The 56,090-nt window shown below is 67.9% G+C and carries 61 protein-coding genes (2 of these 61 running past the window's edge); 36 read left to right on the forward strand and 25 right to left on the reverse strand.

The features are described from left to right. Positions 1-2: a 2-nt sliver of a hypothetical protein gene (locus OHS03_RS22915; protein ID WP_328656923.1), read on the forward strand. Its footprint begins 370 nt before the window's first position; only 2 of the gene's 372 nt are visible here; its start codon lies off the left edge, out of view; the stop codon is cut by the window's left edge — 2 of its three bases fall inside, at positions 1-2. Then, positions 1-574, forward strand: the 3' portion of a protein-coding gene (locus OHS03_RS22920; RefSeq protein WP_328656925.1) for a hypothetical protein. It extends 2 nt beyond the left edge of the window; the window shows 574 of its 576 coding nt (coding positions 3-576); the start codon is cut by the window's left edge — 1 of its three bases falls inside, at position 1; it ends in the stop codon at positions 572-574. Before OHS03_RS22915 ends, OHS03_RS22920 begins: the two co-directional genes overlap by 4 nt. A 64-nt stretch (positions 575-638) precedes the next feature. Then, the gene (locus tag OHS03_RS22925; RefSeq protein WP_056813362.1) at positions 639-1,775 is read left to right on the forward strand and encodes an Mrp/NBP35 family ATP-binding protein; all 1,137 of its coding nucleotides are present in this window, start codon (positions 639-641) and stop codon (positions 1,773-1,775) included. Between the two features lie 37 nt (positions 1,776-1,812). Next, positions 1,813-2,133, forward strand: coding sequence for a DivIVA domain-containing protein (locus OHS03_RS22930; protein ID WP_056813364.1), 321 nt, complete (start codon positions 1,813-1,815; stop codon positions 2,131-2,133). Further along, positions 2,130-2,762 (forward strand): DNA-3-methyladenine glycosylase I, encoded by a 633-nt coding sequence (locus tag OHS03_RS22935; RefSeq protein WP_328656927.1) that lies wholly within the window; start codon positions 2,130-2,132, stop codon positions 2,760-2,762. The genes OHS03_RS22930 and OHS03_RS22935 overlap by 4 nt, the downstream gene beginning before the upstream one ends. 106 nt (positions 2,763-2,868) lie before the next feature. Next, complete coding sequence (locus tag OHS03_RS22940) at positions 2,869-3,036, forward strand: DUF3117 domain-containing protein (protein ID WP_011211259.1); 168 nt, start codon at positions 2,869-2,871, stop codon at positions 3,034-3,036. After that, on the forward strand, positions 3,033-3,863 hold the full coding sequence (locus OHS03_RS22945; protein ID WP_407942522.1) for a putative RNA methyltransferase: 831 nt from the start codon (positions 3,033-3,035) through the stop codon (positions 3,861-3,863). The genes OHS03_RS22940 and OHS03_RS22945 overlap by 4 nt, the downstream gene beginning before the upstream one ends. Positions 3,864-3,936: 73 nt before the next feature. Here OHS03_RS22945 and glgA read toward each other — a convergent pair whose 3' ends face one another. Beyond that, the gene (gene glgA, locus OHS03_RS22950; protein ID WP_328664369.1) at positions 3,937-5,103 is read right to left on the reverse strand and encodes a glycogen synthase; all 1,167 of its coding nucleotides are present in this window, start codon (positions 5,101-5,103) and stop codon (positions 3,937-3,939) included. Positions 5,104-5,214: 111 nt separating this feature from the next. Here glgA and glgC point away from each other — a divergent pair, with 111 nt between their 5' ends. After that, positions 5,215-6,432, forward strand: coding sequence for a glucose-1-phosphate adenylyltransferase (glgC, locus tag OHS03_RS22955; RefSeq protein ID WP_056813378.1), 1,218 nt, complete (start codon positions 5,215-5,217; stop codon positions 6,430-6,432). A gap of 24 nt (positions 6,433-6,456) precedes the next feature. Here the strand turns inward: glgC and OHS03_RS22960 are convergent, their stop codons facing one another. After that, entirely contained in the window at positions 6,457-7,089 is a 633-nt protein-coding gene (locus OHS03_RS22960; RefSeq protein ID WP_056813381.1) for an O-methyltransferase, read from the reverse strand. A gap of 376 nt (positions 7,090-7,465) precedes the next feature. On the opposite strand from OHS03_RS22960, the gene sigE reads away from it, so the two are divergent. From sigE to OHS03_RS23005, 9 genes are all read left to right on the forward strand, one after another. Then, entirely contained in the window at positions 7,466-8,128 is a 663-nt protein-coding gene (gene sigE, locus OHS03_RS22965) for an RNA polymerase sigma factor SigE (protein WP_062990593.1), read from the forward strand. Between the two features lie 59 nt (positions 8,129-8,187). Then, positions 8,188-8,556, forward strand: coding sequence for a hypothetical protein (locus tag OHS03_RS22970; RefSeq protein ID WP_056813391.1), 369 nt, complete (start codon positions 8,188-8,190; stop codon positions 8,554-8,556). Positions 8,557-8,566: 10 nt separating this feature from the next. Further along, positions 8,567-10,099, forward strand: a complete 1,533-nt coding sequence (locus tag OHS03_RS22975; protein ID WP_063005478.1) for a S1C family serine protease — start codon at positions 8,567-8,569, stop codon at positions 10,097-10,099. A gap of 33 nt (positions 10,100-10,132) precedes the next feature. Next, positions 10,133-10,552: a Sec-independent protein translocase protein TatB gene (gene tatB, locus OHS03_RS22980; protein WP_062990599.1), complete on the forward strand. Its 420-nt coding sequence runs from the start codon at positions 10,133-10,135 to the stop codon at positions 10,550-10,552. A gap of 181 nt (positions 10,553-10,733) precedes the next feature. Further along, on the forward strand, positions 10,734-11,591 hold the full coding sequence (locus tag OHS03_RS22985) for a hypothetical protein (RefSeq protein WP_056813397.1): 858 nt from the start codon (positions 10,734-10,736) through the stop codon (positions 11,589-11,591). A gap of 116 nt (positions 11,592-11,707) precedes the next feature. Next, positions 11,708-12,274: a hypothetical protein gene (locus OHS03_RS22990; protein ID WP_328656929.1), complete on the forward strand. Its 567-nt coding sequence runs from the start codon at positions 11,708-11,710 to the stop codon at positions 12,272-12,274. A 93-nt stretch (positions 12,275-12,367) separates the two neighbouring features. Continuing rightward, positions 12,368-13,447 carry an XdhC family protein gene (locus tag OHS03_RS22995; protein ID WP_328656930.1) on the forward strand — a complete coding sequence of 360 codons (1,080 nt, stop codon included), beginning with the start codon at positions 12,368-12,370 and terminating at the stop codon, positions 13,445-13,447. Between the two features lie 102 nt (positions 13,448-13,549). Then, on the forward strand, positions 13,550-14,143 hold the full coding sequence (locus OHS03_RS23000) for a TetR/AcrR family transcriptional regulator (protein ID WP_328656932.1): 594 nt from the start codon (positions 13,550-13,552) through the stop codon (positions 14,141-14,143). Position 14,144: 1 nt separating this feature from the next. Further along, positions 14,145-14,579, forward strand: coding sequence for a DUF6640 family protein (locus OHS03_RS23005; protein ID WP_328656934.1), 435 nt, complete (start codon positions 14,145-14,147; stop codon positions 14,577-14,579). A 53-nt stretch (positions 14,580-14,632) separates the two neighbouring features. On the opposite strand, the gene OHS03_RS23010 is transcribed toward OHS03_RS23005, so the two are convergent. Genes OHS03_RS23010 through OHS03_RS23030 form a run of 5 tightly spaced genes read right to left on the reverse strand, consistent with a single transcriptional unit; the run spans position 14,633 to position 19,693 of the window. Beyond that, positions 14,633-15,571: a glucosyl-3-phosphoglycerate synthase gene (locus OHS03_RS23010; RefSeq protein ID WP_328656936.1), complete on the reverse strand. Its 939-nt coding sequence runs from the start codon at positions 15,569-15,571 to the stop codon at positions 14,633-14,635. After that, complete coding sequence (gene folP / locus OHS03_RS23015) at positions 15,568-16,545, reverse strand: dihydropteroate synthase (RefSeq protein WP_407942405.1); 978 nt, start codon at positions 16,543-16,545, stop codon at positions 15,568-15,570. Before folP ends, OHS03_RS23010 begins: the two co-directional genes overlap by 4 nt. 21 nt (positions 16,546-16,566) lie before the next feature. After that, positions 16,567-18,333 carry a long-chain-acyl-CoA synthetase gene (locus OHS03_RS23020; protein WP_328656938.1) on the reverse strand — a complete coding sequence of 589 codons (1,767 nt, stop codon included), beginning with the start codon at positions 18,331-18,333 and terminating at the stop codon, positions 16,567-16,569. An 11-nt stretch (positions 18,334-18,344) separates the two neighbouring features. Then, positions 18,345-18,899, reverse strand: a complete 555-nt coding sequence (locus OHS03_RS23025) for an LOG family protein (protein ID WP_056813417.1) — start codon at positions 18,897-18,899, stop codon at positions 18,345-18,347. Continuing rightward, positions 18,893-19,693 carry an LOG family protein gene (locus OHS03_RS23030; protein ID WP_063056375.1) on the reverse strand — a complete coding sequence of 267 codons (801 nt, stop codon included), beginning with the start codon at positions 19,691-19,693 and terminating at the stop codon, positions 18,893-18,895. The genes OHS03_RS23025 and OHS03_RS23030 overlap by 7 nt, the downstream gene beginning before the upstream one ends. 99 nt (positions 19,694-19,792) lie before the next feature. Here OHS03_RS23030 and OHS03_RS23035 point away from each other — a divergent pair, with 99 nt between their 5' ends. Then, the gene (locus tag OHS03_RS23035; protein ID WP_328656940.1) at positions 19,793-20,611 is read left to right on the forward strand and encodes a hypothetical protein; all 819 of its coding nucleotides are present in this window, start codon (positions 19,793-19,795) and stop codon (positions 20,609-20,611) included. Between the two features lie 25 nt (positions 20,612-20,636). Here OHS03_RS23035 and dapE read toward each other — a convergent pair whose 3' ends face one another. Continuing rightward, positions 20,637-21,731 carry a succinyl-diaminopimelate desuccinylase gene (dapE, locus tag OHS03_RS23040; protein WP_328656942.1) on the reverse strand — a complete coding sequence of 365 codons (1,095 nt, stop codon included), beginning with the start codon at positions 21,729-21,731 and terminating at the stop codon, positions 20,637-20,639. A gap of 118 nt (positions 21,732-21,849) precedes the next feature. Here dapE and dapD point away from each other — a divergent pair, with 118 nt between their 5' ends. The 4 genes from dapD to OHS03_RS23060 all read left to right on the forward strand — a co-directional run bounded on the left by dapD (position 21,850) and on the right by OHS03_RS23060 (position 25,681). Beyond that, positions 21,850-22,800: a 2,3,4,5-tetrahydropyridine-2,6-dicarboxylate N-succinyltransferase gene (dapD, locus tag OHS03_RS23045; RefSeq protein ID WP_328656944.1), complete on the forward strand. Its 951-nt coding sequence runs from the start codon at positions 21,850-21,852 to the stop codon at positions 22,798-22,800. 169 nt (positions 22,801-22,969) lie between these two features. Beyond that, positions 22,970-23,587, forward strand: a complete 618-nt coding sequence (locus OHS03_RS23050; protein WP_328656947.1) for a DUF8020 domain-containing protein — start codon at positions 22,970-22,972, stop codon at positions 23,585-23,587. A gap of 139 nt (positions 23,588-23,726) precedes the next feature. Next, complete coding sequence (locus OHS03_RS23055; protein ID WP_328656948.1) at positions 23,727-24,806, forward strand: NAD(P)/FAD-dependent oxidoreductase; 1,080 nt, start codon at positions 23,727-23,729, stop codon at positions 24,804-24,806. Beyond that, the gene (locus OHS03_RS23060) at positions 24,803-25,681 is read left to right on the forward strand and encodes an RNA polymerase sigma-70 factor (protein ID WP_328656951.1); all 879 of its coding nucleotides are present in this window, start codon (positions 24,803-24,805) and stop codon (positions 25,679-25,681) included. The genes OHS03_RS23055 and OHS03_RS23060 overlap by 4 nt, the downstream gene beginning before the upstream one ends. Here OHS03_RS23060 and OHS03_RS23065 read toward each other — a convergent pair. Next, positions 25,656-26,045: a PPOX class F420-dependent oxidoreductase gene (locus OHS03_RS23065; RefSeq protein ID WP_328656953.1), complete on the reverse strand. Its 390-nt coding sequence runs from the start codon at positions 26,043-26,045 to the stop codon at positions 25,656-25,658. The two genes, OHS03_RS23060 and OHS03_RS23065, sit on opposite strands and share 26 nt — an antisense overlap. A gap of 123 nt (positions 26,046-26,168) precedes the next feature. On the opposite strand from OHS03_RS23065, the gene OHS03_RS23070 reads away from it, so the two are divergent. Then, complete coding sequence (locus tag OHS03_RS23070) at positions 26,169-26,840, forward strand: molybdopterin-dependent oxidoreductase (RefSeq protein WP_328656955.1); 672 nt, start codon at positions 26,169-26,171, stop codon at positions 26,838-26,840. Between the two features lie 3 nt (positions 26,841-26,843). Here OHS03_RS23070 and OHS03_RS23075 read toward each other — a convergent pair whose 3' ends face one another. Further along, entirely contained in the window at positions 26,844-28,271 is a 1,428-nt protein-coding gene (locus OHS03_RS23075; protein ID WP_328656957.1) for an acyl-CoA synthetase, read from the reverse strand. Positions 28,272-28,396: 125 nt separating this feature from the next. On the opposite strand from OHS03_RS23075, the gene OHS03_RS23080 reads away from it, so the two are divergent. Continuing rightward, positions 28,397-29,248 (forward strand): oxygenase MpaB family protein, encoded by an 852-nt coding sequence (locus tag OHS03_RS23080; protein WP_328656959.1) that lies wholly within the window; start codon positions 28,397-28,399, stop codon positions 29,246-29,248. Between the two features lie 93 nt (positions 29,249-29,341). Then, a complete protein-coding gene (locus OHS03_RS23085; RefSeq protein WP_328656961.1) occupies positions 29,342-30,052 on the forward strand; it encodes a hypothetical protein in 711 nt (236 codons plus the stop codon). On the opposite strand, the gene OHS03_RS23090 is transcribed toward OHS03_RS23085, so the two are convergent. From OHS03_RS23090 to OHS03_RS23105, 4 genes are all read right to left on the reverse strand, one after another. Beyond that, positions 30,053-31,666 (reverse strand): serine/threonine-protein kinase, encoded by a 1,614-nt coding sequence (locus OHS03_RS23090; protein ID WP_328656963.1) that lies wholly within the window; start codon positions 31,664-31,666, stop codon positions 30,053-30,055. A gap of 106 nt (positions 31,667-31,772) precedes the next feature. Beyond that, positions 31,773-32,858: a succinyldiaminopimelate transaminase gene (gene dapC, locus OHS03_RS23095; RefSeq protein ID WP_328656965.1), complete on the reverse strand. Its 1,086-nt coding sequence runs from the start codon at positions 32,856-32,858 to the stop codon at positions 31,773-31,775. Between the two features lie 26 nt (positions 32,859-32,884). Next, entirely contained in the window at positions 32,885-33,208 is a 324-nt protein-coding gene (gene fdxA / locus OHS03_RS23100) for a ferredoxin (protein WP_056813450.1), read from the reverse strand. A gap of 108 nt (positions 33,209-33,316) precedes the next feature. After that, positions 33,317-35,917 carry a bifunctional FO biosynthesis protein CofGH gene (locus OHS03_RS23105; protein ID WP_328656966.1) on the reverse strand — a complete coding sequence of 867 codons (2,601 nt, stop codon included), beginning with the start codon at positions 35,915-35,917 and terminating at the stop codon, positions 33,317-33,319. A gap of 151 nt (positions 35,918-36,068) precedes the next feature. Between OHS03_RS23105 and OHS03_RS23110 the strand changes: the two genes are divergently transcribed. The 4 genes from OHS03_RS23110 to OHS03_RS23125 all read left to right on the forward strand — a co-directional run bounded on the left by OHS03_RS23110 (position 36,069) and on the right by OHS03_RS23125 (position 39,604). Further along, positions 36,069-36,569: a PH domain-containing protein gene (locus OHS03_RS23110; protein ID WP_328664372.1), complete on the forward strand. Its 501-nt coding sequence runs from the start codon at positions 36,069-36,071 to the stop codon at positions 36,567-36,569. Continuing rightward, positions 36,566-38,224 (forward strand): PH domain-containing protein, encoded by a 1,659-nt coding sequence (locus tag OHS03_RS23115; protein ID WP_328656969.1) that lies wholly within the window; start codon positions 36,566-36,568, stop codon positions 38,222-38,224. The genes OHS03_RS23110 and OHS03_RS23115 overlap by 4 nt, the downstream gene beginning before the upstream one ends. Before the next feature lie 215 nt (positions 38,225-38,439). Then, on the forward strand, positions 38,440-39,180 hold the full coding sequence (locus OHS03_RS23120) for a TetR/AcrR family transcriptional regulator (RefSeq protein WP_328656971.1): 741 nt from the start codon (positions 38,440-38,442) through the stop codon (positions 39,178-39,180). A 70-nt stretch (positions 39,181-39,250) separates the two neighbouring features. After that, the gene (locus OHS03_RS23125; protein ID WP_056813463.1) at positions 39,251-39,604 is read left to right on the forward strand and encodes a DUF1622 domain-containing protein; all 354 of its coding nucleotides are present in this window, start codon (positions 39,251-39,253) and stop codon (positions 39,602-39,604) included. Here OHS03_RS23125 and OHS03_RS23130 read toward each other — a convergent pair. From OHS03_RS23130 to typA, 4 genes are all read right to left on the reverse strand, one after another. Next, positions 39,594-40,013, reverse strand: a complete 420-nt coding sequence (locus OHS03_RS23130) for a hypothetical protein (RefSeq protein ID WP_328656973.1) — start codon at positions 40,011-40,013, stop codon at positions 39,594-39,596. The genes OHS03_RS23125 and OHS03_RS23130 overlap by 11 nt on opposite strands. A 112-nt stretch (positions 40,014-40,125) precedes the next feature. Beyond that, positions 40,126-41,007 carry an N-acetyl-1-D-myo-inositol-2-amino-2-deoxy-alpha-D-glucopyranoside deacetylase gene (gene mshB / locus OHS03_RS23135; RefSeq protein ID WP_328656975.1) on the reverse strand — a complete coding sequence of 294 codons (882 nt, stop codon included), beginning with the start codon at positions 41,005-41,007 and terminating at the stop codon, positions 40,126-40,128. Continuing rightward, positions 41,004-42,725: an ABC transporter family substrate-binding protein gene (locus tag OHS03_RS23140; protein ID WP_328656977.1), complete on the reverse strand. Its 1,722-nt coding sequence runs from the start codon at positions 42,723-42,725 to the stop codon at positions 41,004-41,006. Before OHS03_RS23140 ends, mshB begins: the two co-directional genes overlap by 4 nt. Positions 42,726-42,951: 226 nt before the next feature. Beyond that, a complete protein-coding gene (typA, locus tag OHS03_RS23145; protein ID WP_235569368.1) occupies positions 42,952-44,853 on the reverse strand; it encodes a translational GTPase TypA in 1,902 nt (633 codons plus the stop codon). A 125-nt stretch (positions 44,854-44,978) separates the two neighbouring features. Here typA and OHS03_RS23150 point away from each other — a divergent pair, with 125 nt between their 5' ends. Together OHS03_RS23150 and OHS03_RS23155 are read left to right on the forward strand one after the other, a co-directional pair. After that, positions 44,979-45,155 carry a hypothetical protein gene (locus OHS03_RS23150; protein ID WP_165610273.1) on the forward strand — a complete coding sequence of 59 codons (177 nt, stop codon included), beginning with the start codon at positions 44,979-44,981 and terminating at the stop codon, positions 45,153-45,155. A 21-nt stretch (positions 45,156-45,176) separates the two neighbouring features. After that, on the forward strand, positions 45,177-45,464 hold the full coding sequence (locus OHS03_RS23155) for a 4a-hydroxytetrahydrobiopterin dehydratase (RefSeq protein WP_056813475.1): 288 nt from the start codon (positions 45,177-45,179) through the stop codon (positions 45,462-45,464). 6 nt (positions 45,465-45,470) lie between these two features. Here the strand turns inward: OHS03_RS23155 and OHS03_RS23160 are convergent, their stop codons facing one another. Continuing rightward, positions 45,471-46,796 carry a mannosyltransferase gene (locus OHS03_RS23160; RefSeq protein WP_407942406.1) on the reverse strand — a complete coding sequence of 442 codons (1,326 nt, stop codon included), beginning with the start codon at positions 46,794-46,796 and terminating at the stop codon, positions 45,471-45,473. 194 nt (positions 46,797-46,990) lie between these two features. Here OHS03_RS23160 and OHS03_RS23165 point away from each other — a divergent pair, with 194 nt between their 5' ends. Both OHS03_RS23165 and OHS03_RS23170 read left to right on the forward strand, forming a co-directional pair. Further along, complete coding sequence (locus OHS03_RS23165; protein WP_328656978.1) at positions 46,991-47,770, forward strand: Rv1157c family protein; 780 nt, start codon at positions 46,991-46,993, stop codon at positions 47,768-47,770. Positions 47,771-47,869: 99 nt separating this feature from the next. After that, positions 47,870-48,190, forward strand: a complete 321-nt coding sequence (locus OHS03_RS23170; RefSeq protein ID WP_328656980.1) for a hypothetical protein — start codon at positions 47,870-47,872, stop codon at positions 48,188-48,190. Between the two features lies 1 nt (position 48,191). On the opposite strand, the gene OHS03_RS23175 is transcribed toward OHS03_RS23170, so the two are convergent. The 3 genes from OHS03_RS23175 to OHS03_RS23185 form a co-directional block, all read right to left on the reverse strand. Further along, positions 48,192-48,902, reverse strand: coding sequence for a DUF1906 domain-containing protein (locus OHS03_RS23175; RefSeq protein WP_328656982.1), 711 nt, complete (start codon positions 48,900-48,902; stop codon positions 48,192-48,194). 164 nt (positions 48,903-49,066) lie between these two features. Beyond that, positions 49,067-50,215 carry a hypothetical protein gene (locus tag OHS03_RS23180; protein ID WP_328656983.1) on the reverse strand — a complete coding sequence of 383 codons (1,149 nt, stop codon included), beginning with the start codon at positions 50,213-50,215 and terminating at the stop codon, positions 49,067-49,069. 188 nt (positions 50,216-50,403) lie between these two features. Beyond that, a complete protein-coding gene (locus OHS03_RS23185) occupies positions 50,404-50,988 on the reverse strand; it encodes a CHAP domain-containing protein (RefSeq protein WP_328656985.1) in 585 nt (194 codons plus the stop codon). 393 nt (positions 50,989-51,381) lie between these two features. Here OHS03_RS23185 and OHS03_RS23190 point away from each other — a divergent pair, with 393 nt between their 5' ends. Then, positions 51,382-52,107: a helix-turn-helix domain-containing protein gene (locus OHS03_RS23190; protein WP_328656986.1), complete on the forward strand. Its 726-nt coding sequence runs from the start codon at positions 51,382-51,384 to the stop codon at positions 52,105-52,107. A 1-nt stretch (position 52,108) separates the two neighbouring features. Here OHS03_RS23190 and OHS03_RS23195 read toward each other — a convergent pair whose 3' ends face one another. Continuing rightward, positions 52,109-53,539, reverse strand: a complete 1,431-nt coding sequence (locus OHS03_RS23195; RefSeq protein ID WP_407942407.1) for an MFS transporter — start codon at positions 53,537-53,539, stop codon at positions 52,109-52,111. 74 nt (positions 53,540-53,613) lie between these two features. Here OHS03_RS23195 and OHS03_RS23200 point away from each other — a divergent pair, with 74 nt between their 5' ends. Further along, positions 53,614-54,099, forward strand: coding sequence for a MarR family winged helix-turn-helix transcriptional regulator (locus OHS03_RS23200; RefSeq protein WP_056813499.1), 486 nt, complete (start codon positions 53,614-53,616; stop codon positions 54,097-54,099). 19 nt (positions 54,100-54,118) lie between these two features. Next, the gene (locus OHS03_RS23205) at positions 54,119-54,442 is read left to right on the forward strand and encodes a hypothetical protein (protein WP_328656987.1); all 324 of its coding nucleotides are present in this window, start codon (positions 54,119-54,121) and stop codon (positions 54,440-54,442) included. On the opposite strand, the gene OHS03_RS23210 is transcribed toward OHS03_RS23205, so the two are convergent. Then, positions 54,439-54,723, reverse strand: a complete 285-nt coding sequence (locus tag OHS03_RS23210; RefSeq protein WP_056813505.1) for a hypothetical protein — start codon at positions 54,721-54,723, stop codon at positions 54,439-54,441. The genes OHS03_RS23205 and OHS03_RS23210 overlap by 4 nt on opposite strands. A gap of 319 nt (positions 54,724-55,042) precedes the next feature. Then, entirely contained in the window at positions 55,043-55,996 is a 954-nt protein-coding gene (locus tag OHS03_RS23215; RefSeq protein WP_063816336.1) for a DoxX family protein, read from the reverse strand. Between the last annotated feature and the right edge of the window lie 94 nt (positions 55,997-56,090).

Genomic DNA, 56,090 nt, shown 5'->3' on the forward strand with positions numbered 1-56,090 from the left:
GACTCGTCAGCAGGTCGTCTTCGATACCGAGTACAACCCGGACTGGATGCCGATCTTGTCGGCGACGCCGATGGAGTTGGTCCTCGCCGAGCCGATGCCCGAGTTCTGCAGCGAGCACGGCCTACCCGCCGTGGGCAGCCGTGCGTGCACGGTGAATTCCAGCGGACCGCTATCGGAGCTACCGACGCTGCGGAGCTTTCTGCGGTCCATGCCGCCCCGACGGCAGATTCCGGCAGAGGCGCGCGTCAGGTTCCAGTGTCCGGCCTGTGAATACTGTCTCGCCGCGATCCGGCGAGACAGGTGGATCGCGGTGCTGTCGCTGCTGTTCGTTCCACTGACGATCGCGGCGATTTTCATCGCCAAGCAGCTCGAACTGGAGCAGTTCTATCTCCCTTTGGCCTTCGCGGTGGTGCCCGGGTGCCTGCCGATCGCGTTGGTGACGGCGATGCTCGCTTGGAGCCGATCCGGGTATTTCGCGGACGTGTGGATGAACGTGACGGCCGACCAGTTGATCGTTTCCGCGCACCCGGATTTCGTGGCGGCGGTCGAGCGGAACCGGGCCGATACCCGCTGAAGGATCGGGACCGTCTTGGAATCCCCGGAAGGCTCGCTACCGCTGGGGGGATAACATCGGGCGTATGTCAGTGATTACGGAAGCGGATGTGCGGGCGGCGCTCGCGAAGGTCGACGATCCGGAGATCCGCAAACCGATCACCGAGTTGGGCATGGTCAAGTCCATCGCCATCGCCGACAGCGGTGATGTGCACATCGAGATCTATCTGACCACCTCGGGGTGCCCGTTGCGGACCGAGATCATTCAGCGGGTCACCAAGGCCGTCGCCGACGTCAACGGGGCGGGCGCGGTGACGGTCGACCTCGACGTGATGAGCGATGAGCAGCGCACCGAGCTGCGCAAGTCGCTGCGTGGCGATTCGGCCGAACCGGTCATCCCGTTCGCCCAGCCCGGTTCGCTGACCCGTGTGTACGCGGTGGCCTCAGGTAAGGGTGGCGTCGGCAAGTCCAGCGTCACCGCCAACCTGGCCGTGGCACTGGCGCAGCGTGGGCTGTCGGTCGGTGTGCTCGATGCCGATATCTACGGCCACTCCATCCCGCGCATGCTCGGCACCGACGCCCGCCCGACCCAGGTCGAGAGGATGATCATGCCGCCCGTCGCGCACGACGTGAAGATGATCTCGATCGCGCAGTTCACCGAGGGCAATACTCCCGTGGTGTGGCGCGGCCCGATGCTGCACCGCGCGCTGCAGCAGTTCCTCGCCGACGTGTTCTGGGGCGATCTGGACGTGCTGCTGCTCGACCTGCCGCCCGGCACCGGCGACGTCGCGATCTCCCTCGCCCAGCTCATCCCGAGCGCCGAGATCCTGGTCGTCACCACCCCGCAGATCGCCGCCGCGGAGGTGGCCGAGCGCGCGGGTGCGATCGCCCTGCAGACTCGCCAGCGCATCGCCGGGGTCGTGGAGAACATGTCCTGGCTCGACCTGCCGGATGGTTCGCGCATGGAGCTCTACGGCTCCGGCGGCGGCCAGGTCGTGGCCGACCGCCTCACCCGCGCCGTCGGCTCGAATGTGCCGCTGCTCGGCCAGATCCCGATCGAGCAGGCCCTGCGCGAAGGCGGCGACGACGGCAACCCGATCGTGCTCTCCGACCCGGAGAACCCCGCCGCCGTCGCCCTGCTCGACATCGCCGACAAACTCGCCGTCCGCAAGCGTGGCCTGGCAGGCATGTCACTGGGAATCGACACAACTCGTCATCTCTGATTCGGGACTTGTCAGTGGCGTTGCCTAGGCTGTTTCCATGCTGACGCTGCTTCTGTACGTGCTCATCGTCGGGTTGGTTGCGGCGATGTTGTTCCTTGTCGCCAGTGCGGTGTTCGGGCGGTCCGAGGAGCTCGGGCCGTTGCCTGACGGGACCACGGCTACTGTGCTGCCCGCCGACGGGGTCACGGGGGCCGATGTGCGGGCGTTGCGATTCCAGCAGGTGGTGCGCGGGTACAAGGCCGGTGAGGTCGACTGGGCGCTGGGCAGGCTGGCCGATCGGATCGACGAACTCGAGTTCGAGTTGGCCCAGGTTCGGCAGTGGCAGGCTCAGGTGGCGGCAGGCCAGGATCGCGGGTGAGCGAGCTCGCCGACGACGGCCTCGTTCGCTGCGACTGGTCGACCGGCTCGCAGCTGTACCGCGACTATCACGACACCGAGTGGGGTCAACCCCTGCACGGCGACGACGCGATGTTCGAACGGCTCTGCCTCGAGGCCTTCCAGTCGGGGCTGGCCTGGATCACCGTCCTGCGTAAGCGACCCGCGTTCCGCACCGCGTTCGCCGGTTTCGAGATCGCGAAGGTCGCCGAATTCGATGATCACGACCGCGCGCGGCTGCTCGCCGACGCCGGCATCGTGCGCAACCGCGCCAAGATCGACGCGGTGATCAACAACGCCCGGGTTGCTCGCGACCTGCCGACGAGTCTCGACGAGCTGGTGTGGTCGTTCGCACCCGCGCCACGCCCACGGCCGACCTCGATCGCGAATGTGCCCGCGACCACACCTGAATCCATTGCTCTGGCAAAGGAATTGAAGCGTCGCGGGTTCGCTTTCGTCGGCCCTACGACGGCGTATGCCCTCATGCAGGCAACCGGCATGGTGGACGATCACCTGGACGTTTGCTGGGTGGGCGCGGTACCGAACGGAACCGACTCAGCAGTCACATTTCGTACTCAGGTGTCCGCCCGCGACGGCAATAGGGAAGAATAGGACCGGTGTGGCCCGCCGAACACCCGGCGAGCCCGCTGGTTGGCGACAACCGGCAGACGAGAAAACAGTGCGCAGAACCACCGCGCAGATCTGGAGGGAGCAGAGGATGGCGGCCATGAAGCCCCGTACCGGGGACGGTCCCCTCGAAGCAACCAAGGAAGGTCGTGGAATCGTCATGCGGGTTCCACTCGAGGGTGGCGGGCGTCTGGTCGTCGAACTCACACCGGACGAGGCTGCGGCGCTCGGTGACGAACTGAAGAGCGTCACCAGCTGAATGCGCTGACCGAGGTCGCCGCACTTCTGGCCTGCCCGGAGTGCGGCGATGCACTGCAACCGCACGATCGTGCGCTGCGATGCGGTTCCGGCCACAGCTTCGACATCGCCCGTCAGGGCTATGTCGGGCTGCTGACCGGCGCATCGACGAAAATGACCGGCGATACCGCCGACATGCTCGACGCCCGCGCCGCCTTTCAGGGTGCGGGCCATTTCGCCCCGATCGCCGCGGCGATCGCTCGTGCCCTCGACACCGATGGCGCGGTGCTCGAAATCGGCGCGGGTACGGGCTACTACCTCGCCGAGGTGCTCGACGCGCACCCCGGCACCCTCGGCATCGCCTTGGACGTGGCCAAGCCCGCCGCCCGCCGAGCCGCCCGCGCGCACCTCCACATGGGCTCCGTGCTGGCCGATGCTTGGCGCGGCCTCCCGGTGCGCGACGACGCCATCTCCGGCGTGCTCTCGGTCTTCGCCCCGCGCAACCCCGCCGAAGTCGCCCGCGTGCTCACTCCGGGCGGACGCTTCGTCGTCGTGACGCCCACGGCTCGTCATCTGGGCGAGCTGATCGGCCCCCTCGGCATGGTCAGCGTCGACCCCGACAAGGACCGCCGCCTCGCCGACTCACTGTCAGGCACCTTCACCCGCGCCGAGCACACCCTCGTCGAGTTCCCGATGAAGCTGTCGCGCCCCGACGTCACCAACGTCGTCGCGATGGGCCCGTCGGCCTTCCACGGCACCCCCGCCGACGATCCACGCATCGCCGCCCTACCCGACATCACCGAAGTGACAGCCTCGGTCACCGTGTCGACCTATCTACCTCGCGGCTGACCGCACTCGTCACGCTGAGGCCGACCCCGCCCCACCCACTCCGCCACCGAGCGCCCTGCGGCCCAACCGGGCCCTAGCGCAACACACTCCGGTACACCTCGAGCGTGCGCTCAGCGATCCGCGCCCAGTCGAACTCCGCGATCGCCCGCGCCCGCCCGGCCTCGCCGTAGCGCACAGCGAGCGCCCGATCCCCCGCCACCTCGTTCACCGCGGCAGCGAGCCCCTGCTCGTACTCCTCCGTCGCCTCCGGGTCGTAGTGCACCAATCGACCGGTGCCCCCGTCGACGACCACCTCCGGAATCCCACCCACATCGGAAGCGACAACGGCGGTCGCGCACGCCATCGCCTCCAGGTTCACGATGCCGAGCGGTTCGTAGACCGACGGGCACACGAATACCGAGGAGGCGGACAGGATCTGGCGGACCTGCCCGGCGGGGAGCATCTCCTTCACCCAGAAGACGTTGCCGCGCCGACGCTGCAATCCGTCGACGGCGGCGGCGACCTCTACCTCGAGCTCCTTGGTATCGGCCGCGCCCGCGCACAGCACCAACTGGATATCGGGGTCGAACGAGGCGGCCGCGGCGAGCAGATGCCCGACACCCTTCTGCCGGGTGATCCGTCCGACGAACGACACGATCGGCAGGTCAGTGCGCACCCCGAGCCGCTCCAGCACCGGAATGTCGGCACCGCCGGGCGGGCCGGGATGCCACACGCTCGCGTCGATGCCGTTGTGCACCACATGAACTCGATCAGGATCGATCGCGGGGTAGGCGTCGAGCACGTCGTGGCGCATGCCTTCGCTCACCGCGATCACCGCATCGGCGTGCTCCATCGCATTGCGTTCCGACCACGACGAGAGGCGATATCCGCCGCCGAGCTGTTCGGCCTTCCACGGCCTGCGCGGTTCCAGCGAATGCGCCGTGAGCACATGCGGAATCCCGTGCAGCATGGCGGCGAGGTGACCGGCCAATCCCGCGTACCAGGTGTGCGAGTGCACCACGTCCACGCCGCCTGCCGCGTCGGCCATGCGCAACTGCGCCGACATCATCTGCAACGCGGCATTGGCGGCGTACAGCTCGGGGTCGGGACGGTGCACCACGGCGCCGCCGCGCGGCGCGCCCATGCAGTGCACGGTGACATCACAGAGATCACGCAATCGGACCGTGAGTTCGGTGACATGAACGCCCGCACCGCCATACACCTCGGGGGGATACTCCCGGGTCAGCATGGCGACTCGCAGCGGTTGCGCTGGAATCTGCTCGCTGTCGGTGCCATCACTCACTGGGTCCAAATTAGACCCTCGGGTCGACATGGGCCACCGTAACCCCGCTGGCCCTGTACTTTGAGCAGGGTGAGGAGCCAGCCGCACGTACTCGGGATCGTGCTCGCCGGTGGCGAGGGCAAACGACTGTTTCCGCTCACCGCCGACCGTGCCAAGCCCGCGGTCCCCTTCGGCGGCGCGTACCGGCTGATCGACTTCGTGTTGAGCAACCTCGTGAACGCGGGATACCTGCGTCTGTGCGTGCTCACCCAGTACAAATCGCATTCGCTCGATCGCCATATCTCACAGACCTGGCGGCTGTCCGGGTTCACCGGTGAATACATCACCCCGGTGCCCGCCCAGCAGCGTCTCGGGCCGCGCTGGTACACCGGCAGCGCCGACGCGATCATGCAGTCGCTCAACCTGATCTACGACGAGGACCCCGACTACATCGTGGTGTTCGGCGCCGACCACGTGTACCGGATGGACCCGGAACAGATGGTGGCCAGCCATATCGCGTCCGGCGCGGGCGTCACCGTCGCCGGCATCCGGGTGCCGAGGGCCGAGGCGAGCGCGTTCGGCTGCATCGACACCGACGAGTCCGGCAAGATCACCCAGTTCCTGGAGAAGCCCGCGCATCCGCCGGGCACCCCCGACGACCCGAACGTGACGTTCGCATCGATGGGCAACTACGTGTTCACCACCCGCGTACTGGTCGACGCCATCCGCGCCGACGCCGAGAACTCCGATTCCGACCACGATATGGGCGGCGACATCATCCCGACGCTGGTCGCCGCCGGCCAGGCCGCCGTCTACGACTTCGCCGACAACGACGTCCCCGGCGCCACCCAACGCGACCGCGGCTACTGGCGCGACGTGGGCACCATCGACGCCTTCTACGAGGCGCACATGGACCTGGTCTCGGTGCACCCCGTGTTCAACCTCTACAACAAGCACTGGCCGATCCGCGGCGCCGCCGAGAACCTGCCGCCCGCGAAATTCGCCCAGGGCGGGCTCGCCCAGGAGTCGATCGTCGGGGCGGGCTCGATCCTGTCGGCGGCGACGGTCCGCAATTCGGTGCTGAGCTCGAACGTCGTGATCGAGGACGGCGCCACGGTGGAGGGCAGTGTGTTGATGCCCGGTGTGCGGATCGGGCGTGGCGCGGTGGTGCGCCACGCGATCCTGGACAAGAACGTGGTGGTCGGCGAGGGCGAGATCATCGGCCTCGATCTCGATCGCGACCGGGAGCGTTTCGCCGTCAGCAACGGCGGTGTGGTCACCGTCGGCAAGGGCATCTGGGTCGGCTGAATTCTTTGCGGCTGGTGCCGCGGTTCAGCACCTCGACGCGCAGAGCAACCCGTCACCGATCGGGATCAGCACGCTGGTGAGCTCGGGGTTTTCCGCGATCGCACGAGTCGCCGCACGCACCGCCTGCGTGGCCGGGTCACGCTGGTCCGGATCGGGAACGCGCCCACCGAGCAGCGCGTTGTTGAGGATGAACGCGCCGCCCTCGCGCAACAACCGCACACCCTGTTCGACGTAATTGGGGTGTTCCATCGGTGCCGCGTCGATGAAGACCAGGTCGTAGGAGCCGTCGGCCAGGCGGGGTAGCACGTCCAGCGCGCGCCCGTTGATCAGTCGCGTGCGCGACGGCGTGATCTCGGCGGTCCGGAACGCCTCCTTGGCCGCGCGCTGATGCTCGGGTTCGGAGTCGATCGTCGTCAGCGTCCCGTCCTCACGCATCCCGTCGAGCAGCCACAGCCCACTGACGCCCGCCCCCGTGCCCACCTCGACGACCGAGCGCGCGCCGAGCATCTGCGCGTACATGCTCAGCAGCGCACCGACCGCCGCGGGCACCGGCGCGGCACCCAATTCGGTGGCCCGCTCGCGCGCTTCGAGAAGAACCTCGTCTTCGACGACGGACTCCTCCACATAGGCCAGGTTCCGCTCCACGTTCGATGCCACAGCTATGAGGCTAGGCCACCGAGGGGGTATGTGTATTCAGCAAAGGGACGGATCCGACACTGTGTCGCACAGATCCCGAACAATTGCCGAAAGTTTGCGGATCGGTCACAACAGCCCCCGAACTGCTGGTTCTCCGTTGGCGACAGGACTAGGGTCGAGTTCGACCAGAATTCTCAGGTCACACTCAGGATCTCCACACCTGACCCATATCAGGGCAGGAAATAGTTGCCCTACGCAAGGCCAGCCGATCGCGGCGGGCACGAGACTCGGGAACAACCGCACACAGTTGCTGGTTGATTGTCGGTAAGCAAGGTTCGCTGACCCGGACCAGCCAGGTTTCGTGCCAGCGGTCCCGAGTAGGAGGTGTCCCATCACGATGGTAGACACGGCGCGTCAAGACGCCACCGACCAGACTCTGCCCGCTGATCTCATCGCGGCAGAAGCCGACGAACTCGAGGCCGAACTCACCGGCACCGCCGCTTTCGACGCGACCGGCGATCGCGCCGCCATGCCCTCCTGGGACGAACTGGTCCGCGAGCACGCCGACCGGGTCTATCGCCTGGCCTACCGCCTCTCCGGTGATGCCCAGGACGCCGATGACCTCACCCAGGACACCTTCATCCGGGTGTTCCGCTCGCTGCAGAACTACCAGCCCGGCACGTTCGAGGGCTGGCTGCATCGCATCACCACCAACCTGTTCCTCGACATGGTCCGTCGTCGCAACCGCATCCGTATGGAAGCGCTGCCGGAGGACTACGACCGGGTGCCCGCCGAAGGCCCGACCCCGGAGGACGCCTACCACGACTCCCGCCTCGACCCCGACCTGCAGAAAGCACTCGATTCGCTGGCGCCGGAGTTTCGCGCCGCGGTCGTGCTGTGTGACATCGAGGGTCTGTCCTACGAGGAGATCGGCGCGACGCTGGGTGTGAAACTGGGCACCGTGCGAAGCCGGATCCATCGCGGGCGTCAGGCATTGCGCGAGTACCTTGCGCATAATGGAAGTGAGCAGCGGTACTCCGCTGAAGCCCCATCGTTGTGACGGGAGTTCGACGTCACCGGGGGCTCTCGGTTGACGTCGGTCGGAAGGAAGAATCCCGGATGAGCGTGGAACCCAGTGCCGCAGGTCGCCCACCGCGCTTTCAGCCCACCGAGCACCTGGCCAGTGAGGCTGTGGCGGCTTTTGTCGACGGCGAACTGCGGATGAACGCCTATCTGCGTGCCGCCCAGCATCTTTCGGTCTGCCCCGAATGCGCGGCCGAGGTCGATGCCCAGCAGCAGGCGCGCATCGCGCTGCGCCGGGCCGCCGAGGTGGCGATTCCGCGCAGCCTGCACGACAGCCTCTCGCGCATTCCGCTGGCCGACCTCCCCGGCAACGCACCCGAACCGCAGCGCCGTAACGAGGCATTTCTCGGATTCATCACAGATTCCTTCACCGCGACCCGGTGGACAACGTGGCGGCGCAAGTAGAGTCTGCGACGTGACAGGCGAATCGACGAATTCCGGATCGGCCGACCACTCGGATTCGGGGGACAATCGGGGCACGCTGCGCCCTTCGGACGCACCGAGCCTCGGGCCGCGCCCGGTCTACCGGCCGCACATCGACAGCCACACCGCGCGCGCGTTCCGCCGCCCGAACGGCCAAGCCGGTTCGTTCGCACCGCACGACCCGCAGCGTGTGGCCGGAAAGGGCGCCGACGAAGGCATCGTCGCCCGCCCGCCGGACGGCGTGCTCGCCGAGGCGTTCGCCCGGCCCGAGGGCTCCTCGGAGCTGTTGCAGCGCGAGCCCGGCGCCGACGAGCCGAAGACGGTCGTCGCGGGTCCGGTCGACCCGTGGCGTGATCCCGACGCGGCGGCCCGGCTCGGTGCGCCCGCCGTCGACACTCCCCCGCCTGCCCGGTTGCCCGTCGCGGACAAGCTGAGCGCTCGCGAGGTGCTGTTCGGTTCGCGGGTGGCGCCGAAGGCACTGGCGATGCTGGCCGTGCTGGCCCTCGGCATCGCCGTTGTGGGCGGACTGGTCGGGCGGGTCACCGCCGAGACCGCGTCCACGCTCACCTCACGCAAGGTGACCCTGGATCAGAGCGCGGGTGTCGAGACCCCGCACAGCCAGATCGCCGCGGTCGCCAATGCCGTACTGCCCTCGGTGGTCTCGATCCGGGCCACTGTCGGCGACAACGGCGCGACCGGTTCCGGCGTGGTGATCGACGGCGGCGGTTACGTCGTCACCAACAACCACGTGATCTCGATGGCCGCGACCGACAAGTCCAACCGCTCCGCCATCCAGGTCCAGTTCTCCGACGGCACCCGGGTGCCCGCGCAGATCGTCGGGCGCGATCCCAAGACCGACCTCGCGGTGCTCAAGGTCGAGGCCAAGAACCTGACGGTGGCCAATCTCGGCAAGTCCGCCGATGTGCAGGTCGGCGACGACGTGCTGGCGGTCGGTTCGCCACTCGGCCTGAGCAAGACCGTCACTTCCGGCATCGTCAGCGCCCTGCACCGGCCCGTGAAGCTCGCGGGCGAGGGCAGCGACACCAACGCGGTGATCGACGCCGTACAGACCGACGCAGCGATCAACCCGGGTAACTCCGGTGGCGCGCTGGTCGACATGCAGGGCCGCGTCATCGGTATCAACACCGCCATCCGCAGTGAGACCGGCGGTTCGGTGGGCCTCGGCTTCGCCATCCCGGTCGACGTGATGACCGCCGTCACCCAGACCCTGATCCGCGACGGCCAGATGCACCACCCGGTGATCGGCCTGAGCGCGCGCACCAAGACGGTCGCCAACGAGGTGATGAGCGGTGCCGCCGTCGCCGATGTGACGCCGGGCAGCCCCGCCGACAAGGCGGGCATCGTCGAGGGCGACGTGGTCGTGAAGATCGGCGACCGCGAGGTCACCGGGCCCGACGAACTCGTCGTCGCCGTGCAGTCGCGCAAGATCGGCGAAACGGTGAACGTGCAGTTGATCCGTGATGGCAGGCAGGTGGACGTGCCGGTCACCCTCGAATCCGACTGACCTGTGGACGCGCGCGCCGGGTAACCTGGAACCGTGTTCAGCAACATCGGGTGGAGCGAGATGATGATCCTGCTCGTCGCCGCCCTCGTGATCCTCGGTCCGGAGCGACTGCCCGGCGCCGTCCGCTGGACCACAGGCGCGCTGCGCCAGGCGCGCGACTACGCCAGCGGCGCGACGTCGCAGCTGAAACAAGAGCTCGGACCGGAGTTCGACGATCTGCGCAAGCCGCTCGCCGAGCTGAACGAGCTGCGTGGCATGAGCCCGAGGGCCGTGGTCACCAAGCACCTGCTGGGCGGTGACGATTCGGTGCTGCGCGATCTGGAGAGCGCGGTGCCCGACAAGAAGCAACTGTTCGGCACCAGCAGCGGCATGCCGTCCACTCCGTCAGCTCCCCCGCCGCCGAAGTCGCTGGAGCGCAACGAGCGCCCCCCGGTCGACTACGACGCGACTTAGCTCGCCGAACACACCGCACGGTCGGCATTTGCTGCGAGATCGCGCTGAACGAACTCTGCGGCGGCGACCTTGCTTCTGTGTGATTTGCCGACAAACCGCGTCCGAGAGTGTTGTGTCGCAAGACAGTTCGATGTCAACCGTTATAGACACACAACGCTGTCGAGCTGTCTAGACTTCGCACATGTCGGCCGATGACGTGGCACGAGTTTTCGCGATCGAGGACAAGGTCGAGCGACTCAAAGCAGCCACCGACGGGGTGGCGGCTGCCCAGCAGACCATCAACGAACTAACCAGGATCCGGCGAGCCGTGATCCGAGAACTCCATGCCGACGGCTGGACGTTCGCCCGGATCGGCGCCGCCGCCGGACTGTCGCGTGCGCGTATTCACCAGGTGAGCACGCAGGGTCCCGTTCCCGAAGGACTGTTCTTCGGCCACGGCACCTTGACCGTGCTCGCCCCCGAGGTCCGCTCCGGCCGACTCCTGGGCGCACCGGACCCACAGGCCGCGCAGCGTCTGGCCGAACTGCTGCGACAACTCGGCTTCGCGGCGAACGTCGAGACGTTCATGCCCGGCCGACCGATCGACCTCAATCGCGACGGGCTGGTGATTCTCGGCGGCCCCGAGCTCTCGCCCAGCCTGCGCCAGCTGGTGGTGGCCGATCCGCGCCTGCGCCGGACCGTCACCAGAGCGGGCGATACCCGGCGCGGCATAGAGGACAGGGCCGCACGCCGCGTCTACCGGCCCGGCGGCACCGAACCGCACGACATCGCCTACCTGGCTCGGCTCCCCCGGCCCGACCGGCGCGGCAGCATCATGCTGATCGACGGACTGCATCCGCCCGGCTCACTGGGTGCGATCCGATTGCTGGCGACCCGCTTGGCGACCCTGCACGAGCGTGCGAGCAGCCATTTGTTCTCGGTCCTCATCGCAGTCCGATACGACCGCGCCACCGGCGAACCCGTTGATGCGGATTTGCTCACCCCGGTTTACCGCCATGAAACAGACCCAAAGTTGGCTACGACCCGGGTTCGTCCATAGACTGAACTAAACTCGCCGTGCTCAGTGATCTGCATCACTGTACTGTTATGGATCACAAGTCGCCCGCGATGGTTAGATTGCTAGCGAGTAACCGAGTGTGAGTAGGTGAGCATCACATGTTCTCGTCTCCAGAGGCCAGCGCATGCCGGGTTCTGCCCGTGCACGCGGCAGGCCATCCACGGCCCGTTCCGCCCTTCGACGCGGAGCCGACCACCGGCGACGTCATCGTCACCACCCATCGTGTGACCTACAGCGATCGCCTGAAGGTCTTCATCGGCCCGCACGAGGACGTGGACAGCTTTCTACGCCCGTTGCGCCGGATGGATGGTCATCAGCGCTACGCGCTCGATCTGACCGTGCTACCCGAGCCGGTGCCCGCCACCGAGGTCACCACGACCGTGAGTTCGGCGCGCGGCGATCTCGCGCTCGGCTGCGCCGGTTCGGCGGACGCGATGACTCTGCAACTGCGCACGACCATCGATCACGTCACCCGGCGCTTCACCCTCGGGCTCCCCGGGGGGCGACTCGGTCTGCCGACGGTGTACCTCCCGCACGGCGACGAGGACACCTACGTCTACCCGGAAGAGGTGTTCACCGCCGACAACGCGGTGGAGATCTTCCGCGACTTCTTCCACGCCGGCGCGGTTCCCGCGGGTCTGCAGCAGCGCGAGATCCTCGACTGAGAGCTGCTCGCCGCGCGCGAAATGCTCGACGATAGCTAGGCTGGTCGCACGGTCACAATGCCTCGATGATGACCGTGGAGAGGCCGGTGCGTGATGCGTGATCTCCTCGGACAGGTACTCGAACTGCTCGGTGATCAGGCCGTGGCACTGGCCAGGATCGTCGACCGAACCGGTGCGGGTCCGCGCGAAACCGGGGCCGCGATGGCGATGACGGGCGACGGTCGCGTGCTCGGTTCGCTGTCGGGCGGCTGCGTCGAGTCGGCGGTGCTCGCTGCCGCCTGCCAGGTTCTGCTCGACGGCCGGGCGAGCCTCGAGCGGTTCGCGGCCGCCGATGAACTCACGGTCGGCCTACCGTGCGGTGGCGAGATCGAAGTCTTCGTCGAACGCCTCGACCGCGACGATCTCCCCGTCCTGCGCGCCCTCCACTCCGCACTCGACGCGCACCATCCGATCGCCTACGCCACCACCCTCGAGTCGACCCCCGACCGAAAACTCCTGCGCCCCGGCGACACCGCCCCATGGCGCGGCCTCGACCACGACGCCGCCGCCCTCCTCACCGCGGGCCACAACGGACTCATCGGCGCCCAGGACTGCACCCCCGCCCAGGCCGAACGCCCCCGCACCTTCGTCCAGGTCTTCCGCTCCCCCGCCCGGATGATCCTGGCAGGCGCCAACGACTACACCCGCGCCATGACCGTCGCCGCGGCGAACCTCGGCTACCACGTCACCGTCGTAGACGCCCGCGAAACCTTCACCACCCCAGCCCGTTTCCCGGCAGCCGACGAGGTGGTGATCGATTGGCCGCACCGCTACCTCGAGGCCGAACAGCTCGCGGGCCGCATCGACGACCGCACCGTCCTCTGCGTCCTCACCCACGACCCCAAGTTCGACGTCCCCCTCCTCGCCACCGCACTCGACCTCCCGGCCATAGCGTTCATCGGCGCTCTCGGTTCCCGCCGAGCTCACGCCGACCGCGCCGCCCGTCTTCGCGATACCGGACTCCTCGACTCCGACATCGCCCGCGTCCGAAGCCCCCTCGGCCTCGATCTCGCCGCCCACACCCCCGAAGAAACCGCCATCTCCGTCCTCGCCCAAATCCTCGCCACCCGAGGAAGCGCCACAGCCCGGCCCCTGGCAGAGCTGGACGGCCCGATCCACCGCCGCCCGGACTAGGTCCCGCTCGGTACTTACTCCCCTGGAAATCTGTTCATTCGTTCATAACTTCGATACAGTTTGTATCGAAGTTATGAAACAGATTGTCCGAAGGGAATGTTCGTGCGACCACCCGATCCGCGGACGGTGCGCAGCCGTGATGCCGCGCTCGTATCGGCGCGAGAGCTGTTGATAGAGCAGGGATTGGCCGGGCTGACGCATGGGGCCGTCGCGGCGCGCAGCGGGATCAGCCGAGCCACGCTGTATCGGCTCTGGCCGGAGCCCACCGATCTCGTCCGCGCCACGTTGACCCGCCACATCACTCTCGCGCAGCCACAGCCGACGGGGGATCTGCGAGCCGATCTGCTGACCGCGCTGACTGCCACGCGCGCGATGCTGCACGAACCGGTAACCGAGCAGGGCATGCGGGTGGTGATCGAAAGGGCCGCTGTCGACGCGAAATTCGCGGAGGTGAAGGAGGCGCTGTACCGGTCGGGCACCCAGGCGGTGCGCACGACGCTGACCGAGGCCGTGACCCGCGGGGAACTCCCCGCCGAACTCGATATCGACCTCGCGGTCGATCAGCTGCACGGTCCCTTGTTCTTCCGGCGGCTCGTCGCCGATCGGACCTTCGACCTCGACTACGTGCGCGAGGTCCTCGACGACTTCCTGCGCGGCCGCACCTCGAAACCCGCACGCCGGCAAGGAGCCCCGTGACATGACGACAACCCTGTCCGCCCCACGCGTTCTCGCCGTACTCGTCGCGGTCATCACCGTATTCGGTGCTCTGCTCGCTGATTTCGTCATCCCCGCGGGCGCTGCTCAGCACCTGCGCAACGACGCCTGGCCGCCGCACGCGAAATTCCACGACGCCCAGTACATCGTCCTGTCGATCCTGCTCGGCGTGCTGGCGCTGACATTGCTGCTACGGCGCGATGGCGGCACCCGCTCGCGCCTGTGGACGGCCTGCGCGATCCTGGCTACGCCGTGGCTCGGCCTGCTGGCGGCGATGCTGTTCCCCGGCACCGCTGTTCACGATCCCGAGTTCGCCGACACCACGATCATCGGCCTGCACCCGCAGGTGCTGCTGGCGGTGATCCTGCTGGCAGTGCTGACCACCGCCGTCGCGCTCAGCACCCGACGCCGGAACTGACACAGCGGGCGCCGCTCCGGTCCACTGACCGAGGCGGCGCCCGATGTGGACGACTATGCCGCGACTTGTTCGGGCCGAAGGGTTTTCATCGGCGGTCGGTCTTCGAGCGAGACCGCGGTGGAATGGGCGATGAATTCGCCTTCGATCAACGGGAACTGGGTCAGCGGAGCGCCCGAGTCGGGGACTCCGCTGCGGCGCAGAGCGGTGCCGAGGATCTGGCGGCTCATCACACCCAGGTCGGACAGCGGGCGGTTGCGGTGGGTGCGCACGCCCAGGTTCACCTGGGTGATGGCGTCCATGCCCATGTGGTCGTAGGTGTCGAGGAGCAGGCCGATCTCCACGCCGTAGCCGGGAGCGAACGGGACCGCGGTGAGGAGTTCGCGGGTGCCCGCGTATTCGCCGCCGAGCGGCTGGAGCACCTGCACCAGTTCGGGGCGAAGGGCGGCCAGCAGCGGACGGGCGACGAGTTCGGTGACTCGCCCGCCGCCGTTCGCGTCCACGGACTCGCCCTGCCGCAGCGGGCGGCGGTAATAGGCCTTGGACAGGTGCGTGCCCTGCATCATCAGCAGCGGGCCGAGGAGCTTGGGCACGAAGTCGGGGTCGGGGTCGATCAGGTCGGAGTCGACGAAGGCGATCAGATCGCCCGTGGTGACCGCCAGCGACCGCCACAGCACCTCGCCCTTGCCGGGGACCGGTTCGAGTTCGGGAACGGCTTCCTCGCGTGAGATCACCTCGGCGCCCGCCGCGCGTGCGCGTTCGGCGGTGGCGTCGGTGGACCCGGAGTCCAGCACGATCAGTTCGTCGACGAGCGTGCCGAGCAGCGGCCGGATACTGGCCACGACCGCGGCGACGGTGTCCTGTTCGTTCAGCGCGGGCAGCACCACCGAAACGGTGCGGCCCTCCTTGGCGGCGACGAGCTCGCCGACCGTCCATTCAGGGGTGTCCCATGTGTGGGTAGTGGCCCAGGCGGGCTCGCGGTGTTGGATTTTCATGCCAGACCTCGCAGAGTTCGTGCGGGGGGCCGGATGCCCTGGATCGCGGCGATCATGTCCACGACCCGTCGGGTTTCGGCGACTTCGTGAACCCGGAAGATCCGAGCGCCCGCGGCGGCCGACCATGCGGTTGCCGCCAGTGTGCCCTCGACCCTTTCGGTAAGATCTACCCCTAGAGTCTCCCCGATAAAATCCTTGTTGCTCAGTGCCATCAGCACTGGCCATCCGGTATTTACAAGACCGTCGATTCCGCGCAACAACTCGAGCCCGTGATAGGTGTTTTTGCCGAAATCATGAGTGGGATCGATCACGATGCCATCGGCTCGCACGCCCGCGGACGCGGCATTCTCGGCCGCGGCGACGACGGTGGCGGTCACCTCGGCCACCACATCGGCATAGCGAACACGATGCGGGCGGGTGCGCGGCACGGCGCCGCCGGTGTGGCTGCACACGATGCCCGCGCCCGTTTCGGCGGCGACGTGCACGAGATCGGGGTCGGCGCCGGCCCAGGTGTCGTTGATCAGGTCGGCACCCACGGCGACAGCGGCCCGCGCGACGTCACCTCGCCAGGTATCCACACTGATCAACAGGTCCGGATACTTCGCCCGGATCGCCGCGACGAACGGCACCACCCGCTGCGCTTCCTCGGCCGCGTCGACGGTGACTCCCGGCCCCGCCTTCACCCCGCCGATGTCGACCAGATCGGCGCCCTCGTCGACCGCGCGCGAGACGCGTTCCATCGCGGCCTCGTCGCTGAAGGTGGCGCCACGGTCGTAGAACGAGTCCGGTGTGCGATTCACGATCGCCATCACCAACGCGCGATCCGTCGCCACCTCGCGCCCACAGAAGGTGCGCTCGTAACGCCTGCCCGGGATTTCCGCCGACGACTCGGGACCGCGACTGCTTGTGCTCCGGGCAGGCGGTTCGTTCTCTGGTCGGGGTCCGGGCGTACCCGACGAGTTACCGATGTTCATGCGAAATCAGACGTTACCTTGCTAGCGCGGGGCTCGACCGGCGGCGACGTCATCGGCGTATCCGTCGTAAGCCGGGATGTAGCCATCTGTCGGACCGGACAGCACATACAGCTGACCGTCCGCGTCGGGTGCGTACCCCTGCTTACGCAATTCCACCTTCCGGCTCTTGAAGGTCGAGGTCTGCTCCAGTTCGGCGACCACGCGCACGTACAGCGGGACCGCGTATAAAGGCAGTCGCTGGTAGGCGGTCGCGGCAAGGGCCTTCCCGTCGAACGAGGCGTCGTCGGCCAGCGTGATGGCCGCCATGCCCGCTTTTCCGTCGGTGCCGGGAATGTCGACGCCGTAGACAACGGCCTGATCGACGCGCTCGTCGTGCCCGAGGGCACCCTCGACCTCCGTGGTCGCCACGTTCTCGCCTTTCCACCGGAAGGTGTCGCCGAGCCGGTCGACAAACGCGATGTGCCAGAAATGCTGATCGCGGACGAGGTCGCCGGTGTCGAACCAGCAGTCGCCCTTCTTGAAGCCGTCGCGCACCAGCTTGGATTCCGACGCCTTCTTATCGGTGTAGCCGTCGAACGGCTGACGGTTGTTCACCTTCGCCAGCAGCAGCCCCACCCCGCCCGACCGCACCCGGCGCAGCTTCCCATCGCGACCGCGCCGCGCGTGGCCGGTCTCGTCGTCGTACTCGACGACCGCGTACGGCAGCGGGCACAGTCCGGCGGTCCGGTCGACGCCGAACGCGTTGACGAACGCCAGCGGCGCCTCGCTCGACCCGTAGAACTCGACCACCCGGCCGATCCCGAACCGGCGACGGAACTCGTCCCACAGTTCGGGCCGCAACCCGTTGCCGACGGCCAGCCGGACCCGGTTGCCCTTCTCGCCGGACCGCACCGGCTGGTTGATCAGGTAGCGGCACAGCTCGCCGATGTAGATGAACGCGGTGGCCCGCTCGCGCGCGATCTCGTCCCAGAACCCCGACGCCGAGAACTTGCGGCTGAGCACATAGGTCGATTCGCCCGCGAGCACGGCCGACAGCGCGACCGTGAGCGCGTTGTTGTGATAGAGCGGCAGGCAGCAGTACAGGGCGTCGTCGGCACGCAACCGGACGCCGAGCCCGCCGAGCCCGGACATGCTCTTGGTCCAGCGCTGATGGGTCATCACGCTGGCCTTGGGCAGACCTGTCGTGCCGGAGGTGAAGATGAGGAACGCCCGTTCCCCGGCCCGGACCCGCGCGCACGTGGCGGGGTCGGAATCGGTCGCGGTGCGGGCCGACTCGGCCAGCTCCTCGGCGGTGAGCACGTTCTCCGCCGGCTCGGGCAGCGAATCCAGCGCCTCGGCGCACTCCGCGCCGACGACATTGAGCACGCTGCCCAGCAGCCCGATGCTGTGTGCCAGCACCTGATCTCGCTGGTTGTAGTTGAGCAACCCCACAGTGGCGCCGAGCTTGAGCACGGCCAGCACCGTGAACAGGGTTTCGGGCCGGTTGGTCATCAGTACGCCGACCACGTCGCCGCGCGTCACCCCGCGCGCGGACAGCACTGCGGCGTAACGGTTCACCTCGCTGTTGGCGGCACGGTAGGTGTAGGAACGACCTTCGAAACGCAGGAACACCCGGTCGGGCCTGCGGTGTGCGACCCGCTGGAAATACAGCCCGATGGAGGCTTTGTCCTTGGGCCCCACCAGCATTCCGCGCGCGTTGCGCAGCATGCCGGGAGCGTCGAGCGCCATGGCGGGCAGGGCTTTGGCCAGGTCGAACACGCTTACCGTGTCGCGCGCGTCATTGCTCACGTCGATCTCTCCTACTGTGCGGGCGCGGCCGGTTCCAGCGCGGCGAACGCGGTGGGCAGGTCGGTGGCCACGATGAGTCGGTCACGTGCTGCCCTCGGCACAATGGTGCGCTCGGACAGTTCGTCGATCCAGTGGAACAGGCCGTCGTAGAAGCCGTTCGCGTTCAGCAGGACAACGGGTTTGGTGTGTTCACCGAGGTAGCCGCCGGTCCAGGTCTCGAACAGTTCCTCGAGGGTCCCGATGCCGCCCGGCAGGGTGAGGAACGCGTCCGCGCGCGCTTCCATCAGCTGCTTGCGCTGGCGCATCGTGTCGGTGACGAGCAGTTCGTCGGCGTCGACATCGGCGACTTCCTTGTGCACCAGATGTTTCGGGATCACGCCGATGGTGTGCGCGCCACCGGCCCTGGCCGCGGTGGCGACCGCGCCCATCATCGACACATGACCACCACCGGAGACCAATTGCCAACCGCGACGCGCGATCTCGGTGCCGACGCGCGCGGCGAGGCTGATCAGGTCGGGATCGGTGGTGCTGGCGGAGCAGTAGACACAGACGGAATAGCTCACCATTGATCCTCGGTGCCGAGACGCTCGATGTTCGCGTGGCCGCCGGTTTCGCCCTGGATGATCCGCACGACCTCGTCGACGCTGTCGGTGAGCTGGATCAGGTCGAGATCCTCGGGCGAGATCTTGCCCGAGCCGGCCAGGGAGCTGCGCAGCCAGTCGACGAGGCCGGACCAGTAGGCGGTGCCGAACAGAATGATCGGGAAGCGGGTGATCTTGCGGGTCTGCACGAGGGTGAGCGCCTCGAACAGCTCGTCCAGGGTCCCGAAACCGCCGGGCAGGCAGACGAAGGCCTGGGAGTACTTCACGAACATCGTCTTGCGGACGAAGAAGTACCGGAAGTTGATCCCCAGATCCACCCACTCGTTGAGCCCCTGCTCGAACGGCAGCTCGATCCCGAGCCCGATCGAATAGCCGCCCCCTTCCGAGCAACCACGGTTGGCCGCTTCCATCGCGCCGGGCCCGCCGCCGGTGATCACCGCGAAGCCCGCCCGACTGAGCGCCGCGCCGATCTCCCGGCCCGCCACGTACTCGGGGTGGTCGGGACCCGTACGCGCCGAGCCGAATACCGTCACCGCGGGCGGGATCTCCGCGAGCGCGCCGAAACCCTCGACGAACTCGGCCTGGATCCGCAGTACCCGCCACGGATCGGTGTGCACCCAGTCGCTGTCCTGCCGCGTATCGAGCAGGTTCCGGTCGGCGGTCCGCACACCGGGCTTGCGCTCCCGGCGGAACATCACCGGACCACGGAACTTCGGTTTGACCTTCCCAACCTGTTCATCAGCGGAATCGGTAGACATGACCCCAACCTACTGTGTTGGATTCCGGTCACGGGCGCGCACTTCTAGATCGGCCGGGCCACGGCCATCCGCGTCCTCGATCGAGCCGAAGGATTTCCTGTGTCCCCTGCCGCCGCGACACATTCCGGTCGCGTGCTCGTCGTACTCGTCGCCATGGCCGGTGCGCTGATCGCCGCGTTCGTTGTCGCTCCACGCCTGCTGGCGAACAGCGTCGAGGTCGGCTTCAGCGACGAGAACGATCTTCGACGAGCGTTCCGCACGGCCTTCGTCGAGTATTGGCAGGCCGGGAACCGGGAGTTCACCGCCGATCTGGCGAAGGTGGTCGACTACTGGTACCGCTACCACCTCGTCAAAGCGGTACTCGCCGCGATTCTGCTGGCTGTGCTCGTCACGCTCACCGTGAAGCTCTGGCGGGCGTTCATGGCGGCGGGCCAGGCCGCGGTGGGCACACGGGTGGGTCTCGCGGTGTCCGGTGGTCTGGCCGCCGTGCTCGCGCTGTGCTCGCTGGTGCTGGTACTGGCCAATGCGCAGGGCGCGGTGACGCCCTTCGCGTCGCTGTTGCCGATGTTGCTGGGCGAGGACTCCGCCCCGACCGAGGTCATCACCCAGGTCGACCGCCGGTTGGCCGACGGCACCCGGATCCCCCCGCTGGAGGTGATGATCGACGAATTCGCTCGCTACCACGTGGCGATGGCCGCGCTCGCCGCCGTCACAGCCGTTCTCCTGCTCGGGGCGTGCGCACTTCTGTGGCGCACATCCGCCCGGTCCCCCGACCGCCGCTCCCGCCGCGTCCTCGCCTGGTTCGGCACCCTCTCGGCACTGTTCGCGTTGGTCATGGTCGTCGTCGCGGTAGCCAACACCACCAACGCGTCGAACCCGGTCCCCGGCTTGGCCGCCCTGTTCACCAACGGTTGGTGAGCGCGAACCTCGACGGGCGTCTCGACTACGGCTTGGACAGGTAGGTGCGCAGCATCGCGGTGACGGCGGTGATCTGGCTGAGCGGGACGTGCTCGTCGCGCTTGTGGGCGAGGTTGGGGTCGCCGGGGCCGAAGTTCACGGCGGGGATGCCGCGGGCGGCGAAGCGGGACACGTCGGTCCAGCCGTACTTGGCGCGCACGCCGCCGCCACCGTGGGCGTTGACGGAGTCGATGAGGGTGCGGGCGGCGGGCGCGGTCAGACCGGGCAGGGCTCCCGGCGAGGAGTCGGTGACCTCGAAGGCGACGTCGAGTCCGTCGAAGACCTCGTGGACATGCGCCACCGCCTGCTCGACGGTGCGGTCGGGGGCGAAACGGAAGTTCACATCCACCTCGGCGACATCGGGCACCACATTGCCCGCGACCCCGCCCGAGACCCGCACGGCCGACAGACCCTCGCGGTACACACAACCGTCGATATCGACCTCGCGCGCCTCGTAGGCCGACAACCGCGCCAGCACCGGAGCGAGACCGTGAATCGCGTTCTCCCCCAGCCATGCCCGTGCGGAGTGCGCGCGCACACCCGAGGTGGTCAATCGCACCCGCAAGGTGCCCTGGCACCCCGCCTCGATCCAACCCGCCGACGGTTCACCGAGAATCGCCAAGTCGCCTTCGAGCCATTCCGGCAATTCCCGCTCGATATGTCCGAGTCCGTTGAACTCCGCGGCGATCTCCTCGCCGTCGTAGAAGATCAGCGTCAAATCATGGGCCGGGTCGGCGATCGTGGCGGCCAGATGTAGGAATACCGCGTCGCCGGATTTCATATCGACTGTGCCACAACCGAACAGCACCGCTTCGCCGTCGACGCGATCCGGTCGGCTCGGCACATTGTTCGCGATCGGCACCGTATCGAGGTGGCCCGCCAGAATTACCCGCGTCGGCAATCCGCGCTGCGTGCGCGCCAGCACCACATTGCCGTGCCGTAGCACTTCGAACCCTGTGGTCTGCTCCCGGATCGCCTGCTCGACCAGGTCCGCGATCTTGGCCTCGTCGCGCGACACACTCGGTACGTCGACGAGGGCGGCGGTCAACTGGATGGGATCGGCACGCAAATCGAGAGTCACATCTCGACAGTAGTACGGCCGAGCCCTCGAACCCCGGATCCGGGCGAAGCCGACCGCGTGGTCCAACGCACAGGGCCCGCGGCACACCGCACCGGCCGGAACGGGCAAAATAGCCTCCGTGAGTATTCAGGGAGCAACTGCAGTCGGTATCGCCAATGTGACCTCGGACGGAACCGTCCTCGATACCTGGTACCCCAGCCCCGCGCTGGGCGAGTTCACCGAGACCGGCTCCCAGCGCCTAGACGCCGCCGAGGTGCCCGAGTTCGCCGAGCTCCTCGGCGTGGACGCGGCGCGTGGGGTCGAGGTGATCGCGGTGCGCACCACCATCGCGGATCTGTCGGCCGCCCCGGTCGACGCGCACGAGGTCTACCTGCGCCTGCACCTGCTCTCGCACCGTCTGGTCCAGCCGCACGGCCTGAACCTCGACGGCCAGTTCGGCCTGCTCAGCAATGTCGTGTGGACCAACCACGGCCCGTGCGCGGTCGAGGGTTTCGAGCAGACCCGGCTGAAGCTGCGCGCCCGCGGCCCGGTGACGGTGCTCAGCGTCGACAAGTTCCCCCGCCTGGTCGACTACGTGATCCCCTCCGGCGTGCGCATCGGTGACGCCGACCGGGTCCGCCTCGGCGCGCACCTCGCCGCGGGCACCACCGTCATGCACGAGGGCTTCGTCAACTTCAACGCGGGCACACTCGGCAATTCGATGGTCGAAGGTCGCATCTCGGCGGGTGTCGTGGTCGGCGACGGTTCCGATGTGGGCGGCGGCGCTTCCATCATGGGCACCCTGTCCGGCGGCGGCACCCAGGTCATCTCGGTCGGCGAGCGTTCGCTACTCGGCGCGAATGCGGGCGTCGGCATCTCGCTCGGCAACGACTGCGTGATCGAGGCGGGCCTCTACGTCACCGCGGGCACCAAGGTCACCGGACCCGACGGCACCGTCGTCAAGGCCGCGAGCCTGTCCGGTCAGAACAACCTGCTGTTCCGTCGCAATTCCACCACCGGCGCCGTCGAGGTCGTCGCGCGCAAGGGCACCGGCGTGGAACTGAACGCCGCATTGCACGCCAACGATTGATCGGTCGAATTGCCGGGCCGAACGGCCCGGCAATTCTTCTCATCAGTCACAATTCAGCAAATATTGCGGTTTCATGAAGATGAAGCCGAATGTGCGACAAGTGAATTCGCGCGCTAACCTTCGTTTCGCTGCTCCGATCAGGACAGCGAAAAAGCGGAGGGATTCAAGAATGAAGTTCGGAAAGATCACTACTGCTGTTTTCCTGGCGGTCGCCGCGGTGGGGATTACCGCTGCCACTGCCCACGGTGCGCCCGCGGTGGCCACCGAACAGCCCGCTGTAGTGGCTTCGGGGGGCGTGACTTCTGGCGTGACGCACGGAATCAACTACCAGACCACGGTGTCCCCGGCGGACAAGACCGTCACCTGGGCAGTCGACAACGGCAAGTTCGAGGTCGCCGCCGACGGCGCCTCGGTGCTGCTGAAGACCGCCGACGGCGTGACCGTCGACCAGGCGCCACTGCGCTCCGAGGTCGCCGGCCTGCCGATCGCCGTGAACCAACAGATCAGTGAGGACGGCCGCACCGTCAAGCTGACCTCCACCATGGCGCCCGAGGATTCCGCGAAGCTGAGCAACATCGCGGAACTGAAGGACATCAGCTCCTACGACCGGCTCGTCGAGCAGGTCAACAAGAACCTGCCCGGCGTCGTCGTCGGCGGCGTCATCGGCGCGTTCTTCCCGTTCCTGTGGATCGTCACCATCCCGGCCGGAATGGTCATCGGCGGCTACCTGATGGGCGGCCAGGAGTTCCTGGATGCCGTGACCGCGTTCTTCACCGGTCAGCCCTGATCTGACATCACGATAGGGAAAGGCCTCGTACTTCTGCGGAGTACGGGGCCTTTCCGCTGTGGTGGGGATCACCGTCACACACCGGCGTCTGCCCGCATCCCATGGTCGAACACCTCAGTTCCCATGGCAGGAGGCACAGATGGACATCGTGGTTATCGGAGCGGGCTACGCCGGGACTGTCGCGGCGAATCGACTGAACAAGAAGGTTCCCGACGCGCGGATCACTGTGGTCAATCCGCGCGGCGACTTCATCGAGCGGGTGCGGTTGCACGAGCAGATCGCGGGCAGCGGCGTCGCGGCCCGACCGCTCGCCGAGATGCTCAGAAAAGCGATCACGGTCGAGACCGCGAGCGTGGACAAGATCGGCGACGGCACTGTCGCCCTCGACAACGGCCGGAGCCTGACCTTCGACCACGCGATCCTCGCGGCGGGCAGCATCGCGAACCCACTGCCCGGCGCGATCGCGGTCGGTACGTGGGAAGGCGCCGAACAGGCGCGCATCGCGCTCGCGGCGCTGCCCGCCGGCGGGATCGTCACGGTGATCGGTGGTGGGCTGACCGGGATCGAGACCACGGCCGAGATCGCCGAAGCCCGTCCCGACCTGCGTGTACGACTGGTGAGCGACACGGTCGCCGACTGGCTCTCCGCCGGCGCGCAACGGCATATCCGGAACACGCTGGCCCGATTGAACGTGGAGATCGTGTCCGATCGGGTCGCCGAGATCGATGCGACGACCCTGCGCCTGCGTTCGGGCACCGAACTCGATTCCGATCTCACCCTCTGGGCGATCATCTCCGCGGTGCCGGAACTGGCCGCTCGCAGCGGACTCGCGGTGGACATCGACGGCCGCGCCCTGGTCGACGCCGACCTGCGTAGCGTGACCGATCCTCGCGTCTTCGTCGTCGGCGACTGCGCGGCGGTGCCCGGCATGCGCATGTCCTGCGCCACTGCCGCTCCCCAGGGCGCACACGCGGCCGATACGCTGGCCAGGATGAGCAAAGGACGGGAGCCGCGGCCGTTTTCGCTGGGCTACAGCGGGCAGGGAATGAGCCTGGGCAGGCATGACGGGCTGGTGCAGACGACCGACCGCAACGACATCGCCCGGCGGTTGTACCTCGGCGGATCCCTCGCCTCGTTCACCAAGGAACGCATCAGCCGCTATGCCGCCTACGCCTCGCGCACCGGCAACAGCGTGTGGCTCAGCGGTCCGAAACGGTGATCCAGGCCCACGTCGACACCTTCACCGAGAACCGGCGGCTGCTGTTCTCGATCGCCTACGAGATCCTCGGCTCGGTCGTCGACACCGAGGACGTCCTGCACGACAGCTACCTGCGCTGGCGCGAGGTCGACCTCGCGCTGATCGAGAACCCGCGCGCCTACCTCGCGCAGATCGTCACCCGTCAGGCGCTCGGCGTGCTGCGGTCCGCCGCCCGCAGACGTGAGGACTACATCGGCCCGTGGCTGCCCGAACCACTGGCCACCGAGGCGGACGGCGGGGTCGAGCACGTCCTCACCGGCGAGGCGGTGACCACCGCGATGCTGCTCGTGCTGGAAACGCTCACGCCGGTGCAGCGGGCGGTGTTCGTGCTGCGCGAGGTGTTCGCGTTCGATTATCCGGAGATCGCGGCGGCGGTGGACAAATCCGAAGCCGCTGTGCGGCAACTGAACCAGCGCGCCCGCAACCGGGTGCACGCCGCACGCCACACCGCCGTCGCCACTCCCGCCGAGGCCCAGTCGGTGGTCGAGAAGTTCTCGATCGCGGCTGCCACCGGCAATGTGCAAGCACTGATGGACGTGCTCGCTCCCGAGGTGGTGTTCCTCGGTGACGGCGGCGGCGTGGTGAACGCGGTGCGCAGGCCGGTACGCGGCCAGGACAAGGTGGCCAGGCTCGTCATCGGCTTGCTTGCCAAGGGGCAGCGGCTCGGCGTGCTCGGCGCGCACCTGGGCATCTACAACGCGATGCCCACGATCCTGGCGACCGTCGACGGCGTGCTCGACCAGGTGACCTCCATCGAGGTCACCGATGGCCGGGTCACCGCGATCTACTCCATGCGCAACCCCGAAAAGCTCAGTGCTGTGCGGATTCCGGAATGAGGCCGAAGGCGATGATCCGCTCGGGGTGGATCCGGATGAGCGCGTCGGGCTGATCACCGATGTAGGACTCGACGCCGGTCAGCGCCTCGGCGGTGCCCCGGATCTCGAGGCAGCGCACCTGCCACGGCCGCACCGAGGCGATGTCGTCGACGACGAAGGCCACCTGAGCGTTGTCGGCGAGATTGCGGAACTTCTTGGAGGCGGCCATGTTCCAGCCCGCGATGTCGATGGTGCCGAGTTCGGCGTTGTAGCGGAAGCCGACCGGGTTGTTCTGTGGGGTGCCGTCGGGGCGGACGGTCGCCAACCGCCCGAGCTGCTGGGTCGACAGGTACGCGAGGTGTTCCGGTGTCAGCGTTGTGCTCATGCCTCGACGTTAAAACCTCGAGCGCTGTCGAGGTCAAGGGATCGCCGCGCACCGCCTCTCGACCTCGCGCTGTCCGCGCGCTACGCTGCCAGTTATACGGCACCGTATAACTGGAGGTTCGGCATGACACTTCCCCCCGGTCAACGCGCGATCGACGGCTTTCCCCGCTTCGGCACCCACCTGCATCACCCACCGCCGCCGATTCCCGCGAACCCGGTGATCGAGGTCGGTGGTGAGCTGACCCAACCGTTCGCTCTCGCCATGACCGACCTCGCCCAGCTACCGCGAGTGGAGGTGAAGGCCGACTTCCACTGCGTGGCCGGGTGGTCTGCTACCGACCTGCGGTGGGAGGGCATCCCGTTTGCCGCGTTCTTCCACACGCGCGTCGAACCGATTCTCTCGCCGGGCATTTCGATCAGCCATGTCGTTTTCGAAGGTCTCGACGGGTTCCAGTCGATCGCAATGCTCGAGGACGCACTGGCCGATGACGTGCTCATCGCCGATCGGCTCGACGGGCAGCCGCTCACCAGCGATCACGGCGCTCCGATTCGGCTGGTCAGTCCCGGTCAGTACGGGTTCGTCAACACGAAACACCTGTGCCGCATCGAATTCCACACTTCGCAGCCCATCGACCCGGACAAGTGGTCACCGCTGGCGGCACACCGCAGGGCGCGCGTCTGGGAAGAGGAGCGCCATCGCTACCTGCCGGGACGCGTTGTTCGGCCGATCTACCACGCGTTGATCGGACCGATCCGGCGAATGAGCGCTCGCGGGAGCACCGAACGGACCGAGTGAATCTCAGTCCAGCAGCTTCTTCTGCACCTTGCCCATCGCGTTGCGCGGGAGCGCGTCGACGAAGCGGACCTCACGCGGGCGCTTGTGCGCCGAAAGCTGTTCGCCCACATAGGCGGTCAGCTCGACACCGAGCGCGTCGGAACTCCCGTCACGCGCGACGACGAAGGCCACGATCCGCTGCCCGAGATCGTCATCGGGCAGCCCGACCACGGCGACCTCACCGACCGCCGGATGCCCGAGCAGCGCGGTCTCGATCTCCCCCGCACCGATCCGGTAGCCGCCGGATTTGATGAGATCGATCGACTCGCGCCCGACGATCCGATGGAACCCGTCGGCATCGATGACAGCCACGTCACCGGTGCGGAACCAGCCGTCCTCGGTCCAGTCCCGCGCGGTGGCCTCCGGCCGATTCAGGTAGCCGTCGAACAGCATCGGTCCACGAACCTGCAGGCCACCGATACTCACACCGTCATGCGGAACGGGCTCGCCGCCTTCGTCCCGCAGCCTCGTTTCCACCCCTCGCACCGGTGTGCCGACCCAGCCGGGCCTGCGCTCACCGTCGGCCCGGGTGGACAGCGTGATCATGGTTTCGCTCATCCCGTACCGCTCCACCGGTGCCTGCCCGGTGAGTTCGGCCAGCTTCTCGAACACCGGCACCGGCAGCGGCGCACTGCCCGAGACGAGCAGCCGCGCCTTCCCCAATTCCTTGGCCAGTTCAGGCTTCTCGACCACGCGCGACCACACCGTCGGCACGCCGAAGTACAGACTGCCGCCCGCCGCCGCGTATGCCTCGGGCGTCGGCTTGCCGGTGTGGATCACGGGACTACCGACGCGCAGCGGCCCGAGTAGCCCGAGGATCAGCCCGTGCACGTGGAACAGCGGAAGCCCGTGCACCAGTGTGTCTTTCCATGTCCATGCCCACGCCTCGGCCAGCGCGTCGAGCCCGGCGGCGATCGCGCCGCGGCTGAGCATCACGCCCTTGGGCGCCCCGGTGGTTCCCGAGGTGTAGAGGATGAAGGCGATCGCCGCCGGATCGGGTTCGGGATAGGTATGCCACGACCGCGCGTGCAGCCGCACCGGCACCACCGGCAGATCCGTGCTCTCCGGGGCCGGACCCAGCCAGGCCTGCGCACCCGAATCGCGCAGAATGTGCTCGCGCTCGGCGACGCCGGAGTCAGGCGGCACCGGAACCACGGTGACACCGGCGATCAGGCAACCGACCACGGCGATCACGGTGCGCAGGGTCGGTTCGGCCAGCACCGCGACGCGGTCGGCACGAGCGATCCGTTCCGCCACCGATGTCGCCGAACCCAGCAGATCACTGCGCGACACGGTGGCATCATCGATGGTGACGGCGTCGGGAATGTCATCCCCGGCGGCGACGGCGGCCGGATTCAACGAAGCGAGCAGCAGCGGCGGACCATAGGGCATCCGTCAACGCTAACGCGACGAGGTTCCGCGCGTGCCGCCGCCGCTGTCGTTGACACCCCGGTGACATGATGCGAGATTCAACGTATAATTCTCTCACGCTCTCTTCGACGAAAACGGGGTCAACGATGACCATCCAGTCGCGCTCGCGTTCGCAGCAATCCGAACCGGCACAATTCGACATCCGCGACTACGTCGACGGCTCCGCTGCCTTCTACGGCGCGACCGCCAATGTGATCATGCAGCTCAGCCTGGCGCCCGTGGGCCACGGCGTCGCGGAATCGCAGGTCCACAGCGGCAGCATCATGGTGCACCCGATCAAGCGCACCCGAACCACGCTCACCTACCTGTCGGTCGCGCTGATGGGCACCGACGCCGACCGCGCGGCCTACCGCACCGCCGTCAACGGCGCGCACCGCCAGGTCCACTCCACCGCCGACAGCCCCGTGAAGTACAACGCCTTCGACAAGAACCTGCAGCTGTGGGTGGCCGCGTGTCTGTACTGGGGCTCGGTCGACGTGATGGATCGTCTCTACGGCCCCGTCGACGATGTCATCGCCGACACCTTCTACGACTACGCCCATTACCTCGGCACCACCCTCCAGGTGCCCCGCGAGATGTGGCCCGCCGACCGCGCCGCCTTCGATGCCTACTGGTCCGAGCATCTGAAGCTCACCAGCGTCGACGCCACGGTCAAGGCCTACTTCGACGACCTGCTCGACCTGAAGATGCTCCACCCGATCCTGCGCCCACCCTTCGCCCGCTTCCACCGCTGGTTCACCACCGGCCTGCTCCCCCAGCACCTCCGAGACGAACTCGGCCTGTCGTGGAGCCCTGCCGACGAGCGCAAACTCCACCGCCTGATGCGCACCACCGGCAATGTGACGGGCCGCCTGCCGCGCCCCCTCCGCAACTTCCCCTTCAATGTCACCCTCGTCGACATGCGTCGCCGCCACCGGCGCGGCAAGCCGCTGATCTGATCGGTCGTACCGCGCGCCTCCCACGCCGACCTGCGGCGTTCGGGTTTCATTCCCCACGATCGCAACGCCGTCGCGCGGAATCGGAGGACGTTCGTGAGCATTCGAACTGTGACGTGGTGTGCGGCGGCGGTCGCCGTCGGCCTCATGGTGGCCGCGCCCGCCGCCCGCGCCGACGAGGACCCGTCGACGGTGCCGCCGCGAACCGCGATGTCGCTGCGGATGCCGGGCGGATTCGCCTGGGGCACAGCCAACGAGCACGAATCGCGGGCGGCGCTGTCGATGTCCAAGCTCTACATCGCCGATTACGCGCTGCGCCACGGCGACGGCTCGCCGGAGGACCGCGCGCTGTCGGAACGGATGATCCGTGACTCCGACGACGGCGCCGCCACCCGACTCGCCGACAAATATCCGCAAGCGATCGACGCGACCGCGGGCGAATACGGATTGCGCGCGACGCACGGCACCGCAGACTGGGGCCGGTCGAGCACCAGCACCGCCGACATCACCGAATTCCTGGCCGCCAAGCAGCGCACCGACGCCGGTTCGCCGATCTTCGAGTGGATGGCGGGTGCGAGCAATACCGCCGCCGACGGCACTCCCCAGAACTGGGGCACCGCCCAGCTCCCCGGCGTGCAGGGCAGCAAGTGGGGATGGTCGGATGTGGGCGCTCCCGAGGTGGCATCCGCGTCCTTCGGGCCCGGCTTCTCGGTCGCCGCGCACACCTACGGCGCACCGGCCGACCAGTCCGCCGACGTGCTCGACGCCCTGCCCGCGCTGATCCTTCGCCTGGCCGGCGCGTACTGATCAGAAGGGTGCTTGCTGCCACCAGTTGTCGCGGGTCTCCTCGAAGGAGTGACCCGGCCACGACACCTCCACCACCGAGTTCGCGCTGAACACATTGCCGCGCTCCCTGGCCGCGAGCGTGAACGGCGCGGCGGGGTCGCGTGGCCGGTAGGCGGCCAGGCTGGTGTGGTGCAGTTCGCGCGTGCGGTCCTCGGTGGTGTGCCGCAGGAGATAGGCATCGACATCGGCGGCATCCGGGTACTCGGTGTACCAGGCGATGAGTCCGTCGGAATCGGTGCAGCTGATCTGCCGCAGCGGCGCCGGGTCACCCGGCAGCACGACCAGCGACGGGGTCGCCGAACAATTCGCCTCGCGCCAGCCGCGCCCGGTGGGCCCCGACGGGATCAAGTCGGTGAACCCAGATGCCACCGACCCATGTGCGCCCCAGGTAGGCGGCGGTGGAACTCGGTTGGGCCGCAAGAACTTCCAGTAGATCGCTCCGACACCGATGACGCCGACCCCGGCGACCATCGCCAGCACGAGCAGACTCACCGCGAGTGCCCGCCACCGCGACGAAACCGCTTCCCTTCCACCACCATGCACTGTGGCCGGTCGCGGAACGGAGTACGACGGCGAACTCACCAGAGTCGGGTTCAGCGAACTCTCGCCGGAATTCGTCGGCAGGTGTTCACGGCCGAATGACGCCCCAGCCGAAACGGCCGACCTACTCGCCCCACGGGTGGCTTCCCCAGTACGGGGCGAGGGGGAACCGCCTATGCCCTGCGACGCGGAACCCGCACCGACCAAGGCCACTGTCGCCGCGCGCGCGAATTCCTCGCAGCTGTCGAATCTTTCGTCCGGCGCCTTCGCCATCGCCCTGGCTATGACCGTGTCGATTCCGGACGGCAGGTCCCCGACCACCGCGGACGCGCGAGGTACCGGCTTGGTCAGGTGGGCGGCGACCACCGCGCCGGGATTGTCGGCGGGAAAGGGACTTTCGCCGGTGAGCAGAGTGAACAACGTACAGCCGAGCGAGTACTGATCGGAGCGATGATCGACCGGTGCACCCGAGAGTTGTTCAGGGGACGCGTAGGCCAGGGTCGCGAGGAAAGCGCCGGTGCGGGTGAGTTGGCGGGCATCGCCGCGGAGTCGGGCGATGCCGAAGTCGGTGAGCAGCACGCGGTCGCCGGAGCGGCTGGGGCCCAGCAAGATATTGGCGGGCTTCACATCTCGGTGCAGCACGCCGCGATCGTGGGCGTAGTCGAGGGCTTCGGCGGTCTGGGAAACGATGCCGACCGCCCGCGCCGGAGCCAACGGCTCCCCGCGGAACGCCGAGGCGTCGCGGCCGTCGACGTACTGCATGGAGATCCACATCAGACCGTCTTCGATACCGCGATCGAGCACCGACACGATGCCGGGATGATCGAGATGGGCGGACACATCCGCCTCGCGCTCGAACCGGCCGCGTACCTCGTCGTCGGCATACAGTTCGCGATTGAGCAGTTTCAGCGCCACCTGCCGCGGCAGGCGCGGATGCGCCGCGAGATACACCGTGCCCATCCCGCCCCGGCCGAGCAACCGGTCGATCCGATACCCCGCGAAGACCGTGCCGGCGCCGAACCCCACCCCGTGCATCCGTTGTCCCCTCGATCCTGTCCCCTTGTGCTCCACACGATATCGGCAAGTAAGACGGCGCGAACCCCTGGGCAGGTAGCCGCAGGGGTTCGCGCCGAGATCGCGTTCAGGACAGGCGGGCGGCCGCTTCGGCGATACGCTCGTCGGTGGCGGTGAGGGCGATACGCACGTGCTCGGGCGAATGGGGACCGTAGAAATCGCCGGGGGCGGCGAGGATTCCGCGTTCGGCGAGCCAGTCGAGGGTCACGCGGCAGGGTTCGCCGCGGGTGGCCCACAGGTACAGCCCGGCTTCGGAGAAGTCGATGCGGAAACCCGCCTGCAGCAAGGCGTTTCGCAGGATTTCGCGGCGGGCGCGGTAACGCTCGCGCTGCTCGGTCTCGTGCACGTCGTCGCTGAGCGCGGCGGTCATCGCGGCCTGGATCGGGAACGGCATGATCATGCCGGAGTGCTTGCGCACCTCGAGCAGTTCGGCCACCAGTTCCGGGTCACCGGCGATGAAACCGGCGCGGTAGCTGGCCAGGTTCGAGGTCTTCGACAGGGAGTGGATGGCCAGCAGACCGGTGTGGTCGCCGTCGCAGACGCGCGGGTCGAGGATCGATACGGCCTCGCCCTCCCAGGTCAGGCCCAGGTAGCACTCGTCGGAGGCGACGATCGCGCCGCGCTCGCGAGCGAACGCCACCACCTTGCGCAGGTGCTCGACGGGCAGCACCTTGCCGGTGGGGTTCGAGGGTGAGTTCACGAAGATCAGCGCCGGGTTCTGCGGGCCGATCTGGGTGAGACCGTCTGCGCGCCAAGGCTTCGCGCCCGCCAGCAGCACGCCGACCTCGTAGGTCGGGTAGGCGATCTCGGGGATCACCACCAGATCGGCGGAGCCGATGCCGAGCAGCCGAGGCAGCCCGGCGATGAGCTCCTTCGTGCCGAGCACCGGCAGCACCGCCGCAGGGTCGACGCCGGTGACGCCGAACCTGCGCGCGAACGCCGCGACGACGGCGGAGCGAAGCTCAGGGGTGCCGTGCGTGGTCGGATAGCCGGGAACAGCCGCCACCGAACCCAGTGCCGCCCGGATCAGCGGATCGACCGGGTCCACCGGTGTCCCCACGGACAGGTCGACGAGTCCACCCGGATGGGTGGACGCCTTCTGCTTGACCGCCGCGATGGTGTCCCACGGGAAATCAGGCAGCAGGCTGCTCACACGCCCACGGGTGGGCGCCCCTGTGCTCACTCTTCGGCCATCGGGGGCAGCGCCTTGATGAAGGCGGGGTCGAAGTCGACCACACCGACCTTGGTCGCGCCACCGGGGGATCCCAGTTCGTTGAAGAAGTCGACGTTGGCGTTGATGTAACCGCTCCACTGGTCCGGAGTGTCGTCCTCGTAGAAAATCGCTTCCACGGGGCAGACCGGCTCACACGCACCACAGTCCACGCACTCGTCGGGTTGGATGTAGAGCATGCGACCGCCCTCGTAGATGCAATCCACGGGGCATTCCTCGATGCACGCCTTGTCCTTCACGTCAACGCACGGTTCAGCGATGATGTACGGCACTGCCGTTCTCCTAGTCTGTCCTCACCTGCGGGGTTACTCCGCCCACGAAACCCTATCCCGACCGCCCACATTACTCCCAGGTCAGCCTGCCCTAACTCACTCTGGCAATCATCCGATAGCCAAAGGCAGTGGTGTCGGTTTGGCTTCCACCTGTCCGTAGGTGGTGGTGCGTTCGCGGACCGGACGGTCGATGCCCGCCGCGATCTCGGTCAGCTCGGCGACGGTTTTCGCCGAGCCGTGCTGGGAGCCGGCCATCCGGGAGATGGTCTCCTCCATCAAGGTGCCACCCAGATCGTTGGCGCCGCCGGTGAGCATGGCCTGAGTACCGAGGGTACCCAGTTTCACCCAGCTGGTCTGAATGTTGTGGATGCGGCCGTGCAGCATGATCCGGGCCAGGGCGTGGACCGCGCGGTTGTCCCGGTTGGTCGGACCAGGCCGGGCAGCACCGGCGAGGTACAGCGGCGCACTCTGGTGGACGAACGGCAGCGGGACGAACTCGGTGAAGCCGCCGGTCTCGTCCTGGATGCCGCGCAGCACCCGCAGGTGGCCGACCCAGTGCTTCGGGTTGTCCACATGGCCGTACATCATCGTCGAGCTGGAGGGGATGCCCAGTTTGTGGGCGGTGGTGATGACCTCGATCCAAGCGGAGGTGGGGAGTTTGCCCTTGGTGAGCACCCAGCGGACCTCGTCGTCGAGGATTTCGGCGGCCGTTCCGGGGATCGAGCCCAATCCGGCCTCCTTCAGCGCCGACAGCCAGTCGTGGATGCTCTGGCCGCCACGGGAGGCGCCGTTGACGATCTCCATCGGACTGAACGCGTGGACATGCATCGACGGGACGCGAGCCTTGATGGCGCGGACCAGATCTGCGTAGCCGGTGACGGGGAGCTCGGGGTCGATGCCGCCCTGCATGCAGATCTCAGAGGCTCCGTCGACGTGGGCCTCCCACGCGCGATCGGCGACCTCGTCGGTGCTGAGCGTGAAGGCGTCGGCATCGCCCTTGCGCTGGGCGAAGGCGCAGAAGCGGCAACCGGTGTAGCAGATATTGGTGAAGTTGATATTGCGGTTGACGACGTAGGTGACCTCATCACCGGAGACCTCGCGGCGCAGCGAATCGGCCAGTGCCGCAACGGCTTCCATATTGGCGCCGTCGGCCGTCGCCAGTGCGAGGTACTGGTCGTCGGTGAGCCCCGCCGGGTCCTTCTCGGCCGCGCGCAGGGCATCGAGTACCTCGGAATCGAGGCGCTCCGGCGCCACGACGGCCAGGTCGCGAGCGTGTTCGCGGATCGTCTCCCAGTCGCCGAACGCGCCGACGACTTCCTGGCCGAGCCCGGAATCGCTGCGACTGTCGGTATTGCGGCCCTCGGTGTCGATGGCGGTGTTCAGGTCGACACGGCCGACCGAATCCCACGACTCGTCCGGCTCCTGCCACGGCAGGCCGACCGGCAGCACATCGGGCCTGGCCAGCCCGGTCGCGGGGTCGGTGAGCGCGTCGACATGCGCGCCGATCCGCGGGTCGATCCACGGGTGTCCCGCGCGCACGTATTTCGGGTGCGCGGAGGTGCGTTCGACGAGGGTGAACCCGGCCGCCTCGGTGATCTCGCGCAGAGTGTCCAGGTTCGGCCACGGCCGTTCGGGGTTCACGTGGTCGACCGTCACCGGCGACACCCCGCCCCAGTCGTCGATGCCCGCGTCGATCAAGGCCAGGCAATCGCTGTGCGACACCAGGTTCGGCGGCGCCTGTACCGGAACATCGGGTCCGAGCAGCAATCTCGTCACCGCCACGGTGGCCAGGAACTCCGCCACGCCCGCGTCGGGGACGTCGCGCATGGCGGTGTCGTCCTTGGCCCGGAAGTTCTGCACGATCACTTCCTGGATGTGACCGAACTCCCTGTGCTGCTTGCGAATCGCCATGATCGACTCGGCGCGCTCGGTGAGATTCTCGCCGATGCCGACCAGGATGCCGGTGGTGTAGGGCACCGAGAGCCTGCCCGCGTCGGTGATCGAGCGCAGCCGGACCGCGGGATCCTTGTCGGGGCTGCCGTAATGGCACTCGCCCTTGTCGGTGAACAGCCTGGTGGCGGTGGTCTCGAGCATCATGCCCATGGACTGGGCCACGGGCTTGAGGCGGGAGATCTCGTTCCAGCTCATCACCCCGGGGTTCAGGTGCGGCAGCAGGCCGGTCTCCTCGAGCACGAGGATGGAGACGGCGCGCAGGTAGTCGAGGGTGGAGTCGTAGCCGCGTTCGTCGAGCCACTGCGCCGCCTCCGGCCAGCGGTCCTCCGGCCGGTCGCCCAGGGTGAACAGCGCTTCCTTGCACCCCAGCGCGGCGCCCTGGCGGGCGATCTCGAGGACCTCGTCGGGTTCGAGGAACATGCCCTTGCCCTCGGCGCGCAGCTTGCCGGGCACGGTGACGAACGTGCAGTAGTGACACTTGTCCCGGCACAGCTTGGTGAGGGGGATGAACACATTGCGCGAATAGCTGATCGTGCGTGGGCGACCCGCCGATTCGAGCCCGGCATCGCGGACCCTGGCGGCGCTCGCGCACAGGTCGACGAGGTCGTCGCCGGTGGCATGCAGCAGGACGGTGGCCTCGTCGACGTTCAACGTGACGCCGTCGCGGGCTCGGCGCAGGGCCCGTCGCATAGCGGTGGGACTCGGCGGCGACATCGGAACGCTCGGCTTCGGAAGGTCGGTCACCCCGTCGATCATGCGCTACTTCTTCCCCGGACGTGTGGTCGGTGAGGTCACGGGCCCGTGGCGGGCGCGGCGTGGTCGTCCTTGTCCGACGACAACCTCCCCCGTGACCGCGCGTATTCCCGACGGGGTGAACTCGTCGCACGCGCATGGAACCATGGGCAGCATGTCGCTGCCACGCTCCACCATCCTGGCCGAACCGGCCTGGCGTCCGAGTTCCGAGGCCAAGCTGCTGTGGGCGTTGGAGAACGCGATCGGGGTGGTGGTGCTGTTCGTGGTACTCGTGGTGTGGGCGGTGTTGGACGAGGACCATCGTGGCTGGCAGGTGCTGGCCGGGCTGGCGACCGTGGCGCTCGCGGTGGTGGCCGTTGTGGTGATTCCGGTGTGGCGATACGCGGTGCATCGCTGGGAGGTCACCGATGACGCCGTGTACACGCGGGTGGGGTGGCTGGCTCAGGAATCGCGGGTCGCGCCGATCTCGCGGGTACAGACCGTCGATACCGAGCGTGGGCCGCTGGAACGGATCCTCGGGCTGGCGACTGTCACCGTCACCACCGCGTCGTCGGCGGGCGCGGTGAAGATCAGCGCGCTCGACCTGCCGGTCGCCGAGGAGACGGTGCTGCGGCTGACCGCCATCGCCGCACAGCACCGCGGCGACGCGACATGACCGCACCCGCGCGCACCGAGACCGACTGGCAGCGCCTCGATCCGCGCATGCTGCTGGTGTATCCGGTCAACGAGGTCATGAAATACATTCCGGTGCTGCTCGGTTCGATCATCGTCGGCACCACCAGCGGCAATCCGCTGTGGAGTTTGATTCCGGTCACGCTCGTCGCGGCGTTCGGCATCGCGCGGTGGTTCACCACCGCGTATCGGATCGATGCCGATCACGTGCAGTTGCGCAGCGGAATCGTGCAGCGCCGCACGCTGTCGGTGCCTCGCTCGCGCATTCGATCGGTGGATGTGGAAGCCGATCTGCTGCACCGGGTGCTCGGGCTGGCGGTACTGGCCATCGGAACCGGCAAGCAGACCGACAAGGGCGAGGAATTCAAGCTCGACGCGCTCGACACCAGTCAGATCCCGGCGTTGCGGGCCGAATTACTCGCGCACACCGGTCGACAGACACCCGGGCACAGCGAGGCCGCCGGGGCGCCGCATGTTTCGCACCACGATGCCCTCACCGACTCCGGGGTGGAGATCGGGCACTGGCAGGCGGCGTGGGTGCGGTACGCACCGTTGTCGTTGACCGGGCTGGCCGTCGTCGCGCCGATCGCGGGAATCGGCGCGCAGTACGGACTCATCGACGTGCTGTCGAAAAGTGCTGTCGTGCAAGATCTCGACGACGACACCGCGATGATCGTCGTCATCGTCATCACCGGGTTGACCCTGCTGACGGTGCTGCTGGTGAGCCTGGCCGGGTGCGCCCACTACCTCGCCACCTGGTTCGGCCTGCGTGTGCTCGACAACGGCGCCACTCTGCACCTGCGCCACGGCCTGTTCACCACTCGCCAGATCACCCTGGACCTGGCCCGCTTCCGCGGCGCCACGCTCAACGAACCGCTCCTGCTGCGCGCCGCCGACGCCGCTCAGCTCGAAATGATCATGACCGGTGAGAACCCCCGGCAGAAGATCCTTCCCCAGGCCCCACGCGCCGCCGTCGAACGCACCCTCGACGAACTACTCCGCACCCGCCGACACCCGCACGCCGACGCGTCGACCGCCCAGGAACCGGACTCGGCCTTGGCAGCCCGCGACGACAGCGAACGCCCGGTCGCGACCTCCCTCGACAAAGTCTCTTCGACAGCCGTACTCACGGATTCGCCCGCACCGCAACCGATCACCGGTTCCGCCCTCGGCACCGTCGAGCTACGACGGCACGGAGCCGCCGCACATCGTCGCCGCTACACCCGCGCCGCGTGGCCCGTCGGCATCGTCGCCGTCGTCCTGCTCGCCATCACGCTCGCGGGTGGGCATCCACCGGTGTGGACCTGGCCCTTCCCGGTGGTGCTCGCCGTCGTCATGGCCCTGCTCGCCGAGGACCGCTACCGCGGCTTGGGCCACCGCGTGCTCCCCGGCACCACCGGCCCGACCTGGCTGATCACCCGCAGCGGCAGCCTCGATCGCAATCGGGACTGTCTCGAAGCTCCCGGCATCATCGGATGGACTGTGCGGCAGTCCTTCTGGCAGCGCCGCGCGGGACTCGCCACTGTCGTCGCGGCCACCGCGGCGGGCAAGAAGTCCTACTCGGTGGTCGACATCCCGATCGTTCAGGCCGCCGACCTGATCGAGGCAGTGACCCCGGGCCGACTCGGTAAACGCTGAAATGGCCGGGCGCCCTTGGACTCCCGGCCATTCCGCGTCGACAGCCTAGGCGTTCACCGGCTCCTTCGCCAATTCGGATTCGCCCACAGGCGTTTTTAAGCCCGGCGACGAGCTTTTCCGCGCTCTCCGCACATTGTGCGGTCACGCCGAACAGTGTTCAACCGGGGACTATGCTGTGCCGATCGGCGAAGTCGGAGAACCCGAGGAGGCAGCGGATGGAGAGCACCGGCTCGACGGAGATCACCTCGGTGTGGACCAGGCCCGCGCGCGAACGGCGCGACGAACCCACACTGACCCGCGACCAGATCGTCGCCGAGGCCATCGCCCTGCTCGACGCCGACGGCTTCGACGCGTTGAGCATGCGCAAGCTCGGTGCCCGCCTCGGCGCGGGTGCGACCTCGCTGTACACCCACGTGGCGAACAAGGACGAACTGCTCGAACTCGTCGTCGACCAGGTCATCGGTGAGGTGCCGACACCGACGCCCGATCCCGAGCGCTGGCGAGCGGTGATGCACGAGCAGGCCGACGGCCTGCGCGCGACGATCCTGGCCCATCCGTGGATCACCGTGGTGCTGAGCAGCGCGGCGCTGACCTATCTCGGGCCCAACATGATGCGGCTGACCGACTCGATGGTCGCCATCGTGGAAGCCGGGGGCTTCGACGACGAGGTGGTCGATATCGCGACCGACGCGATCTTCCAGTTCGTTGTCGGCTCGTGCGGCAACGAGGCCGCGATGACGATGACGATCGCGCGCAGCGGCCTGTCGACCCAGCAGTGGGTGGACCGGGTGATGGTGGCGAGCGAGGCCGCGTCGCAGCAGTATCCGCGCCTGCACCGGCGCTATGTCGAGCAGCGCCCGCAGGTCGTCGAGGAGTCCGCCGACGGGGTGCTCAGCCGGTTCACCCAGGCCATCGACCTGATCCTGGACGGCGCGCAGACCCGCCACGCCCGATAGCGGCGCAGGCGACGCCGACACGGCGTAGCGTTCGGTTCGATCGCCGTGCCGTTGACGCTAGGGGTGATTCGTGCAGTTCACCGAGGTTATCGAGACCGCGGGCCAGGTGCTCGACGGGGCCGGGGTCGCGGCCATCGTCATCGGCGGGTTCATCGGCACGGTCCGGTTCCTGCGGCAGTTGGCAGAGCACAAGGAGTTCGAGCGCGCCTACAACACCTATCGGCGCGGGCTCGGCCGGGCGATCCTGCTCGGACTGGAATTCCTGGTGGCGGCCGACATCATCCGCACGGTAGCCATCTCACCGACGTTCACCAGCGTCGGCGTGCTCGCGTTGATCGTGCTGGTGCGGACGTTCCTCAGCTACTCGCTCGAACTCGAACTGACCGGGCAATGGCCGTGGCAGCGGCCGAAATCTACCGAATGACGTTCGAGCGGTAGTACAGGTAGCCCGCGGGGGCGAGCACACCGCAGGCGAACAACAGCAGGGTGCGCCAGTCGCTGCCGAGCATGATGTCGCCGCCGGGCCCGCGCGAGGCGCAGACCAGAAACCCGAAGACCCACACCACGATCGGGGCGAAGGTGAAGCCGACCCGGTCGGTCACCGATTCCATGCCGTAGACCAGGGCGATGTTGATCGGTGCGGCGAGCAAAGCCACCACCGGAAAGGCGAACGAGCCGATATAGGTGGGCAGGAACAGCACTTCGACGGCCAGGGTGATCAGCGCGTCGAGGAACAGCAGCACGACGATGAGTCCCGCGATCAACGGATCCGCTACGCCGGGAAGGCGCGAGGACCGCAGCACGGCGGTGGGCTGATCGCGATCGGTCACCATGGGCCCGAGTCTATTCGGCCGCACCCGCCCGCCGTGTCGCGCGCGCCCTGGAGAATCGCCGATCGGTCAGCAGACAACCGCGACCGGCGATGGCGATCGTGTGGCCAGCCGCTCAATCGAGACCGGCGAACAGGTCGTGTTCGAATCCATCGGCGCCCACCTCGCCGCGAGTGCCGCGTACCAAAGTGAAGTGCTCTTCGGGCAGTACCGGCAGCGCGATGTTGTTCGACAGAGCGAATTCCCGGCCGCTCGGCGCGACGGTGACCTGGGTGGCGTGTGCGCGCATGGCGGCGCGCTTGGCCGAGACCACATCGGAGACGTCGACGACGGTGCTCACCCCGCTCGTCGACATGGCGGCGAGCTCGGCCTCGACCGGCAGACGCCAGCCCGCGGGCAGCGCGCCCGGCAGCTCGTCGACGGTGCGGCGGGCCAGCGCGGCGGTGTGCTGGCGCAGCAGGTCGGCGTCGGTGACGGTCCAGTAGAACTTGGGGACATCCCAGCCCTGCTCGGCGGCCGCCGCGACGGCCGCGGTGGTGATCTCGTGCGCGCGGATGTGGTCGGGATGGCCGTAGCCGCCGCGCGGATCGTAGGTGACCACCACGCGCGGCCGCAGTTCGAGGATCACCGCGACGAGTTCGTCGACTGCGGCGTCACCGGAATGCACGAAGGCCCGCGGGTTCGCCGCCGACGGCGTACCGGCCATGCCGGAATCGCGCCAGCGACCGGGGCCGCCGAGGAACCGCGGCTCGGTCACGCCGAGAGCCGACAGCGCGGCGGTGAGCTCGCCGATGCGGTAACCGCCGAGCTGGTCGGCTTCAGTGGCGATCAAGCGAGACCACTGGTCGCCGATGACCTCACCCTCCTCGCCGAGCGTGCAGGTCACCACGGTCACCGGGACGCCCCGCCTGCGGTAGTGCGCGATCGTGCCACCCGTAGTGAGGGTTTCGTCATCAGGATGTGCGTGGACCAGCAGCAGTCCGCCGGTATCGGTCATGGGATCCTCCGCCACTGTGCCGTATCACCGAAGATGCCGACCTGGATCGCGCCCGACAGCGACACACCGTCGACGCGCGGACCGGCCGCCGCGACGACGTTGTCCTGCACGATCGGCAGCACGGTCGACAGTTCCCAGAGCCGAGGCTCGGATTCGGCCAGGATGCGCGGCACATCGAACCCGCGCAGGGCTTCGTCGATCGAGGGCTGCAGGGCGGGGTCGCACACCCCGCCGATATTGCTCGGCGCCTGGCGATAGGCCTCCGCCGCGGCCAGCGCGGGACCTTCGGCGCCTGCCGGTACGACCGGCGGGCAGCCGTAGCGCGAGGCCAGCGCGGTGGCCGGGTCGCCGCCTGCCAGCTCCCAGCCGACGATGGCGTCGATCGAGGATTCGGTGAGGTCCTTGCCGTACAGCTCGTCGGCGGGCAGGCCGCGCACGGTGGCATCGATTCCGGCACTGCGCAATTGGTCGGCGGCGGTATTGGCGACAGCCAGCGCCGACGCGTCCTCGGTGACCGCGCCGATCCGCACCGACAGCCCCTTGCCGTTGCGCGCCACCGAGCGCGGGCGCGGCGCGGGCGAGGTGGGCGAACCGGTCTGCGGCGTCTCCGGCGCACGGCCGTAACCGGCCTCGGCCAGCAGCGCGAACGCTTCCTCGGCGGTCATCCGCGGCGGCGCGGTGGGCACGTAGCCGGGGCTCGACGGCGAAAGTACTTGTGCGCGTGCGGGTTCCACCCAGCCGCCGGTCTGCGCGCCGACGGTCGCCAACAGGGCGGGGTCGAGCAGCGCGAGCACCGCCTTGCGGACCCGGACATCGGCGAGGTCACCGGAGCGGCCGTTGAGCGCGAGTTGCATTTCACGGGCCTGCGGCATGATCGTGGTGCGCACCGACGGGATCGCGGCCAGTTGCGCCTGGGTCGCCACGCCGCCGTGCACGAGCGCCATCTGCGCGTCTCCGGTGCGCAGCGATTCGGCCAGCTGCGAGGGCGTGCCGCCACGACGGAACTGGATCTGATCCGGCGAAGCCGGGGTGCCCCAGAAACGGTCGTTGCGTTCGAGCAGGATCTCGTCGCGCCCGCGATCGACCGATTTGATGGTGAAATTGCCGCCCGAGACCGGAATCTTGTCGACCAGGCCGCTGGTGAACCCACCCGGGGAGTCCTTCACCAGGTGCGAGGGCAGCAGGTTCGAGAACAGTTCACGCCAGGCGGGATACGGCTGCGCCATGGTCACCGTGACCGTTTTGCCGCCACCCGAGGACGCCACATCCGAGATGAGCCGGTAGCCGGCCGGATCGACCACGCCGGGCTGGCTGATCATCTGCTGCCAGAGGAATCGGAAGTCCTCGGCCGCGATCGGCGCACCGTCGGACCAATTGGCCTGGTTGCGCAGGGTGTAGGTGATGGTGAACGGCTCCTGCGCTGTCACATCGGCCGACACGATCAGCGAGGTATCGGGCACCCACTCGACCAGACCCGGATGCACGGGACTCGGCGCGGCACGGAACGGGCTCGGCAGCACCATCGAACTCACCGCGCTGGTCACCGGCGACTGATCCGAGCGCAGATGCGGATTGAACCCGATCCCGATGTCGTCGATCGCGACGACCACGGTGTTCTTACCCGGCTTGACCTGGGTGGTCTTGGGAGAGTCGGACGACTCGATCGGCGGTGGCGGATTCGCCGTGCAACCGGCCACGACCGCCGTCGAGGCGATCATCGCCAGCACTATCGCACGCCACCCTGCGTGCCGCCCCGAACTCACCTTGCGCACTCTACCTCCATCTAATAGCGGCTGGCGCCGCGGGTTTCGGCCCTCGTAACCTCGGTCTTCCCTCCCTCCGGGCACTCCTTCGTCGCACCCTCCGGTCAGTCCAGACCGAGGCGGGCCGAAACCAAGAATGGGGCGGTGCCGAAGCACCGCCCCATTCTCGTTACGCCTTAGTTCAGTTCGCGGCGGCCTTGTCGCGAGCCTTGCGACGCGACAGGTCGCGGGCCCGCTCGTTGGCGCCGAGGACGAGCTTGCGCACGCGAACCACCTCGGGGGTGACCTCCACGCACTCGTCTTCGGTGCAGAACTCCATCGCCAGCTCGAGATCGAGCTGCAACGGCTTGGCCATGGTCTCGAAGGTGTCCGCGTTGGCGCTGCGCATGTTGGTCAGCTTCTTCTCGCGGGTCACGTTGATATCGAGATCCTCGGCGCGCGGGTTGATACCCACGACCATGCCCTCGTAGGTGTCGGCGCCCGGCTCGACGAAGAACTGACCACGGTCGGCCAGCTGGATCATCGCGAACGGGGTGACGGTGCCCGCGCGGTCGGAGACCAGCGAACCGGTGTGGCGGGCGCGGATCTCACCGGCCCACGGCGCGTAACCGTGGGCGACGGCGTTGGCGATGCCGGTGCCGCGGGTTTCGGTGAGGAACACGGTGCGGAAGCCGATCAGGCCACGCGAGGGGACGATGAACTCCATGCGCACCCAGCCGGCGGCGTGGTTGCTCATCTGCACCATCTTGCCCTTACGAGCGGCCAGCAGCTGAGTGATCGCGCCGAGGTACTCGTCGGGGCAGTCGATGGTCAGCTCTTCGAACGGCTCGTGGGTCTTGCCGTCGACCTGCCTGGTGACCACCTGCGGCTTGCCGACGGTCAGCTCGAAGCCCTCACGACGCATCTGCTCGACCAGGATGGCCAGCGCCAGCTCACCACGACCCTGCACCTCCCAGGCGTCGGGACGGCCGATGTCGAGCACGCGCAGCGACACGTTGCCGATGAGCTCGGCATCAAGGCGCGACTTGAGCATGCGGGCGGTGAGCTTGTGGCCCTGCACCCGGCCGACCAGGGGCGAGGTGTTGGTGCCGATGACCACCGAGATGGCGGGCTCGTCGACGGTGATGCGCGGCAGCGCGATCGGGTTCTCCGGATCGGCGAGGGTGTCGCCGATCATGATGTCGGGGATACCGGCGATGGCGACGATGTCGCCCGCCTCGGCGACCTCGCCGGGCTGACGCTCCACACCGATCGTCTGCAGCAGCTCGGTGATCTTGACCGTCTTGGCGCCGTCGGCGTTGATCCAGGTGACGTTCTGACCCTTGCGCAGCTCACCGGCGTAGATGCGGACCAGGGCCAGACGACCGAGGAATGCCGACGCGTCGAGGTTGGTGACGTGGGCCTGCAGCGGCGCGTCCTTGTTGCTCTTCGGTGCCGGGATGTAGTCCATCAGCACCTCGAACAGGGCGTCGAGGTTCTCGGCGTCGGGAGCGGAACCGTTTTCCGGCTCCACCTTCGAGGCCTTGCCCTCACGGCCCGAGGCATAGAGGACCGGCAGGTCGAGCGCCAGCTCGGCGGCTTCGGCGGCCTCGTCGTCGAGGTCGGAGGCCAGGTCGAGCAGCAAGTCGTGCGACTCGGAGACGACCTCGGCGATGCGGGCGTCGGGACGGTCGGTCTTGTTCACGACCAGGATGACCGGCAGCTTGGCCGCGAGGGCCTTGCGCAGTACGAAACGGGTCTGGGGCAGCGGGCCCTCGGACGCGTCGACGAGCAGCACGACACCGTCGACCATGGACAGGCCGCGTTCGACCTCGCCACCGAAGTCGGCGTGGCCGGGGGTGTCGATCACGTTGATGACGGTGAGAGAACCGTCGGGGTTATGGCGATGGACGGCGGTGTTCTTCGCGAGAATGGTGATGCCCTTCTCGCGCTCGAGATCACCGGAGTCCATGACGCGGTCGACCAGTTCGGCTCGCTCAGCGAACGCGCCCGACTGACGAAGCATGGCGTCAACCAGCGTCGTCTTGCCGTGGTCGACGTGGGCCACGATGGCGACGTTGCGAAAATCGCGTGAAGACGACACGCCTGGATCCTCCTGCTGTTGGGGTATTTGGCGCGCATTCATCTGGCATCGCGGCCTGTTACAGCCTACCGGTACCCCGGTGACAGTCTCGTGTCAGGCTTTGTACTTAGGCTACGCTAACTCCCATGGGCAAGGTGAAGGCGAAGAAGGTCTCGAGCCTGAAGCCGAAGAAAAAGTGCTGCAGGAAGAAGACGCGCTGCTTCAAATGCCCCGTCGTCATCATGCGAATGAAGAAGGCCGAGGCCGCCGGAACAAGCGGTAAAGATCTCAAAAAGGCCTTGAAGTTGGCGCGCGCCAAGTAGGCGGAGGGGTACAACCGAGGTATGAGTACCCCGTTGCTCTCCGCCCCCGAACTCACCATCGCGCTGGCCACTCTTCCGGAGTGGTCACGCGAGGGTGACGCGATCACCCGCACGGTGCAGGCACCGAGTTTTCTCGCCGGCATCGAGACGGTTCGCAAGGTCGCTACCGCGGCCGAAGCGGCCGATCATCATCCGGATATCGATATCCGTTGGCGCACACTGCGTTTCACGCTGAGTACGCATTCGGCCGGTGGGCTCACCGCGCTCGATACGGCGATGGCGCACACCATCGACGATCTCGTCGACTGACAAGCGTCAGCTCGCGGGCACCTCGGCCGTGCGACGGCCGGGGAGTTGTGCGCGCAGGCTGTCGCGGCCACGCCAGATCAGCCAGCCGAACAGCACGAACACGCCGATCGCATCCACCGCGCCGAGCCAGGCCAACGGCCACGGGCGCGGGATGGTCCAGATCGTCGGCTGCGCGAACGAGAGCACCCACGGCACGCCGACCAGCATCGTCAGCACCCAGAACCCGGCGATGATCCGCGCGACGCGCTCGGCCCGCAGCGGCCCGTAGAGCAGCCACAGCACCGTCGGGATCAGCCACACCCAGTGGTGTGACCAGGAGATCGGCGAGATCATCAGCCCGAACAGCTGCACCAGCACCAGGGTGCCGAGCCGGTCGTCGGGGCCGAGGGTCCGCCACGCGCAGAACGCCAGCACCGTCGTGACCACGACGGCGGCCAGCCACCACGGCCCGGACTGCACGTCGTAGCCGAGGATGCGGCTCAGCGCACCGCGCAGCGACTGGTTCCACACCGAGCCCACCGGGCCGATCCGGTCGGCGTCGCCGAGCAGGGTGCCGAAATAGCGTTTCGCCTCGTGGGCATTGATGAGAAAACTCACAGCGACCGTCAGCCCGAAGGCCGCCGCCGACCACAGCACCGTCGCCCAGCGCCGCCGCGCCACGAAATACAGGCCGGTGATGGCTGGGGTCAGCTTGATGCCCGCGATCACGCCGACGAGGGTGCCCGAGATCCACCAGCGCGCACTGCGCACAGCCAGCATCGCGCCGAGCACCAGGAACACATTCACCTGGCCGTAGTCGATCGTGGTTCGCACCGGCTCGAGCCACACGCCGAGCGCCGTCCAGCCGACGGCCGCGGTGATCCACGGCGTCCGCTTCGCCTTCTCCGCGCCGAGGAGCAGCTCGAAGCTGATCCGGATCACCCCGTAGAGCGCGGCGACCGTGGCCAGCATCCAGCCGACCGCCACGAGGGTGAACGGCAGATAGTGCAGCGGGAAGAACACCAGCGCGGCGAACGGCGGATAGGTGAACGGCAGCGGGAAGTCCGGCGTCACCTCCGAGTAGGTGAAGTCGTAGAGCCGATCGGTGAGCAGCGACGCCGACCCGTCCACGTAGACGTGCAGATCGACGACATTGAGCCCGTTCGGGGCGAAGAGCATCCAGGCCAACCGGGCGAGCACGGACAGTCCGAGCAGCGCGAGAGCCCATCGGAGGTGTCTGTTCAAAGCCAGGCTTTCGGTCGGATGGGTGGCGCCGGGCGCCGTTTCACGGTGCTCCGCTACTTTAACCGGGCGTCGATCGACCCCCGCGCGCACCGGCCGCGACGACACCATGGGTAACATTTGCATCAACATCCCCAGGTGTAACGCCAGTCAGGGCTAGCGTCGATGAGCATGGTTTCGGCCGGTGATCCGCTCAGGGCCCGGCGGCTGTACAACACGGCAGCGTTGTCCTTAGAGTGACCCCCGACATGTTGGGGTCGACAACCCTCGCCCATCGCAAACCCGAGGTAAGGACGGCTAGACAAGTGCTTCGTAGCCGAGGATCGCGGATCGCAACGACCGCTCTCGCCATCGCTGCCGGTGCCATGCTGGCCGCGCCCGCATCGACCATCGCCGCGCCCGCGCCCGCCCCACAGGCGGCGCCGATCAGCGTCCCGATGGTGCCGGAGGGCGTTCCGGTCGACGCGCTAGCCGCCTTCGCCCCCGCCGTGGCCGGCCTGGTAGCAGGCCCGGCCGACGTCGCCAGCCCACAGACCGCCCTGCTCGATCAGGCGCGCGCACTGCTGGCAACGCTGAACCTGCCGCCCGCCATCAAGGCCACCCTCGAGCGGATCATCACCTTCCTCGATGGCAGCGGCGGCGGCGGTCCCGAACTCCCGCAGGACGGCCCGGCCATCGCGCAGTTCCTGTACCCGACGATCGGCAAGGGCTGCATCGGCGACGGCGCCGATTCGGTCGGCACCGCGCTCGCGGTCCCCGGTCCGGCGCAGCTGCCCCCGCCCGGCCCCGCCGCCGGGCAGGCCGGTTTCGTGTTCACCGCGCTCGGCACCAAGGCGCCGACCGGTGAGCAGAACCCGCCGATGACGGTGCAGTGGCTCAACCTCGACACCCGTCAGTCCGCGATCCAGACGCTGACCGACGAGGCCAAGATCAACCCCGGCGGTCCGGCCACCCTGTCGGCCGTCGCGAACACCGGCCACGGCCGCGTCGTCGCGGTGATCTCGGGTTCGCTCACCACCGCCGCCGAGGGCGCCGCACCGCGCACCTGCACGTTCATGCCGACCCTCGGCTTCTTCACCGTCTAGGTAGCGCATCCACTGAGCCCGGTTCGTTCCTCGAGAGCGAATCGGGCTCAGTTGTTTTCAGCTGTTCCCGCGGGCATCGCGATGTGGTAGACCGAGACGATGGCGACCACTCGCAGCAGCCGCTCGATTCTCTCCTACCGATCCGAGGGGTCGATCCTGTCGATCGGATCGGCCTATTCGGTGCTGTCCATCGGCAGCGTCGGGTCGGTGCTGTCCATCGGCTCGATCGGGTCGTTCGGGTCGGCGATCTCGTCGGGCTCGTTCGTCAGCGTGGGTTCGGCGCTGTCGGGGCTGTCACGCTGGTCGCTGCTGTCCTGGCTCGGGAACCATTCCGCACCCGACACCACGACACCGCTGTGCGTGATGCCCGACGACGAGCCCGACCTGCGTCACGGGTCGACGTGCCACTGTCAGACCTGATTCACCACTGGCCGTAGTCCTCGGCCAGCACCCGGTTCAGATCGACGCCGACGCCGTCGATCGAGCGCTTGTCGATCTCGAATTGGTGCAGGTGCGCGGAGTCGTGTACGAAACCTCGCTCGGTGCCCCAGTTGTGTTGCCAGAACCAGGAACCGAGGCCCGCGTCGAGTGCGCGGTCGATGGTCGGCGCGTTGGCGTAGATGCCGACGAGTTCGGGTCCGAGCACCGACTGCCAACCCTCGATATAGGGCGCGATCATCTCGTCGAAGTCTTCTTGCGACGGGTTGTCGTCGATGGAGGCGTAGATCGGCGCGGTGTCGGGTCCGCCCGCGGCGACGTGGATGGCCCAGCCGCGCTCGGCGTGTTCCTTGCCCGCTTCGAGGCCGCCGCGCCAGTCGGCCGTCGGGCCCTTGCCGAACTGATAGTTCGACACGATCGACAGGCCGTTGGCCCACAGGTCTTCGACCTCGGCGGCGAGCAGCGGCTTACCTTCCATCCACTCCGCGCCGGGCCTTCGCTCGGAGACATACCGGATGACGCCGATATGGCCTTCGGCGGCGATCGACGCGGCGGAGGGAACCCCCGCAGCGTAGTCGACCATGGTGCCGAAGGATTGGGCGCGGGCGGGGGCGGCGGCGAGGCCTGCGCCGATCGTGGCCGCGGCGGCGGCCACGCCGAAGAACTTCCGCCGATTCACCGGAACAGAACGCATCGCAGGACTCCTTCGCGCAAACCCGACCTTCAACCGGCAAGCGATCCCGGCGCGCCTTCCCCGAAAATCGCACGCCGGGAGTCTGGAACGTGCGATTCATTGCACCACAACCCCAGGGGAACCACCAGAACCAACGGCAACATTCACCCCACGAGTCACACGACTCAGGTCGCGCCGTCGATCGCCGCGCCCACATCGATGGTGCGGCCGGTCGGATCGGCCAGTTCGGTGCTCACCACCGCGACGACCTGCGCGACGACCTGCTTCTTGATCCCGGCCAGCCGGGCCAGGGTCGCCGCGCGCAGGCCCTTCGCGGTGAACTCCATCGAGATGTCCTCGAGCGCGGGCGGCGGCACCTCGATCACGATCTGCAACGGCTCGGCGGCCCTGGCCGTGAGGACCAGCGGAATCTCGAGGTCGGCGCGGTAGTGATTGGCTTTGAGGACGTCGACGGTGATGTCGAGCCCGACCGGCAGCGTCATATCGAAGATCCGCAGCTCGCCCGGCTCGCCGAGGCCACGATCGATCACGCGCGGCTGCTCGATCGCACCGCGCACGGTCACCGTGGCCGCGCCGCGTGGGCCCTCGGCCAGCGGTCCCACCTCGATCTCGTTGCCCGCCAACTGTGCGACCACGCCGTGCACGCGGTCCCTGGTGACGATGGTGGTGAAGAAGCGCAGACCGAATTCGCGGTAGTCGATCCATTCGAAGACGGTGTCGTTGCGATGCGGTGAGCGGTAGCCGTCCAGAATCGCCTCGATATCGAAGACCCGCTCCGAGCGCACCTTCGGATCGCCGACGATGGCGTTGACCCGACTGGCGACCTCGCGCTGCACCAGGCCCGCGATCGGGTCGAGCAGCATCTCCCACGCACCGTCGATGGCCTCGGCGCGCAACGTGAAGCTGACGTCCTTGGCCGTCACCGGGGCGACATCGATCACGACCAGCAGCGGGGCGGCGGTGCGGGCGTGCAGCGTCAGCCCGATCTCGACCACGGCGGCCAGGCGCAGTTTGCGTCCACCGAGAACCAGTTTCACGGCCAGGGTCAGCGGGACCTTCACGCCGAAGCTCAGCGCGTCACCGGGAGTACGGGTGACGGCAGGGGTTCCCAGGGTGCCCTCGGCGACGAAACCGGCCAGCCCGGCGGGGCCGAGGGAGAACGGACCGATCTTCACGCCACGCCCGGTCATCCCCGATACCGCGGCGGTGATGCGCTCCTCGGTCACCGCGTAGGTGACGAATCGTTCGCCGAAATCGGCGTACTCGATCCACATCGGCTCACGACGTGGCTGCTCGTCCACCTTCACACGCACATCGAACACGGTACGTGACGTCAGCGAACCCGCTGTTGGTGGCACAACTCCCCCGTCCTGCCGATGAGGGGGAAGCAGGACGGAGGAGCCGGCGACGGCGCTGCCGGGCGCCGCGAGTTCCATGGTACGGGTATCGGCGTGGTACCGCCGTCCAGGATCATCGCAGTTGTCTTGAGCGCCAATCGATTTCAGAATCGCCCGTAACCGACCAGATCGGCGGTTTCGGCGGGTGTGATGGTTCGGACCCGAACCCCGCCCATTTCGTTGCCGCCGATGGTGGTGATCGTGTCGCCCTCGGCCTTCAACACGATGTTGGTGTGCTGGCCGAGCGGACTGCCGGGCCCGTAGAGGACCACGTCACCGGTGCGCGGGCGATAGCCCACGTCGGCGCGGGTGAATCGGCCGACCTGCTGGTAGTACTCCTGCAGCGTGTACACGCCGGGGATCCGCCAGGAACCGGAGTTCGGGTTGGCCAGCGGCCTGCCCGCCTCGCGCATCGTCCAGCTGACGAAGTCGGCGCACCACGCCTCCTTGATGCCCTCGGCGTACTTCGGGCCGTCGCCGGGCTGCTCGTACTCGCGGCGCAACACGTCGACGAGCACGACCTGCTGCTCGTCGAGACGTTCGCTGTCGAGCGCGGGGAACTGATCTCCCCCATCGTGCTGCCACCACACAAGTCCGACGATTACCACGGTCGCCGCGGCCAACATTCCGGAGATTCCGACGATCCAGGGCGTGCGTCGACCGGATCGTTCGGCGTGAATCTGCGTCATCGCCCCCCACTCTCATTCGTCCTTCTGACCTATTGGACGAATCGCGAGGGCGTTCGGTTCCCGATCGCGGGTGTTTTCCGAAGCGGACGGGCGACCACCGGGTGGACCCCTGCGCCACCCGGGTATCAGCCCGGCGATCGCGCTCGGCGCGCGCTCACGGGTGCGCGCCGTCCCCTCCGGCGACCTCGAGTCCGCGCAGGGGTGGTGTCGAACACTTTCCGCTTCGGAACACACTGGCCCGACCAGCACAGAGGCCGATGATCAGCCTGTGTGCGACGGTCGGGTAGCCACGCGCTGCCCCGCTCGGCTGACATGATTTTTTCGAAACCTTTACCCTCGGTCAAGCTAGACGACTGTCCCAATTTGTACCTATGACCGAACCGGGAGTGCATTGTGGAAGACCCGAACGCGTCGATCTCGCGATACCTCCGCGAACGCCGCGAATCGTCGGGCCTGACCAGGGCGGCGCTCGGCGAGACGGCGGGCATCTCGCCCGCGCTCATCCAGAAGATCGAACAGGGCACGCGCACACCGACACTGGAGGCGCTGACCGCGCTGTTCGACGCGCTCGACGTGCCCGAGGTGTTTCGCGACCATCTGATCTCACTGTCGGTGGCCCACCGCTACGACTCCACGCCCTCGCTCGTCCGACCGGCCGACCAGGTCCTGATCGACGGGATCAGCCATCCGGCCAGCCTGCAACTGCATCCGGTCTTCGAGATCCTGGCCACCAACGCCGCGTGGCGACTCGTCTTTCCCGGCCTGGTCACGGGCGAGTCGATGCTCGAGTGGATGTTGCTCGACCCGCGCGCCAGGACCGCGCTGGTCGACTGGGAGCAGCAGGTTCACCTGTGCGTCTACGCGTTTCGCGTGATGGGCCCGGGATTGGCGTCGCGGGCGCGGATCGCCGAGATCGTCGAAACCTGTGCGCAGGCTTCCGAATGGGAGAAATTCTGGACCACCGACCCGTCGGCCGCGCCCGGACCCGACGGACCGGTTGTGCAACTGCGCGATCCGCACACCGGCGCGCCGATCTCGATGGCGGTGCACTCCCTCGGCGCGTCCCTGGTACCGCGTCGGGACTGGTCGCTGGTGGTGTACTCGCCGGCCGCGGACTGACTCAGTCGGACTTCTTCTTCCCCATGGGAATGCACAGGGTCAAGGCGATGGCGGCGACCGCACCCGCCATCGCGATGAAGAACGCGGTGTGGAACGCAGACCGGGTCGGCACCATGTGCGGGCCGAGGTGCATGGTCATGTGCGCGAGCACCACGCCCATCACCGCCGCCGAGGTCGAGGTACCGACGGAACGCATCAGCGAGTTGAGGCCGTTGGCCGCGGCGGTCTCGCTCAGCGGAACCGCGCCCATGATCAGTGCGGGCATGGCCGCGAATGCCAGGCCGACACCGCCCGCGACGATGAGCGCCGAGAGCACGATCTGCCACACGGTGTCCATCATGACGACCGCGCACAGGTAGCCGAGCGCGATCACGGCCGAGCCGAGCGCCAGCGTGAACTTCGGGCCCTTCTTCGCCGACAGCCGCGCCGATACCGGCGAGAGCAGCATCATCACCAGACCGGTCGGCGCCATCGCCAGGCCGGCGACCACCATCGACAGCCCGAACCCGTAGCCGGTCTGCTCCGGGGCCATGAGCAGCTGCGGGAATGTCAGCGACATGCCGTAGAGCGAGAAGCCGACCGCGATCGAGGCCATATTGGTGAACAGCACGCGCGGACGAGCCGACACGCGCAGGTCGACCAGCGGTGCGGACCGGCGCAGTTCATAGGCGCCCCAACCGAGGAAGCTCACCAGCGACAGACCGAACAGCGCGAGGATCGAACCACTCGCCCAGCCCCAGTCGGCGCCCTTGGTGATGCCGATCAGCAGCGCGAGCAGGGCGATCGACAGCCCGATCGCACCACCGAAATCGAAGCGCGCGGGCGTGCGCACCGGCGACTCCGGCACGAACACGAAAACCAGCACCGCGCACACCACGCCGAGCCCGGCCGCGGTCCAGAACAGCATGTGCCAGTCCGTGTTCTGCGCGATCAGCGCCGAGAACGGCAGGCCGACGGCGCCACCGACACCGAGGGTCGCGCTCATCACCGCCATCGCGCCGCCGACCTTCTCGGGCGCGAGCTCGTCGCGCATGATGCTGATCCCCAGCGGGATCGCACCCACCGCGACGCCCTGCAGCGACCGGCCGAGCACCTCGGGCAGCAGCGAGCTCGACACCGCGCAGACCACCGAGCCGACGATCATGAAGCCGAGATTGATGACGAGGATTCGCCGCTTGCCGAACATATCGCCGAGCCGTCCGGCGATCGGCGTCGAGACCGCACCCGCCAGCAGAGTGGCGGTGACCACCCAGGAGGCGTTGGAGGCCGAGGTGTTCAGCAAGGTGGGCAGCGTCGGAATGATCGGGATGACCAGCGTCTGCATGAGAGAGACGACGATGCCGACCGTACTGAGCACCGCGATCAGCACGGCCGGGGCCGGGCGGCGGGCTTCGGGGAGGGCCGGCGTGACGTCGGCGGCAGTTACAGACACAAATATGCACGCTACACAGGGTGTGCATGGTACACAATTTGTGTCGGGGGTCACTCACGCGACATAGTTGGCACATGTCCGATTCCGGCGCCGCCGACGACACCCCGTTCACCCGCCTGGTGTTCGAGTTGAACCTGATCTCTCGGCACTTTCCCACGACCACCCGCAGGCGACCCGGTTTCCTCCTCGACCGATCGGCGTTCCTGATCCTGACCAGGCTCGATCTCGGTGAACCGCTGAGCCTGCGCGAGCTGTCGGAGTCGTTCCAGCTCGATATCTCCACCATCAACCGCCAGGTCGGCGCGATGCTGAAACAGGAACTGGTGCAACGGGTCCCCGATCCCGACGGCGGCGTCGCCCGCAAGATCAAGACCACGGCCGACGGCAAGGCCGCGCTCGAAGCCGATCGGCGACACCGCAGCAGCGACATCGGCAAAGTCGTCGCCGACTGGGACGTCGACGATGTCGCCGACCTCAGCAGACTGATGCGCAAATTCAATCGGTCGGTCGAGCAGCTGGAGGAAAACCCGTGGCCCAGACCGCCGCGCAGCGATAGCTGATGGCGCTAAGCTGCGCGGCGTGGTCACTCACCGGTCTACCCGCCCGAGCTGGCTTTCCTGGGACAACTACTTCGTCGGCGTCGGCGGCCTGGTCCTCGGCCTGTGCTTCGGCACCTGCGCCGCGCTGATCGCCGGGCCAGGACACAAGCTCGCGGCGATCGCCCTCGTCGCGCTCGCCGTGATCTGCATCCTGCCCGCGCTGCTGCGCGCCCTCGGTGAACTGAGCGTGTGGGCGCGGCTGGCGATCCTGCTGATCGGCTTCGCGCTACTGCTACCCGCGATTCTGCTCAGCGGCGAGGTGCGTGACTGGGCGGCCGAGCGCTGGGAAAAGGCCTGGAACTAGATGTTGCGCATCGGGATCGACAGCAGGACGCGCAGGGTGTTGTGAATGAACTGCGCCGACTGCCAGGTGAGATAGGACGCGACCGCCGGATCGATCGACGCCGACGCGGCCGCCGACCCTGTCGCCGAGTTCGCGGATCCGCTGGCCGAGCCCGACGCCGAGCCCGAACCCGGAAGTGCGGCAGCGGTTCCCGCCGAACCGAGCAGGCCGATGGTCACCGCCGCCCCTACCGCCGCGGCTCGAACGGCGTACAGCTTGGACGTTTCACGACCGGACAACATCAGATGAATCCCACTCTGTCGAAAAGCATTGCGAATGCCCAGTATTCACACCAGAACTCACCGCCAAACCTGAATCGCCGGGATTGCCCCGATGTTCGGTTCGCACGGTGAGTTCGTCGGTGAGCCCGACCCCGGCTTTATGGTGCGCCACAGCAGGTGACAGCGCCAGACCACGATTATCGGGGCATTCACGTACAGACCGGACGGTTGGCAGCTGACGTCTGCTCGACCCCGGTCAGGTAGCCGCCGTGCCACGGCGGAACACAACGACGCCGGGGTCCGCCACCTTCTCAGTGGCAGATCCCCGGCGCGGGTTCATCTATCGCCTCGACCACCGGCGTGCGGGAGCTGCGATCTCCTCACGCTCCCGTGCCGCGGCGGCCAATTCCGAGCCGCGTTCGCGGGCCGTCTCGACCAGAATCGTGCCTCGTTCGCGCGCGGCTTCGGCCAGCTCCGGCCCCTTTTCCTTGGCGACCTCGGCAATCTGAGCGCCGCGGGTGCGCGCGGCCTCGGCCACCTCGGGACCCCGGTCTTTCGCCACATCGACCAGGTGCGCACCGCGGGTTCGCACAGCCTCGGCCACCTCGGGACCACGGTCCTTGGCGACCTCCACCAGGTGGGCACTGTGGTTGCGCACCGCGTCGGCCAGCTGCGGCCCCCGTTCGCGGGCGATCTCGGCCAGCGCGGCGCCGCGCTCGTTCGCGACCTCCGCCAGATGCGCGCCCTGCTCGTGGGCCACCTCGGCGAGATGCGCGCCACGAACCTTGGCCGCGGCGGCGATGGCGGCGCCTTCGGCCGCGATGCGGGGCTCCTCCCGCGAGAACGCCCGACGCGCCCGCCAGCCGAGCGACGGCTTACCCTCGGTGTCGGCAGCGGCGATCATCAGCCCGCCGAGCAACCCGAGGTCCTTCAAGAACCCCACCCGCTTCGCGGCCTTGCGGTCCGGGTCGCTCTCGGCCCAGAAGTCCTGCTCGGTGACGGTCCCCGGCACCACGGTCGCGGCGAGCACGAGGGCCGCGGGTCGCGGTGCCCGTCCACTGGCCAGCAACAAGCCACCGACCACCTGCGCCGCGGAGTTGATTCGCACGAATTGACTCGGATCGTCGGGCACCCGCGCGGCCAGTGCGTCGGGCAGACCGGTCCTGCCCTTGTCGGCCAGCGCGTTCGCGGCGGCGGCGCGGGGCTTCTGATTCATCAACCCGTTCACTCCGGCGGCCACGAATGTGGTCCCCAGCAGCGCGCGAGCAATGCGTCGAACAGGCTTGATCGGCATCGTCGATCCCTTCGTGTCTACGACTGGGAAAACGGCTCCCTACATTCGACTACCCGGGTCTTGCCATCACAAACGATGGACGAGACAGGGCATG

It is taken from the genome of Nocardia salmonicida (assembly GCF_036142455.1).
Taxonomy (GTDB): domain Bacteria; phylum Actinomycetota; class Actinomycetes; order Mycobacteriales; family Mycobacteriaceae; genus Nocardia; species Nocardia salmonicida.

Excerpts from the sequence above, each read along its gene's own strand:
- OHS03_RS22925 (WP_056813362.1), top strand. The coding sequence starts at position 639 with ATGTCAGTGATTACGGAAGCGGATGTGCGGGCGGCGCTCGCGAAGGTC.
- OHS03_RS22930 (WP_056813364.1), top strand. The coding sequence starts at position 1,813 with ATGCTGACGCTGCTTCTGTACGTGCTCATCGTCGGGTTGGTTGCGGCG.
- OHS03_RS22940 (WP_011211259.1), top strand. The coding sequence starts at position 2,869 with ATGGCGGCCATGAAGCCCCGTACCGGGGACGGTCCCCTCGAAGCAACC.
- sigE (WP_062990593.1), top strand. The coding sequence starts at position 7,466 with ATGGTAGACACGGCGCGTCAAGACGCCACCGACCAGACTCTGCCCGCT.
- OHS03_RS22970 (WP_056813391.1), top strand. The coding sequence starts at position 8,188 with ATGAGCGTGGAACCCAGTGCCGCAGGTCGCCCACCGCGCTTTCAGCCC.
- OHS03_RS22985 (WP_056813397.1), top strand. The coding sequence starts at position 10,734 with ATGTCGGCCGATGACGTGGCACGAGTTTTCGCGATCGAGGACAAGGTC.
- OHS03_RS22990 (WP_328656929.1), top strand. The coding sequence starts at position 11,708 with ATGTTCTCGTCTCCAGAGGCCAGCGCATGCCGGGTTCTGCCCGTGCAC.
- OHS03_RS22995 (WP_328656930.1), top strand. The coding sequence starts at position 12,368 with ATGCGTGATCTCCTCGGACAGGTACTCGAACTGCTCGGTGATCAGGCC.
- OHS03_RS23005 (WP_328656934.1), top strand. The coding sequence starts at position 14,145 with ATGACGACAACCCTGTCCGCCCCACGCGTTCTCGCCGTACTCGTCGCG.
- OHS03_RS23010 (WP_328656936.1), bottom strand. The coding sequence starts at position 15,571 with ATGAAAATCCAACACCGCGAGCCCGCCTGGGCCACTACCCACACATGG.
- folP (WP_407942405.1), bottom strand. The coding sequence starts at position 16,545 with ATGAACATCGGTAACTCGTCGGGTACGCCCGGACCCCGACCAGAGAAC.
- OHS03_RS23025 (WP_056813417.1), bottom strand. The coding sequence starts at position 18,899 with ATGGTGAGCTATTCCGTCTGTGTCTACTGCTCCGCCAGCACCACCGAT.
- OHS03_RS23030 (WP_063056375.1), bottom strand. The coding sequence starts at position 19,693 with ATGTCTACCGATTCCGCTGATGAACAGGTTGGGAAGGTCAAACCGAAG.
- OHS03_RS23050 (WP_328656947.1), top strand. The coding sequence starts at position 22,970 with ATGAAGTTCGGAAAGATCACTACTGCTGTTTTCCTGGCGGTCGCCGCG.
- OHS03_RS23055 (WP_328656948.1), top strand. The coding sequence starts at position 23,727 with ATGGACATCGTGGTTATCGGAGCGGGCTACGCCGGGACTGTCGCGGCG.
- OHS03_RS23065 (WP_328656953.1), bottom strand. The coding sequence starts at position 26,045 with ATGAGCACAACGCTGACACCGGAACACCTCGCGTACCTGTCGACCCAG.
- OHS03_RS23070 (WP_328656955.1), top strand. The coding sequence starts at position 26,169 with ATGACACTTCCCCCCGGTCAACGCGCGATCGACGGCTTTCCCCGCTTC.
- OHS03_RS23075 (WP_328656957.1), bottom strand. The coding sequence starts at position 28,271 with ATGCCCTATGGTCCGCCGCTGCTGCTCGCTTCGTTGAATCCGGCCGCC.
- OHS03_RS23080 (WP_328656959.1), top strand. The coding sequence starts at position 28,397 with ATGACCATCCAGTCGCGCTCGCGTTCGCAGCAATCCGAACCGGCACAA.
- OHS03_RS23090 (WP_328656963.1), bottom strand. The coding sequence starts at position 31,666 with ATGCACGGGGTGGGGTTCGGCGCCGGCACGGTCTTCGCGGGGTATCGG.
- OHS03_RS23105 (WP_328656966.1), bottom strand. The coding sequence starts at position 35,917 with ATGATCGACGGGGTGACCGACCTTCCGAAGCCGAGCGTTCCGATGTCG.
- OHS03_RS23110 (WP_328664372.1), top strand. The coding sequence starts at position 36,069 with ATGTCGCTGCCACGCTCCACCATCCTGGCCGAACCGGCCTGGCGTCCG.
- OHS03_RS23115 (WP_328656969.1), top strand. The coding sequence starts at position 36,566 with ATGACCGCACCCGCGCGCACCGAGACCGACTGGCAGCGCCTCGATCCG.
- OHS03_RS23120 (WP_328656971.1), top strand. The coding sequence starts at position 38,440 with ATGGAGAGCACCGGCTCGACGGAGATCACCTCGGTGTGGACCAGGCCC.
- OHS03_RS23130 (WP_328656973.1), bottom strand. The coding sequence starts at position 40,013 with ATGGTGACCGATCGCGATCAGCCCACCGCCGTGCTGCGGTCCTCGCGC.
- mshB (WP_328656975.1), bottom strand. The coding sequence starts at position 41,007 with ATGACCGATACCGGCGGACTGCTGCTGGTCCACGCACATCCTGATGAC.
- OHS03_RS23140 (WP_328656977.1), bottom strand. The coding sequence starts at position 42,725 with ATGATCGCCTCGACGGCGGTCGTGGCCGGTTGCACGGCGAATCCGCCA.
- OHS03_RS23150 (WP_165610273.1), top strand. The coding sequence starts at position 44,979 with ATGGGCAAGGTGAAGGCGAAGAAGGTCTCGAGCCTGAAGCCGAAGAAA.
- OHS03_RS23155 (WP_056813475.1), top strand. The coding sequence starts at position 45,177 with ATGAGTACCCCGTTGCTCTCCGCCCCCGAACTCACCATCGCGCTGGCC.
- OHS03_RS23160 (WP_407942406.1), bottom strand. The coding sequence starts at position 46,796 with ATGGTGTCGTCGCGGCCGGTGCGCGCGGGGGTCGATCGACGCCCGGTT.
- OHS03_RS23170 (WP_328656980.1), top strand. The coding sequence starts at position 47,870 with ATGGCGACCACTCGCAGCAGCCGCTCGATTCTCTCCTACCGATCCGAG.
- OHS03_RS23175 (WP_328656982.1), bottom strand. The coding sequence starts at position 48,902 with ATGCGTTCTGTTCCGGTGAATCGGCGGAAGTTCTTCGGCGTGGCCGCC.
- OHS03_RS23185 (WP_328656985.1), bottom strand. The coding sequence starts at position 50,988 with ATGACGCAGATTCACGCCGAACGATCCGGTCGACGCACGCCCTGGATC.
- OHS03_RS23200 (WP_056813499.1), top strand. The coding sequence starts at position 53,614 with ATGTCCGATTCCGGCGCCGCCGACGACACCCCGTTCACCCGCCTGGTG.
- OHS03_RS23210 (WP_056813505.1), bottom strand. The coding sequence starts at position 54,723 with ATGTTGTCCGGTCGTGAAACGTCCAAGCTGTACGCCGTTCGAGCCGCG.
- OHS03_RS23215 (WP_063816336.1), bottom strand. The coding sequence starts at position 55,996 with ATGCCGATCAAGCCTGTTCGACGCATTGCTCGCGCGCTGCTGGGGACC.